The organism is Bacteroidota bacterium, from assembly GCA_037133915.1.
Lineage (GTDB): Bacteria > Bacteroidota > Bacteroidia > Bacteroidales > CAIWKO01 > JBAXND01.
Genome location: JBAXND010000020.1, coordinates 1 through 57,671, shown reverse-complemented (window position 1 = coordinate 57,671; position 57,671 = coordinate 1). Strand labels below are relative to the sequence as shown.

Genomic DNA, 57,671 nt, shown 5'->3' with positions numbered 1-57,671 from the left:
CACATATCATTACTCATAATGTTGACTGGGTAACCCACGACCAGAATATGTGGGGACCAAACGGCTCGCCTTTTACGATAAATATGGATGTTGACCTGTTCGACATCTATTTCGACACACTGGTTTCCGTCAATTTTATTCAAAACATTTTCGGCGGGCAATTTGGTGCTGCCCTCGATATTGACACATGGCTCGATCTGGGATCCACCTTCAGCCTGCATGGCTTTACAACAGGCTCTATTGATGCCACTTATCCCGTAAAAATCGACTTGACGTTTCCGAATAATTTCACATTCAATCCCGGTCAGAATATCACCATTAATACTGATTATACCGTGCGGCCGGGATGGGATCTCAGCACTCATTTTCCATCGGCGGGCGTAGCACAGCTTGATTTATTCTTCGGGTTCGGACTGGATATTGATGCGACTGTTTGTCTTTGGAATTGCTGGACATTCACACCAATCAGCATAAACGTCCCCACTGATTCCATCAACATCTTTTATCTTAATTCTCAAACGGGTGCTTTCAGCTATCCCTGTTGGACAGGAACCGGTTTCGGAATCTGCCACGACACCATTTTACCCATTTATTTCAGCATCCCGGGTATCGGACTTACCGGGTGGATTGATATTCCTTATGTAGTCACAACCGACCATCTGGGTGCCGACAAATGCCTGTATGCAAATGGTGAAGACCCCTGGCTGAACATTGATATTGACGTAATCCAGTTTCTTTCGGCCATTGCAAGTTTAATACCTCCGCCTGCAGGGCCGGCTATTCAGCAATTTCTGAGTCTGCTAAGCGGAACAATTGATATAGGTGCCGGAATCACCATTGACTATACGCTGCTTGCTGTTAACATTGGCATGACGAGCTATATGCAGCAGGATTTTACGCTGTGCCCGACTGTCTGGACTACCTTTACGTTTCCCACAAATGTGAATTATACCGTCACCTGCCCCGACACAAACAATATACAGGTGGCGGCAGGAAATTCTTCGGTAATAACCGTACGAACGGGCAATGACCTGCATTTTGATTATCCTTGCTTTGGATATCCGACCTGGGATATGGGCTTCAGACATCATCTTACCAATGATTTTACAAATCACACCTGGGACAGTCTTGCTTTTTATTTCACAGTTACGGCTCTTGAATTCTGGATTAATATTCCTTCATTCCCGGTGATGCCGGATTTATGTATTCCCGAGAACTGTATTACGGTTCCGGTGAATTGCCCTGAGAAAAGCGGAAACCCTGACACCTGCTGGCAAACTATATGCACACCTGAGATTTGCACCCCTTCGGTTGTTCTGCAGCCCGCCGACTGGGTGATTCATATCGGCCCGCTGTTTCAGCAAACATGGCCGCTGGGCTACATCCCGATAACGTGGTATAATAATACCTGGCAACTTGCCGGCTGGACGCCGGACATGTCGGGCATTTACGATACCGTAATGCCCAATCACACCATCATTCCCAATCCGTCGATGACCATGAGTACATCGATGGTGAATCAGATAATTTGCTTTGGCGACAGCACCGGAGCCTTTACCGCCACCGTTGCCAACGGAACACCGCCTTATACGTATGCATGGTCAACCGGCGATACTGTAACTACTCCGGCCACAAGCAATACACTTTCGGGGCTCGGCGCAGGAACCTATTATGTGACCGTGTCGGATGTAAACGGATGTTCGCTGATGGATACCATGAGCATTGCCAATGTTGATCCGCAAATGTTTATCACGCTTGAACCGACACAGGTTACCTGTTTTGGTGGCAGCGACGGGCAAGTCATTGCCCATGTAAGCGGTGGCACTCCGGGCTATGTTTATGCATGGGCGCCTGTTGGAGGCACAGATTCTATTGCACATAATTTGCCCGCAGGTACTTATTCAGTAATCGCAACCGATTTGTTGGGATGCCCTATCACAGACAGCACAACACTTATTGAATTGTGGCCGCTTCCGGAAATTAATATTACTGCCGATATTACTGAAGGATGTCAGCCACTGCAGGTTCAGTTCTATGAAACAACGCCCGCTACGGGGCAAACCTATCTGTGGGATTTCCATGATGCCGATGCCTCGTCAACAGATAAAAATCCGATGTACGTTTTTGAGAACTGGGGTAGTTATCCCATTACCATTTATGTCACATCCATTCATGGCTGCCTTGATTCCCTTACGCAGGACAGCATGATTAATGTGTATCCAAAGCCTGTTGCGCTTTTCTATCCGCAGCCGGGAACAACCGATATAGTTGACCCCTATATTTATTTCAACAATCAATCAACATTTACTGATTTCAGCCATTGGGTATTTGGTGATGGTGAAACATCAGACTCACTAAATCCGAACCACGAATATCTTGATACCGGAACATACCATGTGGTGCTTTATGTAATTTCCGAACACGGCTGCCGCGACACAACCAACGAAGACGTAATCGTAAATGAAGTAATTACATTTTACGCACCAAATGCGTTTACGCCTGATGATAATGGTATGAACGATGTGTTCCTTGTAAAAGGCAGCGGAATCAATCCCACCTCATTCCATATGATGATTTTCGATCGCTGGGGCGAACTGGTTTTTGAAAGCAACGATATAAACAATGGCTGGGATGGTCGTGTGAAAGGCAAAATAGCGGAAGAAACCACTGTTTACACCTGGACGGTTTCCTACAAGGACATCACGCGACGCAAGTACAGATACATCGGTACAGTAACGCTTATACGCTAAATAATTCACAATCCACTGTCAAAAACTTATTATATAAGCCGGTCGAAAAATGTTAAAATTGTCATTAACATTGTACCACCACAATAATTTGGGCTTGCATTTTCGTTATTTTATGTATTATTGCACGGATTTTTAAAAAACCAGTGATGAAAAAAGAACAGAAGAAAAGAGTTATCATGCATTTTAACAATCTTCCGGCAGATATTCAGGAAGAGGTAAGGAAAAAATATCCTGACGGTTTTACGGATTATAAAATCAAAATTACAAAACCGAACAATGATTTTTTCTTTGCGGTGCCTTATGATACTGAGGACATTTCCTACTTAGTGAAGATTGATGTGAAAATCGATACGGTGAACGATGAAAAGATTGATGAACAACTTTTTCACAATGACGAGGTGATGAAGGCTGATCCAAAAATAAAAGAGGAAGAAGAGGAAGAGGAAGAGCCGGATGATAAACCCGAAGAACCGGATGATGACGATGATGACGACGAATAGCGCATCATGAAAAATAAAAAAAGCCTTCGCAGAAACGTGCGAAGGCTTTTTTTATTTGCGATATCGAACGTTTATTTCGGCAATTTTGAAAGTGCTTCATCGGTTGCTTCGAGCATAGGCTTAGCAGAAAGCTCGCTGCCAACGGCATGTTTCATCCATAACTGAGGAATAATTCTGCCATACGTAAAGATACGAGGAACTTCCTCGCCCATTACTTTTCCTTTCATCTGTTTCTCAAGCTGGAACTGAATCAAATGACCGATGGGATAGGCTGAAAGGTAGAGCGGAGAATCTATCATGTGAGAATAAATGGCAAGTATCGGCTGATCTTTCTGACCGAACACCGGTGCATAGTATTTGTTCCACACATCTTTTGCAATATTAATAACCGCTTCGCGCAGTTCTTTGGGCTTAGCATCCGGATGTTTGTACATCCATTTCCACACACCGATATCAACCAGCGAAACACCCATGATTTCATAGCATGCCCAAAATTCATCGAGGGTAGTATAATATTCTTTGTTTGGATCCACATTTTTAATTCCCAGTAATTCGAGGTCACGTTTCTGGAAAATAAACGCAAGAGCTTCTGTAAATGCCGTATTGGGAACACCCGACAGCATGTAATGGTCTACATCATACAGTGAAAGTGTTTGCTCTACGGTGTGACCAAATTCGTGGCAGGCGATGTTATAACCTTTATAATTCATGCCGCCCTGTGGAACGCGTGTACGAAGATGTGCGTAATCGCCTTTCATCTGAGCGCCCCATGCATGACCGGCACCGCGCGAAGGGTCAACAATAATCTTGGCACTGATATATTCTGCCTTGTCTTTTTTCCAGCCCAGTGCTGTAAGAATATTCGGTAAATCTTTCTGAAATGCAGCAATGTCAATATATTTAGCTTTTACTTTTTTGTCAAGCTCTTCCTGTGGAATGATGCTGCGTGCTTTAAAGCCATCATACCAGATATCGAAAGGCTCCAGTTTGCGATTTAATCTTTTGCTGATAAGGTCACCCACTTTTTTGACTTCAGGAGATGCACAGAAATCTTCGAATATCTTCTCCACCTGCTCCATCGGAATTTCCATTTCCTGTTCAAACTTGCGCTGCTGATAGGTCGGATATTGCGGGCTGTAAGCATCAAGACTTTTCATCGCAATAAAATTCTCGAGCAAAAATTTGTAGCGTGTGTCGGGCTCTGCCTTTGCGGGAATATCTTTATTCGCCATTGTGAACACTTTGTTTGCATATGGATTCCACTTTACATTGGAGTCGTTGATAACAGTATCCGGAATTTCCTGAAGTATGATTCGCTTCATCACTTCATAAATCATTTTTTGCTTTGGAAGTCCATCGGCAGTGTAGTTTGATTTCAACTCATCACGCAGCCCCCAATGACTGATTAACTTAAGATCTTTGGGCCAGAAGGTAATTCCGTTATCGTCCACCAGATTGCCCATGTAAATGTTATATCCCGAAATGTAAGTATCGGAAGCTGTGAGAGCATCGGCAACTTTTTGCTGCACTTCTGCGGGAACACGACCAATGAACATATCGCCCAGACGCGCGTAAACCCATTGTTCGCGGCTCCATTTTTCGCCCAGTTCTGATTTTTCTTTTAATGTGTAGAACGGGAAATTAAGAATGGTTACGTAAGCAATTTTATTCGTGAAAAAATCATCGTTGAAATGTGCCGAAGGTTCGAAGGCTCCAAACATCTCGTCAATCGGCGAAATCTCACCTTTGTCGATGTGAAGTCCGCGTTTTAAGTCGAGACTTATTTTATTATAATTACCAAAAAGCACTTCAAAGTTTGTGGAAAGTTTCTCCATCAGCGCCGATTTTTCAGCAGCAGTACCGGCATAATTATCGATGCAGAATTGTTCAAAAACCTCTTTTTTCCCTTCTTTGTCTGTCCACAGCGAGGCGGCCTGTGTCACACCTTTCGAAATCATTTCTTTATTCGCCTCACCGTATTTGGCAACAAGGCTTTTAATCGTTTTATCGATTGTTTCCTTTTTTATTGAGCTCATGGATTTTGTTTTATCCTTAGGATTAACGGGGCTTTTGCATTGGGTGCCGGCTATCAGCAAAAAACCGCACAACAGCATACAGATTTTTCTCATACAGAATTGTTTTTAGGTCTGACCAAAGTTAGAAAAAAACAAACAGCTCCCGCAAAGCATTCGGAAGAAATATTATCAGAGTAAAGCAAATAGAGTAATACCGCAACGCTATCATGTCTTTTCGTATCTTTGTCGGTACCAAAACAAAAACACAATATGGGACTGATTGCCATTGAAGGAATGGAGTTTTTTGCGTACCACGGATGTTTTGAAGAAGAACAGATAATTGGTGGTCGTTTTATAACCGATATTTCCTTTGAAGCCGGAACACGTGGTGCCGAAGAACAGGATACCCTTACGGGTACGGTCAATTACCAAAAAGTGTATGAGATTATCGCACGGGAAATGACCGTAAAATCAAAACTTATTGAGCACCTCGCTGCACGCATTATTACAGCGGTATATGCTGCTTTCCCGGGCATCTGGAATGTAACGGTGAAGGTAAGTAAGATGAATCCGCCCATTGGCGGCAAAGTGGACAAGGTAAGCATCACACTTAACAAATAGTCCTAAAATGAAAAATGGTTCGTAGCCTAATTGCTGAATTATTTAATCCATTTTCAAATTATCACATTGTCACATTATGGAAAAGCATACGCACTCAAATGAAGCAAAAACAAAGTCCTGTGCCAAATGCGGTACAGCCTTCGAATGCCTTCACAATGCCGACTGCTGGTGTATGGATATTACTCTTACGCAAGAAAATCTCAACTTCCTGAAAGCGAATTTCACCGATTGTCTCTGCCCGTCATGCCTTAACGCTTTTGCCGAAAAACATGATAAATAGCGGTTCACAAGTAACTAAAATTGTTGTATTTTTGAAACATTAAACCAATCTTATATGAAAAAAATCAGTCTTATTCTCGGAGTACTTTTTGTACTTTTTGCAGCCAAAAACATGAATGCGCAAAACTGTGTATCATGGTACCCAACGGAAACATCTTCACGCTGGGAAACGACCAGTTACGACAGTAAAGACAATGTCACCGGCATCACAGTATCAAAAGTGATGAGCAAAGAAATTACCCCTAAAGGTATGGTCATGATTATTGAGGGCGAATCGTATGATGCAAAACATACCTCGCAAGGAAAAAATTCATTTACTGTTGGTTGTGCCGACGGCAAATTCTTCGTAAGCCTTGATAATCTGGTAAACAAATCAATGTACAAGGACATGGACGTGAATGTAACTTCCGACAACCTTGAACTGCCGTATGCTCCTACTACGGGAATGACATTGCCCGATGGTCAGATTACTATGAGTGTTAGCAATAAGGGAGTACCCATAATTAACATGACCATTTCGATTACCAACCGTAAGGTCGAGTCTGTTGAAAACATTACTACTTCTGCAGGAACATTTGAGTGTTATAAAATAACCTATGATGTTACTACCAAATCATTCATCAATGTGACCACAAAATCTATTGAGTGGTATTGTAAAGAAACAGGCGTAGTTCGCAGCGAAACTCACGATTCAAACGGTAAATTAATGGGCTATTCATTACTTACCAAGTTTACTAAATAAGTAAGGCTTCTTTGCAGAAAACTCTTTCACGGAACAAAAAATTTGCTATTTTTGCATTCCGTTAAAGATTTGGTCTCGTGGCCGAGTGGCTAGGCGCCGGTCTGCAAAACCGTTGACAGCGGTTCGAATCCGCTCGAGACCTCAACTTTTTCAAAACCTCCTCAGGTATTTCCCGGGGAGGTTTTTTTTGTTCAAATGTTAAATTTTCAAGTCGTTTAATGACTTAACCATTTCTTTTTTATCTTAGCATCATACAACAAATCATTTTATTAACTCATTAAAAAAAATCAAAATGAAAAAACTTTTTTTACTCATTGCGTTTATCGGAATTGTTACCGCACAGGCTCAAACACCGGCAACATTAACCTTTTCAAACATGAACTTCGGACCGGGAACGATAACCGCCAAAATTATTGACACCACCGGTTTTGTTTCCCCAACCGCAGGTATAAACCAAGTGTGGAATTATGCCTCTCTTACACCCACCGCAACCTCTTCATACACTTCTATTAGCCCGGCATCTGCCTATTTCCCGACAGCTACTTATGCCGATACAAACCTCTCCGCTCCTTTTGTTCCAGGCTGGTACTATCATTATAACCTTTATTATAAAAATGATGCAACAGCCGACGCAATTCTCGGCATTGAGTTACCTCTTCAAAATTACTCCATCACGGCTATATCGGGCGGCGCTAATGATAGCTGCTATATCCTGCCGCAGCATGTCGATTACAATCCGGCCATGAACATGATTGTATATCCTGCCACCATGAATTCTGCCTGGCAATCCACCTACACCGATGTTATCAATTTCCAGCTTACCATTGTTGCGTATATGATGAATCACACGCCCTGCCAGAAAATCACACATTATATCCGGCAGGATACTATTATAGGATGGGGAACAGCAACTATTCCGGCAGCAGGCGGACCCAGTGTTCCTTACAGCTGCCTGCTCGAAAAAAGAGTGACGGTGGCCGCCGATAGTTTTTATATGAACGGAGCCCCCGCTCCTGCACCCTTGCTCAGCGCATTTGGTCTTTCGCAGGGACAACAAACTATAAGCAACCGCTATATGCTATGGCGCGAAAACAGCAATTATCCTCTTATGATTGTCAATTATGGCGCAAATAATTTCACAAAACCCACAAGCGTTGTTATTGACGCCAACGTTGGCACTGCAGGAATTCCCAATATTTCGGACAATGAAACCGTGAATGTTTTTCCGAATCCGGCCTCAGACAAGGTTTCTATCACCGGAGTTCAGAATGCCGATGTAAGCATCAGCGATATTTCAGGACGAATCGTTTATCGCAATAACAATTTTAATTCCGCTGAACCAATTGATATCAGCATCTTTGAAAAAGGCAATTACATTATACGCATTATAAGCAAAAACAATACTGTAATAAAGAAACTCGTGGTATTGTAATAAGTTTTTCTTTAAAAAAAAGGCGACCGAAAACGGGTCGCCTTTTTTTATTCATTAAACAATGTCCGTGTCACACCTTATTTTTTTACAAATTTGAAATGCATTTCTCCGCCTGCAGATTTGAAATTCAAGATGTAGAAACCTTGTTTATAATCGGCAATATCAAGCTGAGTGCGACTTCCCGAATACGAAGTACTGAACACCTGTTTGCCTGTCAGATCATAAATGGAAATTATGGCATTATCCACGGTGTTAAACGGCTTCGTTGTTTCCAAAAATAAAAGGTCCTCGGCGGGATTCGGATAAATGACAACAGTTTCGCCATCGGCAGATGCTTCCTGCAAACCCGACGTATTTACTAATACAGTTGCAGAAGCCGATAAAGATGTGTCGCAATCGCTCTCTGCGCGCAGCCAGTATGTAGTGGGCACCAATGGGTCTACATTTAAAAAATTACCCGTATCAATCAATGCTGTAAATCCTGCATCGGCATACCATGCCCAAACAGCGCCGGTTCCAAGTGTTCCGCCAACAGGTGTGAGTGTTTTTACAGTTCCGGCAGGTGTATTATTATTCGTGATGTTGATGCCGGTAGGGTCAACCGAAGGTGTTTGTACCTCAACATAAACGTTGGATGAATACTGCGACCATACACTATTTGTATTTCCCTGTGCACGCAGATAGTAAACCCCGCTCACGCTTACCGGAAATGCCGTAGTAGAAGGATTGGCGGTACTTGTGCCATTCGGATTCGTTCCCTGCCAGTACCAGGTTACATCATTCTGGGTTGATGCAATTGCCGGAAGCATGGTATTCACACAGGCCGGATTCTGCAGAGCTGTCGGCGGCGGCGGTGTCTGAACCGCAACATAATCCCAGTTTATCCGGTATGTAACATACCATTGGGGGTCGGTATTCTGACCTACAACAATATCATTATCAACACCTGCAGTGAGCGTCGAAAGCAATACATCCTGCCCGTTCAGAGTATAGGTACAATCATCATCCATCCACCAGTCATTAACATTAGAAAATGTAGCATCATCCTCACTGGCACGAAACGACATTCTCAGGGTATTAACACTGACATCTGTTTTGCTGACCAGCAAAATATTCCATGTGCAGGTATAACCGTTTGTGGTATTTGCGTCTCCATCACACATAAGGCACTTACTCATATTGCCGGTGCCATCGCCTGCTTTATACCAAAGCGCGAAATCCAGATTATCGCTTATCTGAACGCTGAAGCGACCCTCTTCATTGGTCGTGGCATCACAATTATTTTTCATTTTTGTTGCCACACAACGTGCCGAATAATTAATATTTTGTGCGCGTAACAAGCTGCCTGCACAAAGTAAACCGATGATAAATAAAAAGGAAATCTGTTTTTTCATAACGGAAAATAATTTAGTTCTTACAACAAATATAGTGGAATTTTCCGGAATTAACCGCTCTGAAAATAACGGACAGCATGCGTTGTTTGGTTCACACTGTAGGCAACACACTAAAAAACGTCTGCTGAAAAACGCAGCCGATGTTAACATTTTTTTCGTTCGTCGATGAAATATTTTATTTAATTTTACTTGGTCATCAAAATTCTATTATTATGAAGTTCAGAAAATTCATTGTTAACCTTATCGTTTTCTTCTTCCTGTTTCTGCCGCTTATAATGTGGGGTTGGTGGCTTCTTACACCTAAAAAACACCTGAAAGTGCTTATTGTCGATAAAACAGTACTCACACCCGAAGGTAAGGAACACAGGTCTTTCGACTGGATATTGAAATACAAACGTTATGTCAAGGAAAACGGAGATTTTTATACACCGGAAAAAGATTATATGGGATTTTTTCCAAAGGATAATAAGCAATATGACATTCATGACCTTAAAGATTTCACCGAAAAACAAATAGACAGCATCAGTAATTATTACGATATGGTTTATTATACGGACACCTATGGCATCTACTATAATGAATGGTATCTGGACACGCTTGAAAAAGAGCTTTCGCGAAAAGTATATGGAGGACTTGACGAAAATGATTACCTGCTGCTGAAGCGCATGAAAGAGCGGAATAAACTGGTGATTGGCGAATTTAATCTCTTCGCCAGCCCATCATGTGGCGACCTGGGTAAAAAGGTAGAAAAACTTTATAACCTGCAATGGTCGGGATGGTCGGGACGGTACTTCGCAACACTCGACACACTAAAAAACCCGGAGTTGCCCATGTGGATTGTTCATTATTATAAAAACCAGCATAACAATCAGTGGCCGTTCAAAAAAGCCGGATTGGTTTTTGTAAATGTTGATGCGCACATTGAAGTGCTTGAAAAAGAGAGAGACCTCACCTTTGAAGGACCTATTGTAAATACCTTTGTTTTTGCACAGGAAAAGTATAATCTGCCCGATAAAATATTCTACCCTTTCTGGTTTGATATCACCTACTCAACCGATACCACCAATGAAATTCTTGCCTATTACCAGCTGTTTCCCAACAGCCGTGGCGATTCCATTTTGAAAGCCTACGATATCCCAACTATTTTCCCGGTGGCTTATGAGCATGTGGGCGGGTATCCGTTCTACTATTTTTGCGGAGATTTTTGCGACCATTTTGCCAAGTTCAACTTTGTGCAATTAAAAGGCATCTGGTACGCACAAATTATGCTTCTCGAAAATAAGCTGGGCGCCGACGGTAAATATTTTTTCACTAAATATTATACTCCGATGGTAAGCCGCATCCTGCAGGATTACTACAAAGACAGGGTACAATATCGAGATTAGCTGGCAGTGAACAGTTAGCAGTTAACGATTGACCATCCCTGAAGAGAGCTGACCGATTTTATCAGATAATGCTTTACTGAAATTATCCGGTCAGGGATATAATATTTGTAGAAACAGAGACAACACACAAATCGGCGGCTCACGGATAATGAGTGTAAAATGTGATGATAATGCATGAGCCGCAATTGATGAAGGTGGTGAAACGAAAAATAACTGATAACAGCTAACTGTTCACTGACACCTGACTTATCCTGGTGCGTGGAATCCGCGTCGCTCCATGTTTCCCCAGCCGCCCTTTCCAATCAGGAAGTGATAGTTTCCACGAAGCGAAAAATATACCGTTAGCGGATGATAATACAGGGGCTCCAAAGCCGCTGCAAATATCATCTTCATCATGTCCGATTTCTTGTTATAACGGTGGTACGAAAATTCCTCGAAAAGAATAGACCAAACCGAAAATGATACCGCGAAGAAGTACACAAAACCCAGCAGCAATATAAAGAAGAACCAGTTAGGTGAGCTCAGCAGCGCAATCATAAGGAAGTAGAAAATACCGACAGTTTCAATGATGGGTGTCATCCATTCAAAAAACAGCCAGTACGGATAACTCAACGTGCCCATCAAGCCGTATTTAGGATTAAAAAACAGCTTGCGGTGCATCAGTAATGTGCCTATGTTTCCACGTGTCCAACGGTTTCGCTGCCGGCCAAGCACTTTTATTTTCTCCGGAACTTCTGTCCAGCACAGTGGATCAGGAATATAAACAATACGAAATTTCTGATTCAGATCGCGCATATAACGCCGCATTCTGATAACCAGCTCCATGTCCTCACCAACGGTACGTGTGCTGTAGCCACCGCATTTTACAGCAATTTCGCGATCAAACATACCGAAAGCACCTGAAATAATCAGCAAGCCATTCAGCCGGCTCCAGGCCATACGTCCCATTAAAAAAGAACGGGTATATTCCAAAACCTGCGTCCTTGCAATAAGATTTCGGGGAACATTCACCTCTAAAATTCTTCCGTTCTCAATCTTGCAGGAATTTGCCACACGGATAACGCCACCTGTAGCGATAACTTTTTCCGCACCATGTTCCTCCAGAAAAGGTTTTACCATTTTCAGCAGGGCGTCATCTTCTATTACACAGTCAACATCTATAGCAACAAAATACTTTTTTGTAGTGATATTCAGCGCAGCATTAATACTATCCGATTTCCCGCCATTTGCTTTATCAATAAAGATAAGTTTGGCATACGCTTTATTCTTCGATTTATAAATGCCCCGAACAGGAGCCGTAGGAATCGCTTCATTATACAGATAGTTGACTTTTTCAAGGTCAAACTCATTGATTACTTTTTCAAGTGTATCGTCTTTGCTACCGTCATTCACAATAATAACGTCAAAGTTATTGTAGTGAATAGACATAAGTGAGTGGATATTATCCACAATAGTCATCCCTTCATTAAAGGCAGGCGCTATTAGTGCCACCGAAGGAGCCAGCGGAGATTGCAGCAACACGCTGTAGTCAACGAAGCTGTTCTTTCGCATATAAGTCACCATAGTCCTTGCCGAGAGGATGGCAAGCAGAATATTGAACACGAATACAAAGACCGTGTACCAGAATATTCCGCTTTCAAAAAAGTATTTGAATAATTCTAAAAATCTATACATCAGCCGTAAATGTCTTTAACGTGAGTAATGATATTGATCAAGTCATATTGATTTGATTTTGACAGATGCTCAATTTTAAGCCATCCTGCCTGGCCCAGACCCAAAAGACCGCGTGCCGCCTGAATGCGCTGGTTTTGATCCCCGTTTTGTATCACCTTTTCGAAGAAATCCATATTCGCCGGGTCAGGCGTGAGACTCAGTATTTCTATAATGGCAAGTTGGTTATTGTACGTTTCGCCTTCATACATATTCTTAAGTGTCACAATTGCTTCTGGCACATCCAGTAAACGCACCACTTTCAGCGCTTCTTCGCGTACATGTTCATCAGGACTTTTCAGATGGGTAAGAATAGAAGGCACCGAAGATCTTTGTTTGAACAAACCGGTCATCTGCATCGCAAAAATAAGCACTTCCGGATTGCTGCTGCCGAGCCATTTTTCAAACGAAGGAATCTCAATACGGTTATTGACCAACGTTGCCAGTGCGTTTATCTTTCCCCATTCGGTAAGCTCCACATGCGGGTCGCTCAGATAGGAAAACGGATCAGAAGGATTGAGCCTTAACCAGGCAAGTCGCGCTTCTGTTCGCAAAAATAAAATCTCGCTGTTCAGGTATTTTGCAATTACCTCATTGGCATCAGTTACATTCATTTGCGCCAACTCACGAAAACCCGTGGCAATGATGTGCCATTTATTGGTATAGAGCTTCTGTATAGAGTAGGTTGTAAGCCCAAGGTCCAAATAAAGTTTATTCAGCTTTTCAGCCGATTCGCCGCTCAGGTTTTTATGTAAATCCAATAATTCGTTGATGAAAACTTCACATTTGAACGGGTCGGAAAGCTCGCCTTTAAGACGGGTATAATCAATGGTATCAATATCTTCAAATAGAAGTCCGGTTATCATTTCCTGATAACGAACAATAAGTTCATTACGGGCATTTGTAATGCGAATATCGCGAACACGATGGAGTATGATAATTACCAATAAACTTATCAGCGTAAGAATGAATAACAAGGTAAGATATACCAGTACTTTTATTAAAACAAACGGCGAATTGTAGGCATCGAGAAAGCTCTGCCACGCCGATTTATTGCCTTTTTCAATAACGGTAACATCCACAGAATACACAGGAACGCCTGTATTAATTTCCGGAATATAAATCTTGTTGCTGACCTTCTTCTTGATAACGCTGTCCAGCTTCTCGTTTCCGGGTGTATACGGTCCGGGCGAATTCTGGCAATAGGCAGCGCCTGCAAAAGAAAACATCAGCAATAGTATCAATAGTATCCTGTTCATGTGTCTTCTTATCATAATTAAAACATATAATAAAGGCTTCCGCCAACCGAATTCCGCGACCTGAACTTCGATATTTTATACTCTTCATTGGCAAAGCCGAAAAATCCGCGTAAAATAAAATGCTTTGCAATTCGGCGCTGATAATCAAAATAAAAATTTGTTGAATGGAGCGTCAAGTCTTGACCCTGATTGATTATCTGCAGATGATCGTCGGGCGAATTGCCGGTTCCTGCCAGCACCGTTACATAGTCGTTTATAGAACCGTCAATGTAATAGCGGCCCATCAAGGTAAAGGCTTTGGATACGCCTCCCTGAATAAAGGAAATATAAGGTCTGAAAGTAAACAGGTAATTTTTATAATAATAGCTCGCCGTGCCGGTATATACCATAACTCTGGTTGAGTCAAACGTAAGATGTCTGAAACCTATTGATAATTCAAACCCTTTGCCGAGTGCCTGAAAAACCTCCGCTCCCACCCTGAAGCGCGGAAAAACATCATTCGGTCCCGAAAAGCCCATATTGAAATAAAAATAGGTTCCTTTGCTGATGTGCGGATAAGCATCAAACTCAAGCTGTGTGGCCGTTTTGTTGAACCGCTTTGCATAATTCAGCCGCCCGATAATGGGACCAATATTGGCGTCCCGCTGATATTCTATAGAAACCTGATTCCAGGTGGGCATATTCGGTGTAAAGAAATCATAAATGTAATGAATCCCAAACCGGTTTTTCATCATCGCATCTTCAACTTCCGAAAGCAGCGCTTTCGCATTCGACGATTCAGGATATTTTTTTACAAAATCCTGTAATATCGGAAGCGCCTCTTTATCTCGGTCTAAAAGATGCAGCGCCTTGGCCTTTTTATACAGGAATGTAGTATCTGCAGGGTATTGTGCCAGCGCCTGATCGGCTGCTTTTAGTGCTTCATCATTTTTAAGCGACCAAAGACCAACGTCTATCATGGCGTCCAGTGCATCATAGTGTTTTTTGCGCGCTTTAATCACTTTCTGCAGTAATATTCGTGCCGAATCATAGCGTTGCTCCCACGAATAGGTCCGCGCCATAAGTACCTCCGCATCGTGATAGGCGGTATCTTTCTTGATAATCTTCCGGCACATCGACCGTGCTGCTGCATACTGGTTGGTAAAAGCCAGCTCGCGCGCTTGCTGAAAAAGTGAGTCCGACCGCGTCATGGGCACAGGTGTTTCATCCTGTGCAAACGCCCGAATCGCAATTATCATGCAGGCTGCAAACAATATATATACTATTCCTTTCCGCATGGGAATGATCTCGTTTTTTAGTTTATCAGCAAACTTCAAACATTACTTGCCCTCGTGAAGTATACTGTTGATTACATTCAGCGAATCGCTGATAATTCTTGTTTTGATGCTTTGCCGTGCCAGCTGTGTTTCAATTCTTTTTATCTCTAGTTCAAGATCTTTTTTATCATCGTCTTTTAATCCCAGCGTTTCAACATTGCGCGTGAGTTCGCCCACGAATTTAATCAAATCACCGCGCGTTTTCTCGGAGTGATATGGATTTTCGGAAATCGCTGCCGGATTAAATGAAGGCATGGGCGCCGGTCCCGTGCGGTATACAGGCTGCTCTCTTTTCCTGAATACAGGGTTCTCTTTCACCGGTTCTTCAAACAGGAATTTATTCAGCATTTCGCCAATATTCACCTTTTCTTCAATTCTGGTTGTGGGTGCACCCTGTTCTATGGTTACCGGTCTGAGCAACATACGTATCAGGTTGGAACGAATAGAGCTTAACAGGGATTCCAGCGACTGCAGACTTATTTTCTGCCAGAGTAAATCAACATGCCATCCTCTTTCGAGGAATAATGCCACCTGCGAATTCACAAGCTGCGGCAGGTTGATATGATAATCCTCATTGCCTTCAGCCATGCGCTCCAGCTCTGTAACAGGGCACGATATCTTCGCACTCATCACCTGATCGCGAATTTCTTCCTTAAAATATTCTGAAGGAACCATGACGTGGTTTTTGTTGGCAATTAGCCCAAAACCGCGGTCTTCAACAAAGTTTCCAAAAATAGAAGCTTTCACCTTTCTGAAATCCGGCACATCCTGCCAGCGATAGCCGTTCAATTCCTTGCTTATCCATTCTTTTACCTGAAAGTCGTGCTCTCTGTCGCGCAAACTCATACCCTGAACCTTGTACAGCACTTCGCTGATACGTGTATGAGGGTCGGCAAGACTGGTAATAATATCGTATGTCCAGTCGGGAATAACATGCGTATCGCTTGTTTTCAACGGCACCTGAACATCGGCAATGGCCTGCTTGCGCATCAATAAATGTTTTACCCTGATGGCAAGTTCATTTGGTTTGAATGGCTTCGCCAGATAATCATTTGCGCCAAGCTGAAGCGCTTCTATAATGGTATCTTCATTCCCAAGCTTTGAAAATACCAGAATAGGTGTTGGTTTCTGAAGCTTGTTTCTCACCATGTCAATGATGTCTGTACCGTTAAAAAACGGCATCAGCATGTCCGTCATAATCAGGTCAAAATCCTGTTTCTGGATAATTTCAACGGCTTCTTTACCATCGGAAGCAATTACTACTTCATAATTATCCTGCAAGAGTTTGTGCTCAATGGCTTTTACCATCATAAGATCATCTTCGCAGACAAGTATTTTCATTTCAGTTCGAATTTGGTAATACTATTTTCTTTTAAAAATATTATCCTGTTAATGTTCGTAATTCAGCAATCGCATCTTTGCTGACACGGGTTATTTTATCCATCATCACATCCAGTTTCTCAGTGTTACGACCTGTAAGCAAAATGGTGTCCATAGCTTCCACATCGGCTAAAATAGATTTGATTCCCATGAATGAAAGCTGATGAATAAATTTGTTTGCCTGTTCGCGCAAGGTATCCCAGTCTTTGCGGTCAATGCTTGCTTTCATTTCTATAAGCAGCACGGGGGCATTATCAATAAAATATTTTACCATTTCATTCATAAAAGACATATCACCCGATGCAAGCTCTCTCAGATATGCCAGATCAATGAGCTTCTGTGCTTTTGGTGCCGCAGGTTCTGCAACCTCCGGCTGCGCAACGGCAGGTTGTATCTTTTTAATACGGATGGCAAGTTCATTGGGGCTGAATGGCTTGGTGATGTAATCGGTGGCACCAATCTTGAAAGCCTCCACAACCGTGCTCTCATTGCCTAATTTGGAAAGCACAATAATAGGAACGGTTTTCCCAAGCTGGTTGCGCACCAGATTGATGAGCTCCAACCCTCCAAAAAAGGGCATCAGCAAATCGGTGATGATAAGATCGAAATCTTCAGCCTTAACGCGCTCAGCGGCAACCTTACCATCGGGAGCTACGGTAACCTGATAATCATCACGCGTTAACCGATGCTCAATGGCTTTTGCCATCATGAAGTCATCTTCGCATATCAGTATTTTCATGTGTTTAAATATTTTTGCAATTCTTTAATTGCACGTTCACTCACAAGGGTAACTGTTTCTATAAGACTTTGAATTTTTTGAATATTCTCTCTTTTCTTGGCATACAATTCTATGCGCTCTACCAACCCGACAATGGATTTTATTCCCATAAATGTAAGCTGGGGTGCGTATTTATGTGCATGATGATACACCTTCTCATAATCATGAGCGGTATAACACGCTTTCATACCGGCAAGAGTCTCGGGTGTATGATCAATAAAATACGTTATCATTTCATGCACAAACGCCTTGTCGCCACCCGAAAACTGTTCGAGGTACGACAAATCAATCAGCGACTCGCTATCATTTATAATAGTATGCTCTGCTTCTGCCTCATGCTGCTTCATGGTTGCCATGCGCAGATTTTTCATTATCTTATTGTACAGGTCTTCGGGTTCGTAGGGCTTTGAAATAAAATCATTGGCTCCTACATCCAGACAGCGCTGAAACTCTTCATTAAAAACGCTGGCCGAAATACCGATTATGGGAATGTTGCAAAGCGGCGGAGCAAAATCATGGCGTATCCGCTCAATTGATTCATAACCATCCATTACCGGCATCTGCAAATCCATTAATATAAGATCAAATTCTTCCGCTTTAAGCTTGTCAAGGGCTTCGCGACCGTTGTGTGCAAACTGCGGCATCATCCCGTGTTTCTCCAGAAATTTTCCCAGCAAAACCTGATTCAAATAAACATCGTCAACAACGAGTACTTTTTTTGTCTTCACTGCAAATCCTGTGTTTATACCTGTATTTTCGCCGCTTGTAGTGCTTTGCATCAGCTTAATCCTCCCTAATGAAAAATGTTTTTAAGCGATTCACGACTATAATTTAACAATTTTATAAATGTCGTTCATGCCACTTATATGCTATTTCATCAAAAAGGTTTCACTGTTGGTCGATTATTTTTAATATTTAACCGTTTAATTATATTTTAACTAACAAATATACGGATAATTGTTAATAACTTTTGTTAATAAATCCAGTTTATTTATTAACAGCCCGTGAATTCCAGTTTTTTACGCGCAAAAAGCACCTCTAAGATAATACTAATATTATATGTTTTAATTGAAATATAATGCGTCATTTAGAGCGCTGTCGCCAAACTACCAGTATTTTCAATGGTTTCAGAAGAATTATTTCCTTAAAAAAAAGTTGACTGTTTTATTGGGTTAAAAAATAATATAACTAATTTTGAGCGCGAAAATTAACGCCTTCTATGAAAGACCAGTTCGACCCGCGAATCAACCACGAACAAACCCGAAAAGATATCGGATACGTTCCCCGCAAAGAAGCTACCCAGGATGACTATAGCCGCATAGGCTTTAAATCCGGACTTGAAGTACATCAGCAACTTAAAACAAAACGCAAGCTGTTTTGCAATTGCCCCGCAGGACGCTTCCACAAAAGCGATGTGTTTGACGCTGAGGTTGTTCGCCATATGCGCCCTACCCTCAGCGAACTCGGTGAATACGACGGGACCGCCCTGATGGAATTCAAAACCCGCAAAAATATAATGTACAGAATCAAAAATGAAACGACCTGTACATACGAAGTTGACGATACACCCCCATTTTTGCTGAACCGCGAGGCGCTCGATATTTCTATTCTCATTTCCCTCTTGTCCAAATTAAGCATCGTTGGCGAAGTTCATATTACACGTAAACAATATCTTGACGGAAGTATTCCTACCGGTTTTCAACGCACCGCCATCATTGGTGTTGAAGGCGAAATCTATCTGAAAAACAAAACAGTAAAGCTTATTCAACTTAGCCTGGAAGAAGACTCATGCAGGGAAATTTCAGATATCGGCCACCTTCGGATATATAAAACCGACAGGCTGGGAATGCCTCTCATCGAAACCGTGACCTACCCCGAAATGCTGAACCCCGACGAAGTGAAGGAAGCCTGTGATTATATCCGCTTTCTCGGACGCAGTACCGGACTCGTACGCACCGGTATTGGAGCCGGCCGTCAGGATGTAAACGTAAGCTGCAAAGGCGGAACACGCGTTGAAATTAAAGGCGTGGCACATACCAAATGGATACCCGAACTTACACATAATGAATGTTTCAGGCAGTGGGCATTACTCAAAATTAAAGAAATTCTGCTTTCGCGGATGCCCGATCCTGCCGCATGGAAAATGAGTCACAAAGAGCTGTCAGGAACAGACTTTAACCACCAGTTCGACCTGCTGAAAAATGTTGAGAACAGCAAGCTGAAACTGTATGCCGTGAACCTTCCTGGCTTCCACGGAATTTTATCGCACTTTACCCAGCCCGATCAGAGTTTCGCAAGCGAAATCAGCGACCGCCTGAAGGTAATTGCATGCATCGAAAAACCGAACATGACACACTCTGAAGCTCAATTCCAGCTCATGTCCGATTTGGATATGCGCACGATTTGCAGCCAGCTCAACTCAAATGAAAACGATGCCCAGATACTTTTCTGGGGACCCGAAGAAGATATCAAAACAGCGCTCGAAGTTATTGAAGAACGCTGCCGCATGGCTTTTCAGGGTGTTCCGAACGAAACCCGCAAAGCGCTTACCAACGGCACAACCATTTTCGAACGCGTGCTTCCCGGCGCCGACCGTATGTACCCCGACACCGACTCTGCACCCATTCCATTGGCCGACAGCGATATTGACCGGCTCGGGCAAAACCTCCCGACAGAGGTGATTGACCGTTACAAACAAATGCAACAATGGGGAATTCCTGAAGATGCTTACACCTATATCTTCAGCCATAACCATTTTCCGCTTATTCAGACCATCATCAACGAGTGCGGCACCAACTCTTCGTTTACCGGAACATTTTTCGGTCATGTTCTTAAATTCGTTGAAGGACATTATAAACCCACATCCGTATTCCGCTATGAGCAGATAAAGGAAATGTTCGACTTCCTGAAAAAGAACAAACTCGATGTGCGTCTGGCAAAACAAATGCTGCCTCTTTTATACGAACATCCTAAAATGGACTTCGATTCAATTCTGGTCAGCATCGGTTTTAAAAAAGTGGACAAAGAAGAATTGTTCTCGAAGATTCCTTACCTCGTACAAAAATTCTCCGAAATACGCCGGTCAGACAATGAACGTGACCAGACAAACTGGATTATGGGACAGCTTCGCAAAACAGCTACCGGCAATGTGAACCTGAAAGAACTGTACGAAAAAGTGACGAAGAAATAATTTAGCAGCAGCACCATTTATTAACTGAATTAACACAGCCAACATGAGCGACGATATTTTCCAGGGATATAAAGGCCAATCTCTTGAGGTACTTAAAAAATTCAATATCCGTGTCTGGAGTACGGCAGTGGTAAGCACTACCCGCGGTACTTTTACCGGAACCGTGCTTCCCCGTGCCGAAAACGACGACGACATCCATATCGTCATGAAAATCCCTACCGGTTATAATGTCGGCATCGATATTTTCACCATCAAGGAGATGAAGGAAACCGGCTATAAAAAAGCCAACTACAAGATTCCCGAAAGAGAATTCCCTATGACGCCCGGCTTACCTTCGGTTAAATTGCTTGGTACCGGAGGTACGATTGCCTCACGCCTCGATTATCGCACAGGTGCCGTTATTCCGGCATTTTCACCCGGCGAACTTTATGGAGCCGTTCCCGAACTGGCAGATATCTGTAACCTTACTACCGAAAAACTTTTTGCCGTCTTCAGCGAAAATATGGGTCCAGACCAGTATAAAAAACTGGCGATTGCCATCGGAAAAGAAATTGAAAACGGGGTCGACGGTATTGTAATCGGCCACGGAACAGATACACTGCATCATACCGCTGCCGCACTTACGTACATGGTTCAAAACTCTCCGGTACCTATTGTACTGGTTGGCTCACAGCGCTCATCAGACCGCCCCAGCTCCGACGCCGCACTCAACCTTATGCACGCCATGACCGCCGCCGGACACGGAGATATTGCAGAAGTTATGGTGTGTATGTTTGGTCCGACATCCGACGAATACGGATTCCTGCACCGCGGCACCCGCGTGCGCAAAATGCATTCATCATACCGCTCCACCTTCCGCACCATCGGCGATACACCTCTGGCCACGGTAACGCGCAAAGGGGTTGTTCCGATTAAACAAGAATACAACCACCGCCGCAAAGACCGCAATGTTACCATCATGCCGTATTTTGAAGAGCGTGTGGCAATGATTTATTACTATACCAACATGCACCCCGACATGATAGATTCTCTGGTAGATAACGGCTATAAAGGAATCATCATTGTTGGCACCGGTCTCGGTCATGTTAATAAACCGCTGTATCCCGCTATTGAAAGGGCTACCAAAAAAGGCGTTGCCATTTATATGACTGTTCAAACACTCTGGGGTTATGTTCACATGTTTGTGTATGATACTGGCCGCGACCTGATGGCCAAGGGCGTTATTCCCGCAGCCAATATGCTCCCTGAAGCCGCGTACATCAAGCTGGGATGGGCATTGGGACAAACCAGCGATCTGGAAAAAGTGAGGGAAATAATGCTTACGCCCATCAATGATGAGATTACAGAACGTGAGCCTTATAACGGATATCTGGTGTATCAGGGCGGCGTTCCCGAGGTGGAAGAGTTTATCAGGAATGTGCATAAGTAATTCCGGAGACACAATTATTTTGTAATATCCGGTTGTAGTTTTGTTTCCGGTTTTGGTATGCGTTTTGAATACAATGTGCAATTCGTTCCGGATATGAAAAAATTTCTGCCAATCTTATTTCTATTTTTCGCCACTCAGCTGTCCGGTCAAAATACGGATAAGCTGGATAAGGAAAAGGGCATTTTTAACCTGAAACTTCTTGCTGAAGTGGATAGTGGTTTCCGCAGCATTTTTGAAGACCCCGACGTTTATTACCCCAGGTATGAATTTGCGATGCTGGAAAGCAACTACACCTATCTGGGCGACAGCATGCCACGTGCAGGAGATGTTAAGGCTAACAAGCTTTTTTTAAGCACAACCGATAACCGCATTACGGGTATTAAAATTGTTTTTCCGTTTGATTCGGCTGTAATAAAATGGCTCGAACGTTCGTATGGCTCACCTACGCTGCCGTTCAGAACTACGGAATATGAGAACAACAAAGCGGTTTGGGCTATAGCCATCTGGCAGGGTCATGATGTTCGTATGGTTTACACCGCCAAAAAATATATAGACAGCAAAGACTCCGAAAAATCGGATGTCCCGGATTATATCTATATAAAAATAACTTCGCTCGAAACCGAGCAGCTGATAAACCACGGCGAGAACCAAAAATAGCGGGCGCGCCCTATTATTGCTTCACAATTTTCCAGCGGCTGATTTCATTGCCGAGTTTTATATTCATCAGATAATTGGCTGCAGGCAGAGCTGATAGGTCCATCCGTGTGTATTCCGAGTTGCAGCCCGTGGTAATAAGCAAGCGGCCTTCGAGGTCGTACAGCAGTATTTCCGATTCGGGAGCCGGGCTGTAATTGCTTATTTTAATATTGAGCCAGCCCTCTACAGGATTTGGATAAATAACAATATCATGACCGGCAAGCTGATCGTTATAGTTGATGTCAGCGTAATTTTGTGCTCCGCCCTGAGCCGTATCTGCCAGCGATTTCAGCGGTGGCATAATAATAATTTGCCGCGAGATGCGGTTGCCCGAAGCATCGTATGAGAATTCTATTACCGGCACACCCGTGGGTGTTCCCTGCGCGAATACGCCCATGTTCATGATGAATGCCGAGAAAGCAATGAATAATTTGCTGATGGTTGTTTTCATGTGTTTTTTTTGTAGTTAAAATTAAGAACTAAGAACTGAAAATAAAACAATTTGTCAGAATCGAAATATTGAATCCCGAAGGGATTATAGCTCTGTAGAATCCTATTTGCAACCAATCCGTACGACCCCGAAGGGGTCGAAGATTATACACCACACCTTTTGCTACAGACCTTTGATGCCTCCGGCATCGATGTTTGGTAGCGATTCAATAATAGCGTTTTTGCGTCTATCATGTATTTTAAAACAACAAGTGCGAACAAACGGCTATTGACGGTAAAGGCGAGCGGGTTGTTGAAATTTTCAAAGAACGCCTTAGGTTGTAATTTGAGCGCTTAAAAAAATATGATGAGTGCAAAAGTGACCATAAAATATAATACTATAAGAATTCCAAAAATAGTCTTTCGCAACGTTGGTTCACCTTTATAAGCCGATATAATTCTCTTGTATTTGTCTTTATAAATAAACAAATAGCAATTGAATAGGAAAAATGTCAGACCTATTGCAACTATAGGAACTTTATGAAATTTATTGAAACCTTCCGAAGTCACTTTAAATACTTTAATGTAAATCGTCATTAAATTGAGGCATACACCTAAAGTAAGTGCAAACACAACGTTCCATTCTGAGCCACTCCAATGCCGTTTTCTATTCAGCATCCTGTATATTCTAGCAAAAACATAATAGTAAGGGTTCATAGCTTATTTTGTATTAATTATTAATGGGGCCGGATTCGTCGAGAATCCAAAGGTTGGCAAAATCATGATACCAGTGTTTCTATAAGAGCTCTGAGAAAAAGCCAGTGGGTTGTTGAAAATTTCAAAGAACGATAACCTCTATTTTCCCATACTAAGTGTGAAACTTTAGCTCAAAATCGCAAAAATAATTGTACCTGCAATGTAACAAAGCACTAATACCCACCCAACAATTTTCCAACTTTTTGATTCATTTTTAAACTTCTCGAATATTTTTTGATACCTCTTTCTTCTTTCATAAAAATAATACAACAGAACATTCGAAATGATAAAAAGGCCAATCATGCAATACCTTGCAAAATTTGAATTCAAGGAAAAGCCACTCAATAATAAGCTACTATTAACATTTACCAACAGTAGAATAGAAAAGAGCATATTTGTTGCGACAGTTTCATATACTGGCTTTTTCAAAAGAAAGCGGTATATTTTATACAAAAAATAATCTATCAGTATCATTGTCCTAGTTTTTTATATTCAAATGAGATTCTGTTTGAGCCGCCAAGCATTATTCCATAGCTATAATTACCTAATCCGGGGATTAAACTACCAGTAATTAGAGACCCCGGAATAAATAGTTTATCGGAGGAAAGACTCGATTGAACATTATCAACTTGACGGTAATAGCCGTTCCACAAGCCGAAAGCATCACAAATAGAAAAAGTAGTTCCTGCTGCTTGTACAATTGGATGTTTAAACATATTTGCGCCACCGGCAAGTCCATTTAGCCCAATTCTTGTCCACTCCCCCCAAGTTCTTCGGCCATCCTTATTTGACAAAACATAAACATTATACGCATTTGCAACTGAAAAACATCCTGAAACACGAGATGCCCAAATTCCGAAACCATTCATATTCTCGGCACCTATTGTAGCAAGACCCATTATCGAAGTCATACCACCTCCGCCTCCGGTAATATCCCCAAATGTGTTGCTCTCATTATAGTTATCACTAGGATTTGATGCAACCGTTCCTCCCAATGAAACGAAGGTTCCTTTGCTTGATCCTACAATACTCCATTGTCTTTCAGAATAGATATAAACATGATTAAAAATTTCACCGGGAAGAACCGGGAAGGTCACATAGGTTGAATTGTAGCGCCCACCACCTATTGAAATTGCCGGTGCGTAGTATCCGTATGAATTTCCGTTTGATTCCATCGGGTAAGTTGTTGCACCGCCACTTCCAAATGTTGTCCAATCGCCTCCGCATCCTGCTGCACCAGGGGCAAACCTGACGGTTATTCCATTCCATCCATCTAATGCGTACATTCCCCTTCCATATACTTGGTCCAATTGGTCATTGTAATTCGCATGTGAAACTCCTTCAACTATTCCACCATTACCACCATTTGCAATCCATCCACTGGGGTCGGTAAAGGCAAGCGGGTTGTTGAAACAATAGCTGTAGCGGTTATAGCTTTGAGAGTAAGTCGGGGACTGAACAAAATTGTCGGGGCTGAGCATACGCGCCATCAGGGGGTCGTACATGCGGCCGTTCATGTTTATCAGTCCAAATTTATCTAAATGCTCATGGCCGGTATAGCCGCGGTTAAACATAAAGCCCGGCATGGTTGAGGGTGTGTAGTTCTCCCAGGTTTGAGGGTCGCGCCGGCGCCCCCAGGCATCAAAACTCATGGCTTGCTCAACCACACCCGCTGCGGTGGTGATGGCCTGCCACGAGCCTTGTATATCGGTATGTACATAATGCATTTGGGGTGCACCACCGCTCACTTTTTCGCATATGGCCGCGAGGCCGTTGCTGCCGCTAATATAATGCCGCTCACGGCGGCCGCTGCCATCCAGGTTTTCTTCAATTTCATAATCGCCCATGTAATAGGTGCGCTTGCCATTGCTGGTGCCCGTTTCTTTGAACTCCGATATGAGGCGCTGCTGCTCGGTGCCGTACGTAATATTATACGTATAATTCCCTTCGGCAATAGTGAGTGCTTTCCCAAAAGAAGAATACGTAATATTCTGCGTAAGCAGTTTGTTGGGCATGTTGGTAAGGTCGTAATAGGGCTGCGTAATTTGGCTCAGCGCATGTATCTTGTCGCCGTCATACACATACTGCCCCACATTGGTTTTATCCTGAATGTTGCCGTTGTCCTGATAATTGATGGTTTGTACGTTGCCCCAATCGTCGGTAATGGTGTGCAGGCGGTTCAGCGCATCGTAGGTAAACGTTTCTTCGAGGTACAGTCCGTTACGCGTGTCGGTACGTGCCGAAAGCTGCAGCTTGTTGTTATAACTGTAATGCAGGTTTATAAAGTTGTTGGTTGTGGTGATATCGGTGAGCAGGTGCGTAGTGGGATTGTATGTATTATTAGTAACAACAGCGCCCTTATTGAACTGCGTAATTTGCCCCAGTGCATTTACCGTATTGCACCGCCAAATAAGGTTATTGTTGGGCAGACTTGGCGCTTCGATTTTCGCCAATTCGCCGGTATATGGGTTATACGTATGCGTTATCATAAATCCCGACGGATATGTGTAATTCAGCAATCGTCCGTAGCTGTCGTAATTATACCCTGCAATATACGAATTCGTAGCCCCGGTCAATACATTTTTTATGGTTGTTTTTCCCGACGATAACCTGCTCTTGCTGTCGTAAGTAAAATCCTGAGCATTGATTTCCACGCTTGAGGAGTTCAGCCGTTTTACGATGGCGGGCAAACCCTTGCCATAGGTTTTAGTGTCGTAAGTATAATTGGTGGATCCTTCGGGTTCAATGCGCTGCAGCAGCCTCCCGAGAATATCGTATTTCGTGGTAATAATCAATCCGCGGGCATCGGTTTGTTTTTCCAATTCGCCAAATCCGGTGTAAGCATATGTGATGGTTCCGGCGTCGGCATCAAACAATTCGGTTTGCCTTCCCATGATGTCATATTTCATGGTTGAAATAACACCTGCACTGTTGCTCAACTGTCCGGTTTTACCGCAGCTCAGGTAATTAAAAATCATGGTGCCGCCGTCGTCGGTGCTGTTTATGATATTGCCGACAGCATCGGTAATTTGCGATGTTATGGTTCCCAAAATGTTGTCTGTTACGCTCACGCCAGTGCCGCTGATATCATAGGAATAGCTTTGGCTTATTCCCGGTCCTGTCTTATTTATCAGGCGATTCGTAATGGCATCATAACTATACATAATATATTCGGGCTGCGAACCGACAAAATACGGCAGACTTTCTGTTTTCAGACGGCCACGCAGGTCGTAGCATTTATCGGCAAGTATAGTATTATTATTAAAATTTCTGCCTTCGCTGCGGATTTCCCGTCCCAAACGGTCGTAATACACAGTAACAGACGCAACGCCCGATTGCCATTGAACGTTTGCCGTAAGCGCATTGGCAGGTGTATTTCCGCCACTGCCTGCCCATATATAATACGTTCCGGTTGAAACGCCGATGGGTGACGTTGTTTTTACAAGCCTTCCGAATTTATCGTATTCATAGGTTGTCGTAAGATTGTTTGCATCTGTACTTTTCAGTATGTTTCCGTATTTTGGCTCATATACAGAAGTACTGACATGTCCTAGCTGATTGGTTACCTTGGTAACGAAACGGTATTTAGAATCGTACTCGCAGCCGGAATACCTTGTAACGTTTGCCCCACTTACTTTAGCCGTGGTAGATGTTTTTTTTAGCATGCCCGTCGTGGGGTAATATTCATAAAGATTGGTTACCGCAAGCGTTGCATTGGTCGGTTCCAGAATTTTATTTTTAAGCTGTCCGTTGGTGTAATACACATAGGAAGTATTTCTTACGTAAGGAACATCACCGGGGGCGGGACAAAATAAATTCTGTGTCGTGGTTTTTTCAGTAAGCGGCAGTCCAAGTGCCCATCCGCCGTTTGCAAGGGCAAGTAAATTACTGAACGTATATTCATTTGTTGTCCGCCATTCAAGCGTTCCGCCGCGAGTCAGCTCTGTAATTGTTTTCGCAATATTACCGTATGCGTCGGGTTCGGCAGTTATTGGATCAAGCTTTGTAAGACTGCTTAGCCCTTTAATATTATCCAAGGATTGTGTTGACACGTTGTAAATCAGAAAACGATTCCCGTATTTTTTGATTTTATTCGTAAACAGGGATTGGTTCAGGATATTGCCCGACACATCGAGCACCTGCGTTTTTACAATAAACGGGAAGGGTCTTGATGCACCTTCGCGACCATACCATGTAATTTTAATAAGTGAATCTGCTTTTAGAACTTCCGTAAATTTTCCAAATCCCATATACCCTTTCCCGAGCAGATGCGACTGTGCATTTTCATAGAAGTAAACGCGCTCATTAAAAGAGCCGAAGCCGTTATCAAACTGCACATGCGTGGCAATCGTCAGCGGAAAATTCACGTCTATGTAGGGATAGGTTGCATGAACAGTGTTTGAATAATGACCACGATCCAGAAGGGTGCTGAATTCGGATTTAATAACAACATCAAATCCATTTTTTATTTGAGTTACAAGCTGACTCTTATCCCCTGCCTTAAAGGAAGCAATGGTTTTCCCGTCATAAAAATCAGTATGGTTATCAATGTTGAAAAATCCAAGCATGCCGTTATTCGCCATCATTTTAGCGATTACCCCGGAACCTGAGTAAAAACTGTAGTTAAAATTCTGTTGCTGCCAATTATTATACCCGGTGCTATAATACACGCTATTTATTTTGAGCGAAACCTCCGGGGGGAATGTTGCAGTTTCGTATTCCCTGAGCAAGATATCTGATTTACCATCTCCGTTAAAATCGGCAATATCTAAATAATTATCATAATCTTCCGGTTGCTGTGTGATTTTTGTGATATCAATTAATTGAATCGAATTAAAATGATCTTTTCCATTGAAAATGCAGGTATACCATTGGGTGTTTTTGCTGTATGAATTTGGTAAGATAGTAGTAGTTCTGTAAGCGATATCAGAAATCCCGTCACCGTTAAAATCCGCAATCTTAACATATTTCAAGTCTACTGCGTCTATATTAAAATTGTCTATGACTCCCTTGCTGACAAAGTTACTCTGTTCCCATTTCAGAATTTCGTTTCCTTTTATCAGTTCGGATTTTCCATCACCATCCAGGTCAATGGCGAGTAGCTTTTGTACACCTTTAAGAACAAGGTCAAGCTGTGTTCCAAACCATTGGTGCCATTCGAGCCCGTTTATTCCGAACTTCAAACCGGAGATATTCCAGGTATATGATGTAGAGCCGCCCACCGAGCTTATTATCCTTGATAAAAAATCAGGAAAACCATCGCCATCAAAATCGCCGACTTGTAAACATTCGGGCATTACATCATCTTTAGCTATATGAGTGCTTCCATTGTTAAGGATTATCTGGTCAAAGCTGGTCAAGATACTATTGTTGTCAACTAGCTGCAAGGCGTAGAAGTTGCCGCCCGCATTAAATTGATAGAAACGACCGGAATTGTTTATATAAACCAACAGTTCTGCCTTCCCGTCCAAGTTCATATCTGAAGCCAAACAATGAGTAAAATCATTGAGAAACTGTCCGGAACCCGACGGCGAGAACGTGACGGTATTGTTGATGTTATTTGCAATGTAAAGTGTCCAGTATTTGGCACTATTTATATAATCAATGCGAACCACATCGGTAAGTCCGTCTCCGTTAAAATCACCTTCAGTAAGTGAGTAATCATTTGCGGCTCCTGAAACAATATCCTGTTGGTCAAATGCAATATTCGGAGGTTGGCTATTATCGCCCCAGCTAAACACAGTAGAATTATTTTTTTCGCCCTGAGCTGACAGCACAATTTCGTTCAAATGAGAGTAGGTTTCGGTTGAATAGCTGAATATATATTCTTTTACCGGACAGCCTTCGGCATAGGTTTTTATAGCGCCTAACAACATATTTTGTTCAATCTTTGACCCGTTTACAAACTGCGTATTTTTATCATCGCGATTACCTAGATAAAAAAACTTTATGCTGTTATACGGAGTAATTCCTGCTGCAGCGTTGCCTGTATATTGTATTTCAGAAGGGCTCCATTCGCCGGTAGCCTGATTTTCATTGTATAAAAAGACAATGTAATTGCCGTTTACGTCTGTTATTTTATTGCACAACCATGTTATTACCGATGGGTCTTGAGTACTGCTTTGGCGTTCAATGCGCGAATCGGCAGTATTTCCGTATTCAAGGACTTTACCATCAGCAGTAAATACTTTAAAATATTGCGGACCGCTGCCGGCAAGGCCATAAGAAATTACTTTAGAAAATGATTCCATCTCGGTATGATACTCTGCACCATTTAAGCCATAAGCTATTGTTCCCGACAAAATGAGCTGCTGCCCGTCAAGCAAAAATTTGTCATCGGGACCAAACTTTACTCCATGTATATCGGTATCATTAAACATATTTGAGCCACAACGGCTGATGTATGAAATTCCATTCAGATTAAATCCGACGCCTAGCAATCCGTTTCCCGCTTGACTGTTATAGCTGATAGAGATTCCCGGCTGCATGCCGGCAGTACCGGGCGGAACATCAACAGGCATCTGATAACATGCTGCCCCGTTAGGTGAAACACTAAATGTTCCCGGAATACTACCAACCGCCTTGGACAAATCAAGAGGCCGATTAAAGCTGCTAACATTGGTTTGATATGGAACATCATAAACAATATTCTGATCAATGTATGCACGAAACTGTTGACCTGATTGCAATGATGCGGTTGAGAACGGCGGTTTCATGTTTACAGCATCTCTGGCATAATATGCCCCTGCCGGCGTATTAGGCTGCGACAGCTCGAGTGTGGTCTGCTGCGCAAACACCTTATTGAGAAATGAACCGTATATAATGACAGCAAGCAAAACGACACAGCGCCCTATTATGTTTCTCTTCATTTTTATTATTTTTTTTGAGTGAAAAATGAAATTATGACTTCGCTTGGGTATCATTGAATTTTCGATTCAAGCGCTTCAACTTTTTTCTGCAGGGCTTCATTTTTCTTATTCAGTTCAATGATGTAAAGCGTGAGTTCCTCAATTTTCTTCATCTGCAGATTTTGCATTTCGCCAAGGTTTAGTCCATTTTCAATAACCTCACATTCAGAAGGAATTTCGGGAAGGTGCTTGTTCGCTGAGAGGTATTTCTCAAGTTCTGCAAGTGGCATAGGTTTGAAATCATCAGCAAAAACATAATCGCTCCATACGTCGGTTTGGGCTGTAAATTCTAATGCTTTTACTTTCGCATTGATGCGAACAAAATCGCTATCCCATTTTAGAATTTCTTTATTCTGCGGAAACGTTATTCCAAGAACACCTGAAGTATAACCATACAACACGGGACCGTCAACCACATGAGTTCCGAAAGCTTTGGTGCTGCCGTACCAACCCAGTCCGTGATTATGATCACTGCCAACTCTGAGGTAAATATCCGAGTCATTAATTCTCATATTGCCCACTAAATCTAACTTTTCAGTTGGAGCTGTGGTTCCAATGCCTGCATTTCCACTTACCAGAAGACCGTTTGCGGGGGCTGCGGTGCTGACGCTGTAACCTATAGCTGCATTTCCATTCACCTGAATTTTACTGCCCACAGTTGTAGTGCCTAATCCAATATTTCCATTCACCAGAAGACCGTTTGCAGGAGCCGCAGTACTGGCGCTGTATCCAATAGCTGCATTGCCGCTTACCTGAATATTGCTTCCAACAGTTGCCGTGCCTATTCCAACATTTCCACTAACAATCATACCGTTTGCCGGCGCGGGGGTGCTCGTGCTGTATCCTATGGTTACATTACCGTTCACGTGAAGCTTACTTCCCGGAACTACGGTGCCGATTCCCACGTAACTTCCATTATCATAAACTATCGAACTGCCTATTTTAAAGGGTGTTCCCGTAACAGTGGTCCACTTTGTCAGGTAATTTATAGTTTGTGTGTTGGTGGCAGAGCTTACAGTTGTCTGCGAATACACTTGGCTGTATGCCAATACCGAAATAATGATTATGATTACTTTTTTCATTGTGTTGAATTTTTGATTTATTTGTATTCGATTTATTTGTTTCAATAATAGTGTACAATTCCGGGCGCTTCGACAAGCTCAGCGAACGGACACAGAGACCGGAAAAACGCCGTACCCTAAGCCGGATGGCACGTCCAATCACTTCAGTGCTTTACTAATTGTTGTTTTTTAAAGCAGAAAGAATATTCTGCTTATCGTTTTGTAACATCCCTACTTTCCTAATCAGAGATGTTTGAATGAAATGAAAACCGACAAAGTTTTTGCAAAAATACAAAAATGAGAATGTGTTGTCAATACCCCTAAAAACAGTGATTTACGACCAATTTTGGACGTTCATCTAGCAATTTACTTATTTTATGGAGTGCGCTAAAGAGTGCGTATAATATGGCGCAAAGGTGATTTGTGAAATAAAAAGTTATCAACAATCAGAAATACAGATGCTAACCATTGATTATTAATATGGTTGCATAATGATATATATACAGAAAATTGTGTGCTTCTTAGATAAACTGCTCGCCTTTTTCGATTTTTACATCGTTCACAATCTGCCGGATTTGCTGCTCGTCTGATTTGGGGCATACCAGCAACACATTGCCCGACTCCACTACAATATAGTCTTTGAGTCCGTGCAACACTACCAGCTTGTCTTTCGGCATATTTACAATGCAGTTGGTGCTTTCGTACATGATTACATTTTTGCCTACAATGGCATTGCCTTTTTCATTTTTCTGTCTCACATCATATAAGGAGCCCCAGGTACCAAGGTCGGACCATCCGAAATCAGAAATTAGCACATACACATTATCGGCTTTTTCCATGATACCGTAATCAATGGAAATGCTTTTACAGGTGGTATAGGTGTCTTTAATAAAGGCTGTTTCCTGCGGTGTATTAAACAGCGTAAGTCCTTTGTGAAACGCTTCTTTTATCTCCGGAAGGAATTGTTCAAACGCGTTTAATATGCTTTTCACCGACCACACAAATATACCGGAGTTCCATAAAAAATCGCCGCTTTCTATAAAAAATCGCGCCATGTCTATGGCCGGCTTTTCGGTAAATGTTTTTACTTTACGGATGCGTGTATCTTCGGGAAACGCACCGTTATCTTTATGTTGAATATAGCCGTAACCCGTATCCGGTCTGCTTGGTGTGATTCCGAGTGTAATCAGCCATTCATGTTTTGAAGCAGCATTCAGCGCCGATTGCAGAACGTCATTAAAGGCGTCTTCCTTCATAATAATATGATCGGAAGGTGCTACAACAACATTGGCATCGGGGTTCAGCACAAAAATTTTATAGCATGCATAGGCTATGCAGGGAGCCGTGTTGCGGCGTGAAGGTTCAGAAATAATCTGCGCATCGGCAATCTGCGGAAGCTGTTCTTTAACCAGTTCAGAATACGAATCGTTGGTAACAATATAAATATTCTCTAAGGGAATTGTTTTAAGAAACCTTTTAAAGGTTTGCTGGATAAGGGTTTCGCCTGTTCCGAGTATGTCGATGAACTGTTTTGGGCACGATGTCCTGCTCATTGGCCAGAAACGTGAGCCGATGCCCCCGGCCATTATGACACAGTAATTGTTGTTATTCCTCATTCTGTTGTTCGGGTTTGTATGCTGACAATTTTGTGCAAAAATATAAAAAACAACCAAAGATACCTATTCATTAACACTATACTATCCGGGTATCGGCGTTACTTCTGCCATCGGATTAACACGGTATGTCCTTTTGGTCGCCTCTAAGGTACATGAATACCATGTTCTGAGCTTTTTCCCTTTACGGAAAATCCGACCGCCATCAACACTGAACAGCGCGCCTTCGGGCAATTGTTCGAGCAAGATTACTGACGAATCGGGCCGGTCATAACGCCGCAGTACCATATGGAGCTCACGGTCGGCACGTGCCGATGCTTTTATTCGGTTCACATATCCGGCAACCGCCTTTTGAATATCTTCAGGGAAAATGCCTGCAATATTAAGCTCCAGCAGCAACCGCCTGTATTCTTCTTTCCAGTTCTCACCGTGCGGGTCGCGCAGCGTATTGAATTTCTCGTAAAACTTCAGATGCGCTACTTCATGAGCCAGCGTAATAAGAAATGAATACGGATTCAGATTATAATTGATGGTGATGCGATGGAACTTGGTATCACCGTTAGGAATGGTATAATCGCCGTATTTGCTGCTTCGTTCACGCGTAATTTTAAGCCGGGCACGGCTCTGTGTGAGCCATGCAGTAACGATATCAAAGCTCGCCGGTGGTATAAAACGAAGAAGAATCTCTTTGGGATCAGGCATGTTTAAGCGTCTGTAATTCCTTGGCGGGAATAGCTTTACCAAAAGTAGGACATCTTTCGTAACGCCCTTTTTTACCGGTATAGCATGATGTAAAAACACTCAGCGTGAATAAGGCAGCTGCAATTACCATGACTCTTTTAATGCACATAAAATCTGTTTGTATCTATGAATGTGATGGTTTCTTTTCACTTGTCCGGCTCCAACCGGGACAGTCGTTGCATTTCTTCTTGGTGTGGCACGACGGCAGTATCAGAGCGCCGGCAAGTAAAAGCGCCACGAATGCAATTATTCTGAATTTATTCGATGTTTTCATATCTTAAATAGAGAACTCAAAATTACTATTTTTATTTGCAACCGCCGGAAAAATCCTATTTTTGACCTGTTGAAACGCTAATATTTTACTTATAAACTCAATTATAATATGAAGAAAAAAATCCTGAGCCTTGTTTTTGGTTTCTCGTTGATTTTTATGGCGGCATCCATGTACGCCTGCACCAACTTACTTGTTACCAAAGGGGCATCGGCCGATGGCGCCTGCATGATATCCTACACGGCCGATTCGCATGTGCTGTTTGGTGAACTGTATTTCCGCGCTGCAGCCGATTATCCCGATGGCACGATGTTTCAGATTCGTGAATGGGACACCGGCAAAAAACTGGGGAAAATTAATCAGGTCCGCCACACCTACTCGGTAATCGGCAACATGAACGAACATCAGCTGGCTATTGGCGAAACAACCTTTGGCGGGCGGGAAGAACTTGTTGACACCACCGCTATCATTGACTACGGAAGCCTTATTTATCTGACGCTGCAACGCGCAAAAACGGCCAGGGAAGCCATCAAAATCATGGGCGATCTGGTAGCCGAATACGGCTATTACAGCGAAGGCGAATCGTTTTCAATTTGCGATGCCAATGAAGCATGGATACTCGAAATGGTGGGCAAAGGTCCCGGCAATCGCGGCGCTCTGTGGGTTGCCATGCGTATTCCCGACGGCTATATCAGCGGACACGCCAATCAGGCACGTATCACGACTTTCCCGCTTAATGATCCCGAGAATTGCATTTACGCTAAAGACGTTATTTCGTTTGCACGCAAAGAAGGCTGGTTCAAAGGCGAGGATAAAGACTTTAGTTTTTCAGACACCTATCATCCCGTAACGTTCGGTGGTGCCCGTTTTTGCGAAGCACGCGTGTGGTCAGCGTTCAACAGGGTGAATAAAGATATGGGCAAATACCTTGATTATGCCATGGGCAAAGATCTTAAAAACCGTATGCCGCTGTGGATAAAACCCGATCAGAAGATTTCTGTTCACGGACTGATGGAACTCATGCGCGATCATTATGAAAACACGCCCATGTCGATGAGCGAAGATGTAGGTGCCGGTCCTTATCATTGCCCTTACCGCTGGAGACCCATGACATGGCAGCTCGATGGTATAGACTACATTCACGAACGCGCGATTTCAACACAGCAAACAGGATTTTCTTTTGTGACTCAGTGCCGTTCATGGCTGCCCGACCCAATTGGCGGCATTTTCTGGTTTGGCGTTGACGATTCTTATAGCACCGTGTACTCACCCATGTACTGCGGAATTACAAAAGTTCCCGAATCTTTTGCACAAGGAAATGGATCTATGATGGAATTCAATGAGAACGCGGCATTCTGGGTATTCAACCAGGTTTCAAATTTTGCCTACACACGCTATAACGACATGATTCCGGAAATACGGGCAGTGCAGGCCGAACTCGAAAAGAAATACCTCGACAACACCGCAACCATTGATGCCAAGGCCGGTGAACTTTACAAATCATCACCTAAAAAAGCAATCGCATATCTTACCGAATACAGCGTTACTCAAGGCAACGCAACGGTTAAACGCTGGAAAGAACTGTACGCCTACCTTTTCACAAAGTATATGGATGGCAACATCAAAACAAAGGTAGAAGGACAAATGAATCCAAAGGTTCAGCAACCGCCCATGAGTGCCGACTGGTACTGGCTCATCGTTCGCGAAACCCGCAATCGTTATCGTGCCCTCGGCAAAGATTGATCTGCCAAGACGTTGGTAGGAATCCATAAATGAAATATCTTTGATCCCCGTTGCATCAACGGGGATTTTTTATTTTACACTATGCCACTGCTCGAAGTTAATAATCTTACTACCGAATTTTCGTCTGAAGGTATCACCACCAAAGCCGTTGACGGAATTTCATTTTGTGTGGAAAAAGGCAAGATACTCGGCATTGTGGGCGAATCCGGTTCAGGAAAATCGGTCACATCCCTGTCTATAATGAGGCTGATACCATCACCTCAGGGCAGGATTAGCAACGGTCAGGTAATATTATCCTTACCCGATGGCTCAACCACTGACCTTCTGTCATTGCCCGAAAAAGAGATGCGCCGTTTTCGCGGAAAAGAAGTTTCCATGATTTTTCAGGAACCCATGACTTCGCTGAATCCTGTTTATAAATGCGGACGTCAGGTTGCAGAAGCCATCATGCTGCATCAGCATGCTTCTAAACAAAAAGCAAAAGAAATTACGCTGCAGTGGTTCGCCGAAGTGCTGCTTCCCGATCCGGTCAAAGCATATAATTCCTACCCGCATGAGCTTTCGGGCGGACAAAAACAGCGGGTAATGATTGCCATGGCGATGTCGTGCCGGCCATCTGTTCTCATAGCCGATGAACCTACCACCGCGCTTGATGTTACCGTTCAGAAAAGCATTCTTGAACTGATGAAACGCCTGCAGCAACGATTCGGAATGAGTATCATTTTTATTACACACGATTTGGGAGTCATCGCCGAAATTGCAGACACGGTGCTTGTAATGTATCACGGGAAGATTGTGGAACAGGGCATCGCCCGTGAAGTGTTCCGCAATCCAAAACACCCGTATACCAAAGGTTTGCTGGCATGCCGCCCGCCACTCGACCGACGTCTTAAAACATTGCTCACTGTCGGCGACTTCCTGAAAAGCAGTAATTCAGAGGATTCCGGCAATACCGTGCTTCCAAAAGAACAATTAATAACTGCGGAAGAACGGACGGTAAATCATAAAAAACTGTATGCTGAAAAGCCCATATTACAGGTCAAAAATCTGCGAAAGCATTTTAAAATACGCGGCGGTTTATTTGCCAAAAATGATCAATATTTCAAAGCCGTTGATGACGTAAGTTTCGAAGTATACCCGGGCGAAACGCTTGGTCTTGTTGGAGAATCGGGATGCGGCAAAACCACATTGGGCAGGGCAATCCTCAGGCTGTCGGAACCTGACGGCGGCTCCATCGTATTCCGGGGAACCGACATTACAATGCTTGGGAGCAAGGAATTACGGGCATTGCGTAAAGACATTCAACTTATTTTTCAGGATCCGTATTCCTCACTGAATCCACGGATAAGCATAGGCAGTGCTATCTATGAGCCCATGGAAGTGCATCGCTTATACGGCTCGCCAAAAGCACGCAGAAACAAAACGATTGAATTGCTTGAACGTGTAGGATTGAATGAAACGCATTACAACCGTTACCCGCATGAATTCAGCGGAGGACAGCGTCAGCGTGTGTGCATAGCACGTGCACTTGCCGTAGATCCTAAATTTATTATCTGCGATGAATCCGTTTCGGCACTCGACGTTTCGGTTCAGGCACAGGTACTGAATCTGCTGAATGAGCTCAAAAAGAATTTTGGTTTCACGTATATTTTCATCTCACACGATTTGTCTGTTGTACGTTTTATGGCAGACCGAATGATGGTGATGAAAGACGGGAAAATCGTTGAAATGGCAGATGCAGACGCCATTTGCAGCAATCCGCAAACCGACTATACGCGAAAGCTCATCAGTGCGATACCCAAAGGAAATTGATTTTTTATCAGTGTTCTTTCAGAATACTCCTGTTCACTCAGTTTGATTATATTTGCACAGGTCAATATCTCAACCCGTAAACCTATCATGCGTAAAATATACCTTGTACTGCTGGCAATACTTTCAGGAGCTTTGTTGTCGCTCGCGTGGCCGGCACGAGGTTTTCCGTTCCTGATGTTCATTGGCTTCATCCCATTATTGTACATTGAAGATTACATCGGCAAGAACCGGCATAATTTCACCAGGTCAAGCGCCTTCTTACTTTCCTACATTGCATTTTTTGTATGGAATCTCCTTACTTCGTGGTGGATTGTGTATTCCTCGGTATTTGGTGTGTGCATGGCAGTCGTATTCAATTCCATGTTCATGGCCATTGTGTTTCACCTGTATCACATGATTCGCCGCAACCTGTTCAAGAGCCGCGGAGGTTTTTTTATACTGGTATTTTTTTGGATAACGTTTGAATTGTTACATCTCGACTGGGATCTGTCATGGTCGTGGCTCAACCTCGGAAACGCTTTTGCAAGCTGGCCGCACGTGGTTCAGTGGTATGAATATACAGGCGTATTTGGGGGTGATGTCTGGATACTTGCCGTGAATATTCTGCTCTATAAAATGTTGCTTTCGATGTTCGGAAGTATCCGCTCTCGCGACCGTGCCATCGTGCTGAGTGTCGGAACATTTCTGTTGCTGGCCGGTCCTATTGCCTTTTCAGAGATGAAGTATTACACCTATGTAGAAAAGGAAAATCCCGTTGACGTAGTCGTTGTTCAGCCTAACATTGACCCCTATAACGAGAAGTTCAACGGTATGAGTACCGAAGAACAATTGAATAAAATACTGCGCATGTCGCGCGAAAAACTTGATAAGAATACAGATTATCTGGTATGCCCCGAAACCGCCATTCCCGAAGGACTTGTGGAAGACAGACTGGAGCAGACCATCAGCTTCGACAGCCTGAAAGCACTGATACACGATTTCCCGAAATTGAAAATTGTGATAGGCATTTCGTCGTTTAAAATTTACCGCGATGGAGAAAAGCCTTCGCCCACGGCACGGCATTCCGAAGCCGGCGATTATTGGTTTGATGTGTGCAACTCAGGTCTGTTCCTCGATTCGACGTACAAAGCACAAATCTATCATAAGTCAAAACTTGTTCCCGGTGTAGAGATGATGCCGTTTCCCAAGATATTCGGTCCTTTGAGCGAGTTTGCCATTGACCTTGGCGGGATGACCGGAAGCAATGCCACACAGGAAGAACGCACGGCACTTGGTCCCGTAAAGGGCGGTATAAAAGTAGCAAGCGTGATTTGCTATGAATCCATTTACGGCGAATTTGTTACCGGTTATGTTCGCAATGGCGCCAATATCATCACCATTCTTACCAACGACGGCTGGTGGGAAAATACCGCCGGGCACCGTCAGCATATGCAATATGCCAGACTGCGCGCCATAGAGACCCGAAGAAGTATTGCCCGTTCGGCAAACACAGGCACTTCCTGCTTTATTGATCAGCGCGGCGATGTTTTTCAGGCAACCAATTATTGGGAAGACGCGGTAATCAGGCAAACCATCAATGCGAATACGGGCAAGACTTTCTACGTGCGTTTCGGCGATTATATCGGGCGCTTTTCGTTCTGGGTAAGTTGTGGCGTACTTCTTTCTTACGTTGTGATGCTGCTGCTGAACAAGCGCAAAAAAATCAAAATACGCCTTCCACACCTGAAGAAAAAAGTGGCTGAGTAATATTCATGTCCAAAAAACAGCAAAAAACGGACATGATAGAAATGACCGGATGACGGGCTAAACAAATCATTTCGTGCCGCGAATGGTATCACAGACAAATTTTACGGATTCTGAAACGGGAATGAACTGAATGCCGGTGGCATTCGTTATTTTCTTGTTTGAAAACGTGACTAAATTCTGTGAAATACGTGCTGTTTCTTTCGTGAAACCCGGCTTACGACCGGTAATCATCGTACGGAGCTTTTCGGTAGTCCACGCCAGCTCCGTAAGAAAACGACCTGCTCTGGCGCGTGGTCGCTTCATCCCCAACGTATCAGTAATGTAATTCAGAATGTCGCGGTATGAAACATTTTCAGACGACACAATATAACGCTCATCATGAAAGTCGCCATCCATAAGCGTTATCATCGTAGTCACCACATCGCGCACATCCACAAATCCGTTTACGCCCAGTGTGTAAAAATTAAAACCGTTGGGCATGCGATCGAGCAAGCCTTCTATAAGACTCTCGCTGCTTCCCGGACCAATGATCACCGAAGGGTTCACTACCACCGTGTTCAGACCTTCTGCGGCACCGCGCCATATTTCCTGTTCGGAATAATATTTTGATTTGGCATAGCCCGAATTCTTTCGTGAGGTACGCCACAACGTATCTTCATCAATAGTCTCGCCGGGTTCGCCGCTGCCAATGGCAGCAATAGAACTCACATGACAGAGTTTCTCAATGTTGTTTTCCAATGCGGCATTTACCAGATTGGCCGTGCCATCGGCATTGGTCTTCGACATAAGTGCATTATCCGTTTTTGAAAACGATACCACACCGGCACAGTGAAACACACGACTGATGCCCTTCATCGCTTCATCCAGCGAATATATATCAAGCAAATCACCCTCTACCCATTCAATTTTCGAAAACAGGGTTTCGTAATCATCGGAATAATATGAGAATATTCGTTTGGTGCGCGATGTATCCGACTGAGACCGTTTGAGAGCACGGACTGCACGTCCCTGCGACACAAGGTTAAAAAGAAGATGTGAGCCCACAAAGCCGGTTCCGCCTGTAACAAATACCATAACAAGTGGTTTTTCACAAATGTAGAAAAATTAATTACAGCAGCCAATTCTTCAATTAAAACATCAAACCGGATAAATCTTCTTAATTTTGCGCTTCATCAAATTTCCGGAAAATGAATTTTATTGAAGAGTTAACGTGGAGAGGTATGATACACGATATCATGCCGGGAACAGAAGAATTGCTGAACAAAGAAATGACGGTTGCTTATGTGGGCATTGACCCAACCGCCGATTCATTGCATATCGGACATTTGGTTTCGGTGATGATGCTGAAGCACCTGCAGCTAAGTGGCCACAAGCCCATTGCACTTGTCGGCGGCGCCACCGGCATGGTGGGCGACCCTTCGGGAAAATCGGAAGAGCGCAATCTGCTGGATATTGAAGTGCTGCGTCACAATCAGGATTGCCTTAAAGCGCAATTACATAAGTTCCTTGAATTTTCAGGACCTGCCAATGCCGCTGAAATGGTGAACAATTATGACTGGACCAGCGAATTTTCATTTCTCGATTTTTTACGTGAAGTTGGGAAATACCTTACGGTGAACTACATGATGGCCAAGGATTCCGTGAAAAAACGGCTTGAAACGGGCATTTCGTTTACTGAGTTTTCATACCAGCTTTTGCAGGGATACGATTTCTTATATCTGTATCAAAACAAAGGATGCAAGCTGCAGATGGGCGGTTCAGACCAGTGGGGCAACATCACCACCGGAACCGAACTCATCCGGCGCAAGATTGGCGGCGAAGCCTTTGCCCTCACCTGTCCGCTCATCACCAAAGCCGATGGTGGTAAATTTGGTAAAACAGCCGAAGGCAATATCTGGCTTGACCCGGCAAAAACATCACCGTATAAATTTTATCAGTTCTGGCTGAACACATCGGATGAAGACGCAGAAAAATACATCAAAATATTTACACTTTTCACGAAAGAAGAAGTGGAAGCCATGACCGAAGAACACCGCAAAGAGCCTCATCTGCGCTTACTTCAGAAGGCATTGGCCAAAGATGTTACCATACGCGTACATTCCGAAGCCGATTATAATGCTGCTGTGGATGCATCGGAAATACTGTTTGGAAAAGGCACGACCGAAACACTGAAGAAGCTTCCGGAAGATATGCTGCTGGCGGTTTTTGAAGGCGTTCCGCAATCAACGGTAAGTACAGAAATTATAACTGCGGGCGTAAATATCATTGATTTCCTGACCGACCACACCAATGTACTTCCTTCTAAAAGTGAGGCCAGACGCAACCTTAAAGAGAATGCTATTTCGGTGAATAAAGATAAGGTTACTGAAAATACCGTCATCGGTGCCGAACATTTGCTTGACGGAAAATATATACTGGTACAGAAAGGCAAGAAGAATTATTTTCTGGTAACCATGAAATAAAACAGGTAAAAGGTTAAAGCTGAAAGGTAAAAGAAGAAGCCGTCCTTACAGGGACGGCTTCTTCTTTATTATTCACGGCAGGTATTAATTGCAGAATTGTTTTGCGTAGTATTTAGCCGTGAGTTTTTCGCCGGTTGCTTTTTCAATCATATCATTCCATTCGTAGCGCATGCCGGGTTTGAATACTTTTTCAATAAAGAATTTACCGATTTCAGGATTGTTCACCCATCCAATACTTTTAATATCGTCGGTTTTGTAAACATTTTTGGCAATGTAATAGGTAAATTGTGATGCCAGCATTTCGCCCAAAAGGTAATTGTGATAATAACAGGGCGAGGTTGCAATATGAATTTTTGATGCCCAGTCAGGTTCATTGCGACCTGCAGGACGTTTCAGCAACTGGTATTTTTCAACGAGATCCCACCAGAATTTGTTCAGATCCTGATCCGGATTTTCGTACAGACCTTTTTCAAAGCGGTACATAACCTGTGCCCAGCGGCTGAATGTAAGCTGCTCAAGGCGGAGCGTTTTGTAGCAATCGTCGGCAATTTTCTTAACCTCTTCATCTTTCAGTCCCAGCATAGCTTTCAGCCACTGCGGATTGCTGGACAGGCGGCCGAAAAACATCGCAACAGCCTCGGTAGTGAAGGTATGAGCGGCATCACGAAGTTCAAACGGTAAGGCACGTTCGGTATATTTTGTATAGGACGCATGACCGAATTCATGAAGCAGCGTATTCATCCAATAAGAGTCATTCTTTACATTGCAAAGTACGCGCACATCGCCGGCTTTGTCAATATCAGTGCAGAATGCATGCTGGTTTTTGCCTTTCTTTTCGTAGAGGTCGCTTTTTTTGATGACGTCGGCAATATCAATACCAATGCCTTTATAGTAGTCTTCCATAATCTTAACGTCATCTTTTCCTTTAAAATAAACGTCGAGATCAACTTGGTAAATCTTGGGAGCTTCCTGGAAGAAACGGTTTTGATAATGCCAGGGCATCAGTTCTTCCTTCTTTATTTTATATCTTTTTGCAAAATACTCATCCATTTCATTTTTGAGCTGTGCAAAAGCGTCGCGCGTCAGGCTGTCGAGTTCGTTGAAGATTTTTTCAATCTCCGCAGGATCCTGTTCGCTGAGCTTGAGGCTCATTTCGTGATAATTTTTGAATCCAAGTTCTTTGGCTGATTCATTGCGTTTTTTCACCAGCGCAATCACATCGGCTGCGATATTTGCACCTGATTTTTTCGTAGCTTTCCAGGTATCTTCCAGTTTTTTGCTGTCGGTTGACGTGCGCAGGATTTCCTCTACCTGATTATCTGTTAAAGAGTCTTTGCCTACAACGGCGCGGAAAGTATTGAATTTCAATCCGATTTTCGATTGCATATCAATCATTTCCTTTGACTTCACGGTGTCTATCTGTTCGCCCAGAAAAGAGTTGTAGATAACATCGAGCTGGCGCTTCAGCAGCGGGTCTTCAATAGATTTTGAGTCCCGAATCTTTTTAATGGTCTCGAAATCTTTTTTATTTGCAAAAATCTTGGTCAGTTCGAATTCGGCGGCAGCAGCTTTGTTATAATCAGCTTCGTTGCCACTAATTTCGGCATTCCATGATGAGAGGGTAACTTCCTTGTACAAGGGAATTACTTTTTCATCAAGTTTTTTGATAAAATCCTGCAGTTCTTTCGTCATGTCGGTTTTTTTGTTTGAACTTCCACAACCGTTTAAAAAACTGGTTGCAATTACCGCAATCATTATAAATGCGGTCACCTTGAAGATTTTTTTCATGTTGAGGGTGTTTGGGTTATACAATCAATTAACTATTGTTTTTTACTGGTCACTGAAATCAGTTCCACTTTAAAAATAAGGGTTGCGGCAGGTGGAATATCCATGTAGCCTTGTTCGCCGTAAGCTAAATCGTATGGAATATATAATTCCCATATGGCGCCGGGTTTCATCAGCAGCAGGGCTTCGGTCCATCCTTTAATTACTCCGTTTACCGGAAATTCGGCAGGTTCGCCACGGTCATATGATGAATCAAATTTTTTACCGTTTACCAATTTCCCTTCATAATTAACTTTCACCGTATTGTCGCCATTAGGGCTTATTCCTTCACCTTCCTTAATTATTTTATACTGCAAACCGCTTGCGGTTGTGATAACACCAGGCTTTGTTTTATTCTCTTCCAGAAATTTCGTTCCTTCTTTTTTATTTACTTCGGCAGCTTCTGAATTCTTCAGTTGGATTTTCTTCTGCATATCCTGTTGGAACTGATCCATAATTTTTTGTTTCTGTGCCGGACTAAACAGGGAGTCGTTTCCTTTAATTCCCGCCATAAAAGCAGCCTGGAAAATATCATTATTGACTTCTATCCCGTTTTTCTTCAGGTTCATCCCAATGTCCGCACCAATAATATAACTGATGGTGTCAAGGTTTGTTTTGAGTTCGGGCTTGGTGTTGCAGGTGTTTTTTGTTGTTTTACATGAGATGACTGACATTGCCAACACAAGAGCAATGACAATGGTTGTGATACTTTTCATTTCGTAAAATTAATTTTTGTGATTACTATTTGATTTATTTATGTGACGGTTAATCGTTGATTTAAAAAAATCTCCAGCGCCATCTTTGTTGGTACAAATTTATATTAATTACGATTACAAAGGAATATGATTCAACAGAGAATAAAAAAAGCGGCATGAACAGCCGCTTTTTATCAATTAATGCTTTTTATCGAAATCAACCTTTGCCTTTAGCTTTGGGTTTGGTTTCGCCGCCTTTATCAGCAGCAGGAGCTTCGATTTTAATCAGGTCAACTTTGAAGATAAGGGTTGAACCACCCGGAATTCCCTGGTTGCCCTGATCGCCGTAAGCGAGGTCAGAAGGAACATACAATTCATAGGAACCACCTTCTTTCATGTGCTGCAGACCTTCGGTCCATCCTTTGATAACACCACTCAGCGGGAATGTTGCAGGCTGATTGCGTTCAAAAGAAGAGTCAAATATTTTACCATTCAGGAATTTACCTTCGTAATTAACGGTCACCTGATCGGTTTCTTTGGGGGTTTTGCCTGTACCTTCTTTTATCACCTTGTACTGAAGACCGCTCGGGAGGGTAATTACGCCGGCTTTGGTTTTATTGTCGGCCAGAAATTTAGCACCTTCAGCTTTATTAGGCTCGGCAGCTTTGAGCATATTTTCTTGCTGACGTTTCTGCATTTCTGTTTGGAAAGCAGCCATAATCTTTTGTTTTTCAGCACTTTTAAATATTGTAGAATCAACACCTTCGAGTGCATCTTTAAATCCCTGAATCAAAGAAGGGATGCCGAGGTCAAGTGAATCGCGGTTTATATTCTCTTTCAGGTTATTACCTATGTTTGCGCCGATAACGTAAGCAATGGTATCACTGTGTGTTTTGAGATCTCCGCCGGGTTTGTTACCGCCGCATGAACTCAAAATCAATGCAATTGCAACTGATAGAACAAATACAACTGAAGTCTTTTTCATGATTGATGTTTTTGGTTATTATTCTTTATTGTTAAGCGGCACAAAGGTAAATATAAAAACGCTATTTCAAAATTTCGGACAAGAATATATTGAACCTATCATTATGCACTTCAGAAAATAATATCTTTAATAATGTTCATAAATTTGTTAATTAAAAAAAATAGTTCTAATTTTGCACCCCAATTTTGAAATAACCGGTTTAGATTTTGAAATACAGATAAAAATGAGCAATTTAAGTTACAAAACCCGTACGGTAAGCGCGAAAGAAATAACCCGCGAATGGTTTATCATTGATGCAGAGAACGAAGTACTTGGGCGTTTAGCCTCCAAAGTAGCCATCATGCTTCGCGGAAAGCATAAGGCATATTACTCTCCGAACCTCAATTGCGGAGACAATATCATCATCATCAATGCTGAGAAAATTGTCCTTACCGGCAACAAAATGACCGACAAAGAATACCTCCGCTATACCGGATATCCGGGCGGACAGAGGTCACGGTCGCCCCAGCAGGTACTTGCTGCCAAGCCTACCGCTGTGATTGAGCACGCCGTTAAAGGCATGCTGCCACGCACCCGTTTAGGAAGCGATATGTACAGGCACCTTTTCGTGTATGCCGGAAACGTACATCCCCACGAAGCACAGCAACCCAAAGAAATTAAATTAACTTCAATCAAGTAATATCAGTCATGGAAGACGTTCAGGCTTTAGGTCGCAGGAAAACTGCCGTTGCAAGAATTTACCTCAGGGAAGGAAGCGGAAACATTACCGTTAACAAGAAAGATTATAAAGTGTATTTTCCCACACCTATTTTACAACACATTGTGCTTCAGCCGTTGCAGATTGCTGAATCATTAGAAAAATTTGATATCCATGTAAATGTTGATGGTGGCGGTTTTAAAGGTCAGGCCGAAGCGCTTAGCCTTGCCATTTCAAGAGCACTTATAAAGGTTGACCCGGAAATCAGACCGGCGCTCAAATCAAAAACGCTCCTCAGAAGGGATCCGCGCATGGTTGAAAGGAAAAAACCAGGCCAGAAAAAAGCCAGGAAGAAATTCCAGTTCAGCAAGCGTTAACAGGCAGCTTTGCCTCAGATCTTGTTTAGTATCTAAATTGTTGAGACTACCAATGGTGCTACTCAACAATTGGCTTTAATGACAAAGTAACAAAGAAAGTAAACATAACCACGTAAAAATCAATCTAATGAGTAAAATTAATTTTCAGGATTTACTGGATGCCGGTGTACATTTCGGCCATCTGAAACGCAAATGGAACCCCAATATGGCACCATATATCTTTATGGAACGCAACGGGATTCACATCATTGACCTTCATAAAACATCTGCCAAGATAGAAGAAGCCGGCGATGCCATGAAGCAGATTATCAAATCAGGTAAAAAAGTACTTTTTGTTGCTACCAAAAAACAGGCTAAAGAAATAGTTGCCGATCTGGTAAAAAGAGTGAATATGCCTTATGTTACTGAGCGCTGGCCGGGCGGTATGCTTACCAACTTTGCCACCATCCGTAAAGCCGTAAGGAAAATGGCCGCTATCGATAAAATGAGAACCGACGACACCTTCGAGAAAATTTCAAAAAGAGAACGTCTTCAGATTATCCGCGAGCGCGCCAAACTTGAAAAGAACCTTGGCAGTATCGTTGACCTTACACGCCTTCCCGCAGCTATTTTTATCGTTGATATCCTCAAAGAAAAAATTGCAGTTGCCGAAGCAAAAAAACTGAATATCCCAACATTCGCTATCGTTGATACCAATTCAAACCCCAACGAAGTTGACTTCCCTATTCCTGCCAACGACGACGCTTCAAAATCAATTGCACTTATCGTGAATGCCATGGTTGAAGCAATTGAAGAAGGCCTGAACGAGCGCAAACTCGCCAAAGACAAACAGGATAAAGAAGACGAAGACGAAAGAGATATCGCAGTTGAAAAACTTTCATTGAAAGAAATGGAAGAACGCGAAGAAGAAGAAGAACGCATCAGACTCAAGAAAGCCGCCGCTAAAAAAGATGTTGGCCGCGTGAAAGAAGTAGTTGAAGGCGAAGAAGACGACGACGATGCCCAGAAAGAAAAAACTTCTGAAAAAATCGTCAAAAAACCTACCGGTCCTAAAAAGATCATTTCTAAAAAGTAATTATAACTCTTTAATACATCATATTACAATGGCAAATATTACTGCTGCTGAAGTAAACAAACTCAGGCAAATCACCGGATCAGGCATGATGGATTGCAAAAATGCCCTCGTTGAAGCTGATGGCGATGTTGAAAAAGCAATTGATATACTCAGAAAAAAAGGACAAAAAGTAGCCAACAAACGATCTGACCGTGAAGCCGGCGAAGGTCTGGTTATTGCAAACACAGACGCATCAGCCAAAGTAGCGACCATTACCATGCTGAACTGCGAAACCGATTTCGTTGCCAAAAATCAGGAATTTGTTGACCTGGCCAACGCTATCGCAAACATTGCACTGACACAGAAACCCGCTACCATGGACGACCTTAAGGCAATCAGCCTGAACGGACGCACCATTGCCGAAAGCATCAGCGATATGATTGGGAAAACCGGCGAAAAAATGGAACTCTCAGAGTACCATATTATTCAGGCTCCCCGCGTATTCGCCTACAACCACATGGGAAACAAACTGGCCGCTATCATGGGCCTGAACAGCGACAGCGTTGCTGATATTGATACCGTTGGTAAAGAAGTGGTCATGCAGATTGCAGCTATGGCTCCCGTTGCTCTTGATAAAGAAGGCGTTGATGCTAAAATAGTTGAACGCGAAATTGAAGTTGGCAAAGAGCAGGCACGCGAAGAAGGCAAACCTGAAGAAATGCTCGAAAAAATCGCTATCGGCAAACTGAACAAATTCTATAAAGACAACACCCTGCTCAACCAGGATTTTGTGCGCGACAACAAAAAAACAGTTCGTCAGTACCTGGAAGAATCAGGTAAAGGTCTTACCGTTACCGAATTTAAACGCGTTTCGCTGAAGTAATTAATGCGTTTATAAATATTAAAAGGGAGGGAAGCTAATCATTCTCTCTCTTTTTTTTTCAGCCATTTTTTGAATTGTGCTATTTTTACAGAAAATAAGAAAGAATGAAATTTAAAAGAATACTCCTGAAACTCAGCGGCGAAAGCCTGATGGGAACCAAACAATACGGCATTGACCCTGCCCGTCTTGATGAATATGTAGCCGAAATAAAGGCGGTTGCCGCAACAGGCGTTCAGATAGGCATTGTGATTGGCGGCGGCAATATTTACCGTGGACTCAGCGGCGCAGGAGCCGGCATGGACCGCGTTCAGGGCGATTCCATGGGAATGCTCGCAACAGTTATCAATGCACTGGCATTACAGGCTACCTTTGAAAAAAACGGATTGAAAACACGCGTTTTCTCAGGCATTGCCATCAACGGAATGTGCGACCCCATGAATGCCCGCGAAGCCATCAAATGTCTTGACAATGGCGAAATTGTAATCATGGCAGGCGGTACTGGAAACCCGTTCTTCACTACAGATACGGCCTCCGTATTGCGCGCCCTTGAAATTAAAGCCGACGTGATGATGAAGGGAACCCGCGTTGACGGTATCTATACCGCCGATCCCGAAAAAGATAAAGCTGCCGTGAAATATGACACCATTACTTACGCCGAAGCAATGGAAAAAAAGCTTGAAGTGATGGATATGGCGGCTTTTGCGCTGTGCAGTGAAAACAAACTGCCGGTGGTGGTATTCAATATGAATATCAACGGCAACCTGCGCAAAGTGCTTGACGGCGAAAAAACAGGCACCATTGTTCATGAGTAAATTTGCTTTTTAATACCTGCAGGGAGTATCTTTGCAGTAAATTTTGAATACGTACCCTTTGATTTGAAAAGACTATGAACGAAGAAGTCCAGTTTGTATTAGAAGAAGCCAAAGAAGGCATGCAGGGCGCCATGTCGCGCCTCGATCGCGAATTCCAGAGAATACGCACCGGCAAAGCGACTCCGCAGATGCTTGATGGTATCAAGATTGATTATTATGGTGCCATGACAGCCCTTGATCAGGTTTCGAACATAAACACTCCCGACCCGCGTCAGATTATTGTTCAGCCCTGGGACCGCAGTGTACTGCCATTGATTGATAAAGCCATTCAGGCCGCCAATCTGGGATTTAATCCGAAAAATGAAGGCGAAGTGCTGCGTATCATTGTTCCGCCCCTTACGGAGGAGCGACGCAAAGACCTTGTAAAAAAAGCAAAGGCAGAAGCTGAAAATGCACGCGTTTCTATCCGAAACATTCGCCGCACAGCCAATGAAACAGCTAAAGGTTTAGAAAAATCAGGTGTACCGGAAGACGAGGCTAAAAAGCTCGAAGCCGATATTCAGGAAATAACGAATTCTTTCATCGCAAAAGTTGACAAAGTGCTTGAATTGAAAGAAAAAGATATAATGACCGTGTAATCATTTCCAATCTTTATGCATCATGCAGTTCAGAAGCTGCAGCACCATCTTGCCTTCTGAATGTAAATTACTTATCTTTATCCCGGCCATCGCCGGGATATTTTTTTTACAACGGCTTCTGTAATTATTTTTTGAATTTTTTATGGATTCCGAATACTCGGTGAATCTATTCTGCCGTTTATTCATTCAGAAAATTTAACCAAAATAACCAAAACCATGAACACAAAAAAAATGATTGGCACGGCATTGCTCATCCCCGCCCTGCTTATCTTGAATCTTGGGATGTACAGTTGCGCCTCAGGGCCTTCGTCAGAAGAAAAAACGGCAATAGATAAAACGTCCGTAAGCCAAACAGATGAAACGGCTCCTGTTCAAAAAAGTTCCGGGGAAGAATCTTTTGATGCACCACCCGCAAATGCTGAACAAACAAAGGACAAAGATGCGAGCGTTCCCGCAGCCGACGACAAGGTGCCTGCCATGATTATTAAAACAGCCGACATCAGCATGCAGGTCGAAAAATATGAGAGCTCCAGGTCGAAAATTCTTGAAATTATCAAGAAACACAATGCATACGTGGGTTCCGAAAATCAAACCAACGACCATTACAACATTTCAAACATGATGGTGATTCGGGTAAAGGCCGTTGATTTTGACGCACTGGTTGAAGAATTACTCAAAGAGGCCATTTACGTCGATTCTAAGAAGATTAATGCCGAAGATGTAACGGCAGAGTTCGTTGACGTGAATGCACGCCTTAAATCAAAGAAAGAAGCCGAAGCGCAGTATCTCGATATCATGAAAAAAGCGCATACCATAAACGAGATTCTGGACGTGCAACAATACCTGCGCACCATACGCGAAGAAATTGAATCATACGAAGGCCGTTTAAAATATCTGAACGATAAAGTATCGTACAGCACGGTGAATCTCAGCTTTTATGAAAAGAGCAATGCCGTTCAGATTGAGCCGGGACGCAGTTTTGGAAGCCGCTTTGTTGAAGCGCTTGACTGGGGATGGAAAGGGCTGGTGTCGTTTTTCCTGGGACTCATTTATATCTGGCCACTCCTGCTGATAACTTTGGTAGGGTTATGGCTGATGGTGCGTTTGCTCAAACGGGCTAAAAAAAGAAGAGCTTTAAAAAAGGCCAATATCTGATTTCACCGTATGCCGTTTGTCAGTAGCATTGATAAACGGCATACATGATTTCTCGAGCACCATCGTTGATTGACAGGTTATAGGTGTTTTTTAAACGGGGCGATGTGTCAAGAATGTCTTTACCAATGCCGTTCTCAATTACGGAGAACCAGTTCTCCCAAATTATAATATCACCTGTTTTCAATCCTTTGATTGATTCAACCGACAATACCTCATGCCTGCTTTTATCAAAAGGATCAATGTTCAGCACTTCACTGAGGTAGGGATGTGAAAATATGAAGCGGTGATTGGTTCCGCTGTTTTGAGCAATAAATTTACCGGTTTCTAACGCGCATTGCTGGTCAACTGAAAGCATCATGTCTGTTTTCCAATTGACAGCCGCCGGATTTGACGTGAACGGGAAAATAATAATATAGGCTATAAGCAGGGACTGTATAATAATACGGGGAATTTTTCTGCCTTTTAGAATGGTCTCTGTAAGGGTATTAAACCCCACAAGCGACATAATGGATATTAAAGGAATCACGCAGATGAGCACCCGCTTCAGTCCCATAGAATTGAATATCCCAAAGTACCAAAACAGACTGTGCGCGATAAAGAAAGAGCCAAATCCGGCAAATACCAGCACCATCAATTCAACAGAAATTTTTCTGGCGAATAACTGCCATATCAGCCCAATAATTCCCGTCCAGAATAAAATGTAAACAGGAAGCCCGGTAACATAATTCATCTGTCCGACAAAATGAAACAGCCGGCCGCTGCCATAGGTGCTTGTGAGCTGGGCGTAGGGAATTTTAGTAAATAACCAAAGAATATCTCCATACACAATCATTCCTGCAATCATAAAAATAACATGAGCTGTAAGCAGCCAGGGAATATATTTCCATTGATTCTTCAGCAAGAGAAAAAAAACAAAAACACATAAAATGATAAGGCCTTCAGATCGGACAAACGGCAGAAATGAAATAAGAACAGACGCTGCGGTATATTTCTTTTCAATTACAATATAAATACCCAGAATCAGAATCAATGCAAATAAGGGTTCGGTAAGACCGGAAAAAGTCAGGATGTAAAATAATGGAGAGAACACCAGAATCACTGCACTCACAACCGGATTTTTGATATTCAGTTTGAGGGCTGTTTTATACGTAAAAAAAATTGTGAAAAGTGTTACGAGTGCATTGAAAATTTTAACGCCAGTGAATCCAAATTGGGCAAACGGACTTAGCAGAAACACACACACCGGTTTTGCCCAAAGGTCGAAAAACAGCTGTGGATGCGCAGGTGCGTACCTGGCAAAAAGATAGTGAGTTATGCTGTCGCCCGAATCCCCGGTACCATTAAATAGCACTATCGTTAAGGCAGCAATGATTGCATAGGCTATCATCACAATGTATATTGCGTTTCCTTTCATAACAGCTGTGTCAGATGGAAAAGCTTTGCGAAGTGCCTTGATAAACGGATTCACCATTGTTGATTCGGATTCCGAATGCTGTTATTTTCTGAAGTACATAGTCGTGTAAACCGGTAAGTGGTCGCTGTATCCGCCGAAGTAACGGGTTCCGGAATAGGTACGGCTGGGTTCAAACGCTCCTTCTTTGGTTTTATACATCATGAATGGCATCTGAAAAACGGCTGTTTTTTTGGAATCGAAGCGTATTCCGGCAGCTTTGTCACTCAGCGTACTTCCGCTGACAATCATCTGATCCAGCATTTCCCATCCATCGAACTTATGCGAACCTTCACCGTTTTTCGCTTTTTCGTACATCAGATTATACAACTTATCATCAGAAATCACGGTGTCGGCTGTAATAGCGCCCAACCCGTAATGCACACTTTCGTCGAGCGGCGTGTCGTTGAAGTCTCCCATAATTAATATTTTGGCATCGTGATGGGCTGCCAGGATGTTATCAACATTCGCACGAAGCGTTTTCGCATACGCCATGCGCTTGGGGTCTGTTTCTTCGGTGCCGCCAATGCGCGATTTCCAGTGATTGACAAAAATATGAAGCGTATCTTTTCCGATAATTCCTTTTACATAAAGAATTTCGCGGGTACTTTTATCGGATTTGGAATCGTAGAAAACGCTTATCAGATGGGCATCTGCCACTTTCATAACATCAGGACGGTAAATCAGTGCGGGGTCAACGCCGCGCGGATCGCTGGTTTCGAAATGAACACATTTGTATTTTCCTTTTTTCAGCCATGATGTTTTTACAAGGTCTTTCAGAACATCACCATCTTCAATTTCCGTGAAGCCTGCAAATACGGGCAGATGCACGCTGTCAACAGAATAAACAACGCGTGCAATATGGTCCACTTTTTTCAGATATTTTTCGGTGTTCCATTTTTTTTGTGACGACGGAAGATATTCCGCATCATCTTTATTCGGGTCATCGATGGTATCAAAAAAATTCTCGCAGTTATAAAACATCACACGAATACCGCCTGTATCAAGCAGATGCGCGTTTGGCTTCTGTGCATTTAGTATTGAAAACGGAGAAGCTATCAGCAGTAGCCCCAATATTATGCTGAAACGTTTCGTTGCATTCATAACAAAGATTTTTGGTCTGTTAATACAACACAAAGGTAAGGGAAATATTTCCCTGCGATTCATGAAAATCAGTCGGTATCAGAAAAAGTCTTCGAGTTCACGACGGTCTTTTTTGGTAGGTCTGCCGGTGCCCCGTGGTCTGAACACATAAAAGCTCTCTTTGGGCATTTTAAGTTTGTCGTATTCCGACTGAGGTGTAAGATCTTCCATATTATCGGCCACAAGCCTGGCAGAAACCCGGTTATGAAGCAGCTGCAGCACCTTCATGGTTCGTGTAAGTGGGGGCGAATTCACAACAATGATGTCATTGATTTTTACATCGCGCGAAGCTTTGACTACCTGACCACCAATTGTGACGCGGCCGTTGCGGATATTTTCCGCGGCAAGACTGCGTGTTTTGTAAACCCTGACCGCCCACAGCCATTTGTCTATGCGTACGCCTTCGCTCATTTTTCCCTGAAATATACTTCTATCGGAATACCCGTGAAATTGAAGTTTTCGCGGAGTTTGTTCTCAAGGTATCTCTTGTATCCGTCTTTGATGTATTGCTTGTGACTGCAGAAAAATGCAAATGCAGGGAAGGCGATGGGCAACTGTGAAATGTATTTTATTTTCGGGAATTTCCCTTTAACGCTGGGCGGCGGAAAGCTCTCGATAAGAGGCAGCATCAGCTCGTTCAGTTTGCTTGTGGGAATGCGTGTTTTACGGTTCTTATAAATATCTACGGCCAGTTCCAGTGTTTTAAAAATACGTTGTTTGGTGACAGCCGATGTGAAAACAATGGGAACATCGTCGAATGGTTTGAGCCGTTCGCGAATCTCTGCCTCAAAATGTTTGTGTGTGTTGGTAGTTTTCTCCACAAGGTCCCACTTATTCACAACCACCACTACTCCTTTATGATTTTTCTCAATCAGCCTGAAAATACTCATATCCTGAGCTTCGAAACCGCGTTCAGCGTCTATCATAAGCAGGCATACATCGCTGTTTTCTATGGCGCGGATGGAACGCAGCACCGAATAGAATTCAATGTCTTCATATACTTTGGTTTTTTTACGCAAACCTGCAGTATCAACCAGTAAGATGTCAAATCCAAAGCCCTTGAAATTAGTATAAATTGCGTCGCGCGTGGTTCCCGCAATAGAGGTTACAATCGTGCGGTCTTCGCCTAAAAGTACATTTATCAGAGATGATTTGCCAACATTCGGTCTGCCAATAACCGCAATTTTAGGAAGATCGGGGACATCTTCCACCACATCTTCTTTTTTGAGGCACTTCACCAGCTCGTCGAGCAGTTCACCGGTACCGGCGCCATTGATAGAGGAAATGGTAAAAACATGTTCCAGTCCGAGTGCATAAAATTCTCCCGACTCAGTAGCACGGGCGTTGTTATCAGCCTTATTCACTACAACGAACACAGGTTTATGCGTACGGCGCAGCATCAGGCTTATCTCTTCGTCCATTCCGGTAAGGCCTTCGGTTACATCCACCATAAAAATAATGGCATCGGCTTCATCCAGCGAAAGCTGCACCTGACGGCGTATTTCGAGTTCAAACGTATCTTCGGAGCCAATGACATACCCGCCGGTATCTATTACCGAGAAGAAGGTTCCGTTCCAGTCCGAGGTTCCATAATGCCGGTCGCGGGTTACACCTGCAACAGGGTCAACTATGGCTGAGCGTTCCCCTGTAAGTCGGTTGAAAAATGTTGATTTACCTACGTTGGGCCTGCCCACGATTGCTACAATATTCGACATTTCAGAAAAATTATTATAAATATTAAGATTCGTAACCGAATTGTTTCAGCGCCTGTTCGCTGTCGCGCCAGTCTTTGCTCACTTTTACCGTAAGCCCCAAAAACACATGTGTTTCCAGAAAGCGTTCAATCAGCTTACGCGATTCTATGCCGAGATTTTTTATCGCCGTACCTTTGTTCCCCAGAATGATTGCTTTCTGCGATTCACGGGCAACATAGATGGTAACTTCAATACGGGTTATATCAACATCTTCTTTAAATGAGGTCACTTCGAGCTCTACGGAATAGGGCACTTCATCTTTGTATTGAAGCAGAATGCGCTCGCGTATCATCTCCGCAACGAAAAAGCGTTCGGGCTTATCGCTGATCTGGTCGTCGGGATAATAGGGCTCGTGCTCGGGCAGAGTTTCCAGAATTTTATCAAACACCAGGCGCACATTGAGTCCGTGAAGAGCGCTCAGCGGCAAAGCCTCTGCTTTGGTAAACAGCGGGAACCACAGTGCTTTGGTTTCTTCCATCACTCCTTCGGCAGCGGTATCTACTTTATTGAACAGCAGCAGCACAGGCACCTGCGATTCATTTATTTTATTGATGACTTCCAGATCGGGGTTTTTCTCACCGGCTTCCACCAGATAAAGAATCACATCGGCATCTTCAATGGCGCCCAGGGCGGCATTCATCATGGCCTTATGAAGGCGGTAATGCGGCTTGAGCAGTCCGGGCGTATCCGAATACACGATTTGGTAATCGTCGCCGGTCATAATGCCCATGATACGATGTCTTGTAGTTTGAGCCTTACGGGTTACCGAAGATATTTTTTCGCCCATCAGGGCATTGAGCAGGGTCGATTTCCCTACATTGGGATTGCCCAGTATATTGACGAATCCGGCTTTATGTGCCATAAAAAAAATATTATTGTTGCGGGAAAGCAAACAATATGTATCTTTGCACCGCGGTTCAAAGGTAGTCCTTTTACGGGACATAGGCTGAATGAGAGACAGAGAAAGAGCCGGAAGTGAGAATTTGAATACAGATCAGTTCTTAAAAATATTGCGGGGTGGAGTCCGTCGGCTGACGGATAGCTCGTCGGGATTGTAACCCGAAAATCAGTTCTTAAAAATATTGCGGGGTGGAGCAGTGGTAGCTCGTCGGGCTCATAACCCGAAGGTCACAGGTTCGAGTCCTGTCTCCGCTACATCAAGTCTCTGTAGGTTAACACTTACAGGGGCTTTTTTGTTTTAATCAATTTCCGTTTATGTTTACGGTGTACGTTTTATTTTCTGAAATCTACAGAAAAATATACATTGGTCAAACCTCTGACCTTTCGACGAGATTACAGTATCATAACGAGTTGAGTGATGATGGCTGGACAAAAAAGTACCTACCCTGGGTTCTGCTGTATTCCGAATCCTGTGCATCACGGACCGAAGCTCTGAAGAGAGAAAAACAATTGAAAACATCGAGAGGCAGAGCTTTCGTTTGGTCATTAATTAAGGAATAAAAAGATGAGGAGTTCCGAAGGTCACAGGTTCTCCGTCGGCTGACGGATGTCTCCGCTACATCAAGTCTCTGTAGGTTAACACTTACAGGGACTTTTTTGTTTTGGGGGTACGTCTAGGAAACAGAAAGGGCGTTTTTCAGCGTTTGAAATCAAATTAAAATACTTTTTTTAAAAAGAAAGTCCAACTTTCACATTTAAAAAATCAACCGGTTGTACCGTTTTATATTCCCCCTTTACCACACCAGTACTATCGATTAAATAGGAATTATATTTCACTATTGTCCGATAAAAATACAGAATATTATTTTGCAAACCGCAACAAATT

Annotated in this window: 46 protein-coding genes and 2 tRNA genes (1 of these 48 running past the window's edge); 24 read left to right on the top strand and 24 right to left on the bottom strand. The window is 43.1% G+C overall.

From position 1 onward, the window contains the following. On the top strand, positions 1–2,750 hold the 3' portion of the coding sequence (locus WCM76_08780; GenBank protein MEI6765721.1) for a PKD domain-containing protein. Its footprint begins 76 nt before the window's first position; 2,750 of the gene's 2,826 nt are visible here — the last part of the coding sequence; its start codon lies beyond the left edge, outside the window; the stop codon is at positions 2,748–2,750. Between the two features lie 146 nt (positions 2,751–2,896). After that, a complete protein-coding gene (locus tag WCM76_08775; GenBank protein ID MEI6765720.1) occupies positions 2,897–3,250 on the top strand; it encodes a hypothetical protein in 354 nt (117 codons plus the stop codon). 71 nt (positions 3,251–3,321) lie between these two features. Here WCM76_08775 and WCM76_08770 read toward each other — a convergent pair whose 3' ends face one another. After that, on the bottom strand, positions 3,322–5,379 hold the full coding sequence (locus tag WCM76_08770) for a hypothetical protein (protein ID MEI6765719.1): 2,058 nt from the start codon (positions 5,377–5,379) through the stop codon (positions 3,322–3,324). 156 nt (positions 5,380–5,535) lie between these two features. Between WCM76_08770 and folB the strand changes: the two genes are divergently transcribed. The 5 genes from folB to WCM76_08745 all read left to right on the top strand — a co-directional run bounded on the left by folB (position 5,536) and on the right by WCM76_08745 (position 8,339). Continuing rightward, entirely contained in the window at positions 5,536–5,886 is a 351-nt protein-coding gene (gene folB / locus WCM76_08765) for a dihydroneopterin aldolase (protein MEI6765718.1), read from the top strand. A 76-nt stretch (positions 5,887–5,962) separates the two neighbouring features. Continuing rightward, entirely contained in the window at positions 5,963–6,166 is a 204-nt protein-coding gene (locus WCM76_08760) for a cysteine-rich CWC family protein (protein ID MEI6765717.1), read from the top strand. A 54-nt stretch (positions 6,167–6,220) separates the two neighbouring features. Continuing rightward, on the top strand, positions 6,221–6,907 hold the full coding sequence (locus tag WCM76_08755; protein MEI6765716.1) for a hypothetical protein: 687 nt from the start codon (positions 6,221–6,223) through the stop codon (positions 6,905–6,907). 71 nt (positions 6,908–6,978) lie between these two features. After that, positions 6,979–7,049: transfer RNA gene (locus WCM76_08750), tRNA-Cys, on the top strand. Between the two features lie 150 nt (positions 7,050–7,199). Continuing rightward, positions 7,200–8,339 (top strand): T9SS type A sorting domain-containing protein, encoded by a 1,140-nt coding sequence (locus WCM76_08745; GenBank protein MEI6765715.1) that lies wholly within the window; start codon positions 7,200–7,202, stop codon positions 8,337–8,339. Positions 8,340–8,416: 77 nt separating this feature from the next. On the opposite strand, the gene WCM76_08740 is transcribed toward WCM76_08745, so the two are convergent. Then, positions 8,417–9,733: a T9SS type A sorting domain-containing protein gene (locus WCM76_08740; protein ID MEI6765714.1), complete on the bottom strand. Its 1,317-nt coding sequence runs from the start codon at positions 9,731–9,733 to the stop codon at positions 8,417–8,419. 212 nt (positions 9,734–9,945) lie between these two features. Between WCM76_08740 and WCM76_08735 the strand changes: the two genes are divergently transcribed. Continuing rightward, positions 9,946–11,118 (top strand): hypothetical protein, encoded by a 1,173-nt coding sequence (locus tag WCM76_08735; protein MEI6765713.1) that lies wholly within the window; start codon positions 9,946–9,948, stop codon positions 11,116–11,118. 246 nt (positions 11,119–11,364) lie between these two features. Here the strand turns inward: WCM76_08735 and WCM76_08730 are convergent, their stop codons facing one another. Genes WCM76_08730 through WCM76_08705 form a run of 6 tightly spaced genes read right to left on the bottom strand, consistent with a single transcriptional unit; the run spans position 11,365 to position 18,340 of the window. Next, positions 11,365–12,792 (bottom strand): glycosyltransferase, encoded by a 1,428-nt coding sequence (locus WCM76_08730; GenBank protein ID MEI6765712.1) that lies wholly within the window; start codon positions 12,790–12,792, stop codon positions 11,365–11,367. Continuing rightward, on the bottom strand, positions 12,792–14,087 hold the full coding sequence (locus tag WCM76_08725; protein ID MEI6765711.1) for a HEAT repeat domain-containing protein: 1,296 nt from the start codon (positions 14,085–14,087) through the stop codon (positions 12,792–12,794). The genes WCM76_08730 and WCM76_08725 overlap by 1 nt, the downstream gene beginning before the upstream one ends. A gap of 17 nt (positions 14,088–14,104) precedes the next feature. Next, positions 14,105–15,364, bottom strand: a complete 1,260-nt coding sequence (locus WCM76_08720; protein MEI6765710.1) for a YaiO family outer membrane beta-barrel protein — start codon at positions 15,362–15,364, stop codon at positions 14,105–14,107. A gap of 42 nt (positions 15,365–15,406) precedes the next feature. Next, positions 15,407–16,744 (bottom strand): response regulator, encoded by a 1,338-nt coding sequence (locus WCM76_08715; protein MEI6765709.1) that lies wholly within the window; start codon positions 16,742–16,744, stop codon positions 15,407–15,409. A 40-nt stretch (positions 16,745–16,784) separates the two neighbouring features. After that, complete coding sequence (locus WCM76_08710) at positions 16,785–17,522, bottom strand: response regulator transcription factor (GenBank protein MEI6765708.1); 738 nt, start codon at positions 17,520–17,522, stop codon at positions 16,785–16,787. Next, entirely contained in the window at positions 17,519–18,340 is an 822-nt protein-coding gene (locus WCM76_08705) for a response regulator (GenBank protein MEI6765707.1), read from the bottom strand. The genes WCM76_08710 and WCM76_08705 overlap by 4 nt, the downstream gene beginning before the upstream one ends. 440 nt (positions 18,341–18,780) lie before the next feature. On the opposite strand from WCM76_08705, the gene gatE reads away from it, so the two are divergent. The 3 genes from gatE (at position 18,781) to WCM76_08690 (ending at position 22,837) form a co-directional block, all read left to right on the top strand. Next, positions 18,781–20,751 carry a Glu-tRNA(Gln) amidotransferase subunit GatE gene (gene gatE / locus WCM76_08700; protein MEI6765706.1) on the top strand — a complete coding sequence of 657 codons (1,971 nt, stop codon included), beginning with the start codon at positions 18,781–18,783 and terminating at the stop codon, positions 20,749–20,751. Positions 20,752–20,794: 43 nt separating this feature from the next. Next, the gene (gene gatD, locus WCM76_08695) at positions 20,795–22,180 is read left to right on the top strand and encodes a Glu-tRNA(Gln) amidotransferase subunit GatD (GenBank protein ID MEI6765705.1); all 1,386 of its coding nucleotides are present in this window, start codon (positions 20,795–20,797) and stop codon (positions 22,178–22,180) included. 93 nt (positions 22,181–22,273) lie between these two features. Beyond that, positions 22,274–22,837, top strand: a complete 564-nt coding sequence (locus WCM76_08690) for a hypothetical protein (protein MEI6765704.1) — start codon at positions 22,274–22,276, stop codon at positions 22,835–22,837. A 13-nt stretch (positions 22,838–22,850) separates the two neighbouring features. Here the strand turns inward: WCM76_08690 and WCM76_08685 are convergent, their stop codons facing one another. The 7 genes from WCM76_08685 to WCM76_08655 form a co-directional block, all read right to left on the bottom strand. Then, a complete protein-coding gene (locus WCM76_08685; protein MEI6765703.1) occupies positions 22,851–23,327 on the bottom strand; it encodes a T9SS type A sorting domain-containing protein in 477 nt (158 codons plus the stop codon). Positions 23,328–24,531: 1,204 nt separating this feature from the next. Then, on the bottom strand, positions 24,532–30,930 hold the full coding sequence (locus WCM76_08680; protein MEI6765702.1) for a SpvB/TcaC N-terminal domain-containing protein: 6,399 nt from the start codon (positions 30,928–30,930) through the stop codon (positions 24,532–24,534). 50 nt (positions 30,931–30,980) lie between these two features. Next, complete coding sequence (locus WCM76_08675) at positions 30,981–32,051, bottom strand: hypothetical protein (protein MEI6765701.1); 1,071 nt, start codon at positions 32,049–32,051, stop codon at positions 30,981–30,983. A gap of 500 nt (positions 32,052–32,551) precedes the next feature. After that, positions 32,552–33,646, bottom strand: a complete 1,095-nt coding sequence (locus WCM76_08670; protein ID MEI6765700.1) for a mannose-1-phosphate guanylyltransferase — start codon at positions 33,644–33,646, stop codon at positions 32,552–32,554. Positions 33,647–33,727: 81 nt separating this feature from the next. Next, complete coding sequence (locus WCM76_08665; GenBank protein MEI6765699.1) at positions 33,728–34,345, bottom strand: ImmA/IrrE family metallo-endopeptidase; 618 nt, start codon at positions 34,343–34,345, stop codon at positions 33,728–33,730. Next, on the bottom strand, positions 34,338–34,493 hold the full coding sequence (locus WCM76_08660; protein ID MEI6765698.1) for a hypothetical protein: 156 nt from the start codon (positions 34,491–34,493) through the stop codon (positions 34,338–34,340). The genes WCM76_08665 and WCM76_08660 overlap by 8 nt, the downstream gene beginning before the upstream one ends. A 15-nt stretch (positions 34,494–34,508) precedes the next feature. After that, complete coding sequence (locus tag WCM76_08655; GenBank protein ID MEI6765697.1) at positions 34,509–34,658, bottom strand: hypothetical protein; 150 nt, start codon at positions 34,656–34,658, stop codon at positions 34,509–34,511. Between the two features lie 108 nt (positions 34,659–34,766). On the opposite strand from WCM76_08655, the gene WCM76_08650 reads away from it, so the two are divergent. From WCM76_08650 to lnt, 3 genes are all read left to right on the top strand, one after another. Continuing rightward, positions 34,767–36,398 (top strand): C69 family dipeptidase, encoded by a 1,632-nt coding sequence (locus WCM76_08650; GenBank protein MEI6765696.1) that lies wholly within the window; start codon positions 34,767–34,769, stop codon positions 36,396–36,398. A gap of 81 nt (positions 36,399–36,479) precedes the next feature. After that, positions 36,480–38,210 carry an ABC transporter ATP-binding protein gene (locus WCM76_08645; GenBank protein MEI6765695.1) on the top strand — a complete coding sequence of 577 codons (1,731 nt, stop codon included), beginning with the start codon at positions 36,480–36,482 and terminating at the stop codon, positions 38,208–38,210. An 87-nt stretch (positions 38,211–38,297) separates the two neighbouring features. After that, positions 38,298–39,956 carry an apolipoprotein N-acyltransferase gene (lnt, locus tag WCM76_08640; GenBank protein ID MEI6765694.1) on the top strand — a complete coding sequence of 553 codons (1,659 nt, stop codon included), beginning with the start codon at positions 38,298–38,300 and terminating at the stop codon, positions 39,954–39,956. A 66-nt stretch (positions 39,957–40,022) separates the two neighbouring features. Here the strand turns inward: lnt and WCM76_08635 are convergent, their stop codons facing one another. After that, positions 40,023–41,030: an NAD-dependent epimerase/dehydratase family protein gene (locus WCM76_08635; GenBank protein ID MEI6765693.1), complete on the bottom strand. Its 1,008-nt coding sequence runs from the start codon at positions 41,028–41,030 to the stop codon at positions 40,023–40,025. Between the two features lie 113 nt (positions 41,031–41,143). On the opposite strand from WCM76_08635, the gene tyrS reads away from it, so the two are divergent. Then, positions 41,144–42,418 (top strand): tyrosine--tRNA ligase, encoded by a 1,275-nt coding sequence (gene tyrS, locus WCM76_08630; protein MEI6765692.1) that lies wholly within the window; start codon positions 41,144–41,146, stop codon positions 42,416–42,418. Between the two features lie 84 nt (positions 42,419–42,502). Here tyrS and WCM76_08625 read toward each other — a convergent pair whose 3' ends face one another. The 3 genes from WCM76_08625 to WCM76_08615 all read right to left on the bottom strand — a co-directional run bounded on the left by WCM76_08625 (position 42,503) and on the right by WCM76_08615 (position 45,922). Beyond that, positions 42,503–44,206 carry a M2 family metallopeptidase gene (locus WCM76_08625; GenBank protein MEI6765691.1) on the bottom strand — a complete coding sequence of 568 codons (1,704 nt, stop codon included), beginning with the start codon at positions 44,204–44,206 and terminating at the stop codon, positions 42,503–42,505. A gap of 32 nt (positions 44,207–44,238) precedes the next feature. After that, positions 44,239–44,958 carry an FKBP-type peptidyl-prolyl cis-trans isomerase gene (locus WCM76_08620; protein MEI6765690.1) on the bottom strand — a complete coding sequence of 240 codons (720 nt, stop codon included), beginning with the start codon at positions 44,956–44,958 and terminating at the stop codon, positions 44,239–44,241. A 196-nt stretch (positions 44,959–45,154) separates the two neighbouring features. Then, a complete protein-coding gene (locus WCM76_08615) occupies positions 45,155–45,922 on the bottom strand; it encodes an FKBP-type peptidyl-prolyl cis-trans isomerase (protein MEI6765689.1) in 768 nt (255 codons plus the stop codon). 223 nt (positions 45,923–46,145) lie between these two features. On the opposite strand from WCM76_08615, the gene rplM reads away from it, so the two are divergent. The 7 genes from rplM to WCM76_08580 all read left to right on the top strand — a co-directional run bounded on the left by rplM (position 46,146) and on the right by WCM76_08580 (position 51,538). Next, entirely contained in the window at positions 46,146–46,601 is a 456-nt protein-coding gene (rplM, locus tag WCM76_08610) for a 50S ribosomal protein L13 (GenBank protein ID MEI6765688.1), read from the top strand. Between the two features lie 8 nt (positions 46,602–46,609). Beyond that, positions 46,610–46,996, top strand: coding sequence for a 30S ribosomal protein S9 (gene rpsI / locus WCM76_08605; GenBank protein ID MEI6765687.1), 387 nt, complete (start codon positions 46,610–46,612; stop codon positions 46,994–46,996). Between the two features lie 127 nt (positions 46,997–47,123). Further along, the gene (rpsB, locus tag WCM76_08600) at positions 47,124–48,071 is read left to right on the top strand and encodes a 30S ribosomal protein S2 (protein ID MEI6765686.1); all 948 of its coding nucleotides are present in this window, start codon (positions 47,124–47,126) and stop codon (positions 48,069–48,071) included. Between the two features lie 28 nt (positions 48,072–48,099). Next, positions 48,100–48,933 (top strand): translation elongation factor Ts, encoded by an 834-nt coding sequence (gene tsf / locus WCM76_08595; GenBank protein MEI6765685.1) that lies wholly within the window; start codon positions 48,100–48,102, stop codon positions 48,931–48,933. Positions 48,934–49,037: 104 nt separating this feature from the next. Continuing rightward, entirely contained in the window at positions 49,038–49,745 is a 708-nt protein-coding gene (gene pyrH, locus WCM76_08590; GenBank protein MEI6765684.1) for a UMP kinase, read from the top strand. A gap of 74 nt (positions 49,746–49,819) precedes the next feature. Further along, complete coding sequence (gene frr / locus WCM76_08585) at positions 49,820–50,383, top strand: ribosome recycling factor (protein MEI6765683.1); 564 nt, start codon at positions 49,820–49,822, stop codon at positions 50,381–50,383. Between the two features lie 216 nt (positions 50,384–50,599). Continuing rightward, entirely contained in the window at positions 50,600–51,538 is a 939-nt protein-coding gene (locus WCM76_08580; protein ID MEI6765682.1) for a DUF4349 domain-containing protein, read from the top strand. 19 nt (positions 51,539–51,557) lie between these two features. Here the strand turns inward: WCM76_08580 and WCM76_08575 are convergent, their stop codons facing one another. The 5 genes from WCM76_08575 to era all read right to left on the bottom strand — a co-directional run bounded on the left by WCM76_08575 (position 51,558) and on the right by era (position 56,747). After that, positions 51,558–52,952 carry a hypothetical protein gene (locus tag WCM76_08575; protein MEI6765681.1) on the bottom strand — a complete coding sequence of 465 codons (1,395 nt, stop codon included), beginning with the start codon at positions 52,950–52,952 and terminating at the stop codon, positions 51,558–51,560. Between the two features lie 81 nt (positions 52,953–53,033). Beyond that, complete coding sequence (locus tag WCM76_08570; GenBank protein MEI6765680.1) at positions 53,034–54,092, bottom strand: endonuclease; 1,059 nt, start codon at positions 54,090–54,092, stop codon at positions 53,034–53,036. Positions 54,093–54,170: 78 nt separating this feature from the next. After that, a complete protein-coding gene (locus tag WCM76_08565) occupies positions 54,171–54,542 on the bottom strand; it encodes an RNA-binding S4 domain-containing protein (protein MEI6765679.1) in 372 nt (123 codons plus the stop codon). Beyond that, the gene (gene der, locus WCM76_08560) at positions 54,539–55,846 is read right to left on the bottom strand and encodes a ribosome biogenesis GTPase Der (protein ID MEI6765678.1); all 1,308 of its coding nucleotides are present in this window, start codon (positions 55,844–55,846) and stop codon (positions 54,539–54,541) included. The genes WCM76_08565 and der overlap by 4 nt, the downstream gene beginning before the upstream one ends. Positions 55,847–55,868: 22 nt before the next feature. After that, positions 55,869–56,747 (bottom strand): GTPase Era, encoded by an 879-nt coding sequence (gene era, locus WCM76_08555; GenBank protein ID MEI6765677.1) that lies wholly within the window; start codon positions 56,745–56,747, stop codon positions 55,869–55,871. Positions 56,748–56,968: 221 nt separating this feature from the next. On the opposite strand from era, the gene WCM76_08550 reads away from it, so the two are divergent. Both WCM76_08550 and WCM76_08545 read left to right on the top strand, forming a co-directional pair. Beyond that, a tRNA-Met gene (locus tag WCM76_08550) sits at positions 56,969–57,040 on the top strand. A gap of 60 nt (positions 57,041–57,100) precedes the next feature. Continuing rightward, a complete protein-coding gene (locus WCM76_08545; protein MEI6765676.1) occupies positions 57,101–57,346 on the top strand; it encodes a GIY-YIG nuclease family protein in 246 nt (81 codons plus the stop codon). Positions 57,347–57,671 lie beyond the last annotated feature (325 nt).

Excerpts from the sequence above, each read along its gene's own strand:
- WCM76_08775 (MEI6765720.1), top strand. The coding sequence starts at position 2,897 with ATGAAAAAAGAACAGAAGAAAAGAGTTATCATGCATTTTAACAATCTT.
- WCM76_08770 (MEI6765719.1), bottom strand. The coding sequence starts at position 5,379 with ATGAGAAAAATCTGTATGCTGTTGTGCGGTTTTTTGCTGATAGCCGGC.
- folB (MEI6765718.1), top strand. The coding sequence starts at position 5,536 with ATGGGACTGATTGCCATTGAAGGAATGGAGTTTTTTGCGTACCACGGA.
- WCM76_08760 (MEI6765717.1), top strand. The coding sequence starts at position 5,963 with ATGGAAAAGCATACGCACTCAAATGAAGCAAAAACAAAGTCCTGTGCC.
- WCM76_08755 (MEI6765716.1), top strand. The coding sequence starts at position 6,221 with ATGAAAAAAATCAGTCTTATTCTCGGAGTACTTTTTGTACTTTTTGCA.
- WCM76_08745 (MEI6765715.1), top strand. The coding sequence starts at position 7,200 with ATGAAAAAACTTTTTTTACTCATTGCGTTTATCGGAATTGTTACCGCA.
- WCM76_08740 (MEI6765714.1), bottom strand. The coding sequence starts at position 9,733 with ATGAAAAAACAGATTTCCTTTTTATTTATCATCGGTTTACTTTGTGCA.
- WCM76_08735 (MEI6765713.1), top strand. The coding sequence starts at position 9,946 with ATGAAGTTCAGAAAATTCATTGTTAACCTTATCGTTTTCTTCTTCCTG.
- WCM76_08730 (MEI6765712.1), bottom strand. The coding sequence starts at position 12,792 with ATGTATAGATTTTTAGAATTATTCAAATACTTTTTTGAAAGCGGAATA.
- WCM76_08725 (MEI6765711.1), bottom strand. The coding sequence starts at position 14,087 with ATGAACAGGATACTATTGATACTATTGCTGATGTTTTCTTTTGCAGGC.
- WCM76_08720 (MEI6765710.1), bottom strand. The coding sequence starts at position 15,364 with ATGCGGAAAGGAATAGTATATATATTGTTTGCAGCCTGCATGATAATT.
- WCM76_08715 (MEI6765709.1), bottom strand. The coding sequence starts at position 16,744 with ATGAAAATACTTGTCTGCGAAGATGATCTTATGATGGTAAAAGCCATT.
- WCM76_08710 (MEI6765708.1), bottom strand. The coding sequence starts at position 17,522 with ATGAAAATACTGATATGCGAAGATGACTTCATGATGGCAAAAGCCATT.
- WCM76_08705 (MEI6765707.1), bottom strand. The coding sequence starts at position 18,340 with ATGCAAAGCACTACAAGCGGCGAAAATACAGGTATAAACACAGGATTT.
- gatE (MEI6765706.1), top strand. The coding sequence starts at position 18,781 with ATGAAAGACCAGTTCGACCCGCGAATCAACCACGAACAAACCCGAAAA.
- gatD (MEI6765705.1), top strand. The coding sequence starts at position 20,795 with ATGAGCGACGATATTTTCCAGGGATATAAAGGCCAATCTCTTGAGGTA.
- WCM76_08690 (MEI6765704.1), top strand. The coding sequence starts at position 22,274 with ATGAAAAAATTTCTGCCAATCTTATTTCTATTTTTCGCCACTCAGCTG.
- WCM76_08685 (MEI6765703.1), bottom strand. The coding sequence starts at position 23,327 with ATGAAAACAACCATCAGCAAATTATTCATTGCTTTCTCGGCATTCATC.
- WCM76_08680 (MEI6765702.1), bottom strand. The coding sequence starts at position 30,930 with ATGAAGAGAAACATAATAGGGCGCTGTGTCGTTTTGCTTGCTGTCATT.
- WCM76_08675 (MEI6765701.1), bottom strand. The coding sequence starts at position 32,051 with ATGAAAAAAGTAATCATAATCATTATTTCGGTATTGGCATACAGCCAA.
- WCM76_08670 (MEI6765700.1), bottom strand. The coding sequence starts at position 33,646 with ATGAGGAATAACAACAATTACTGTGTCATAATGGCCGGGGGCATCGGC.
- WCM76_08665 (MEI6765699.1), bottom strand. The coding sequence starts at position 34,345 with ATGCCTGATCCCAAAGAGATTCTTCTTCGTTTTATACCACCGGCGAGC.
- WCM76_08660 (MEI6765698.1), bottom strand. The coding sequence starts at position 34,493 with ATGTGCATTAAAAGAGTCATGGTAATTGCAGCTGCCTTATTCACGCTG.
- WCM76_08655 (MEI6765697.1), bottom strand. The coding sequence starts at position 34,658 with ATGAAAACATCGAATAAATTCAGAATAATTGCATTCGTGGCGCTTTTA.
- WCM76_08650 (MEI6765696.1), top strand. The coding sequence starts at position 34,767 with ATGAAGAAAAAAATCCTGAGCCTTGTTTTTGGTTTCTCGTTGATTTTT.
- WCM76_08645 (MEI6765695.1), top strand. The coding sequence starts at position 36,480 with ATGCCACTGCTCGAAGTTAATAATCTTACTACCGAATTTTCGTCTGAA.
- lnt (MEI6765694.1), top strand. The coding sequence starts at position 38,298 with ATGCGTAAAATATACCTTGTACTGCTGGCAATACTTTCAGGAGCTTTG.
- WCM76_08635 (MEI6765693.1), bottom strand. The coding sequence starts at position 41,030 with ATGGTATTTGTTACAGGCGGAACCGGCTTTGTGGGCTCACATCTTCTT.
- tyrS (MEI6765692.1), top strand. The coding sequence starts at position 41,144 with ATGAATTTTATTGAAGAGTTAACGTGGAGAGGTATGATACACGATATC.
- WCM76_08625 (MEI6765691.1), bottom strand. The coding sequence starts at position 44,206 with ATGAAAAAAATCTTCAAGGTGACCGCATTTATAATGATTGCGGTAATT.
- WCM76_08620 (MEI6765690.1), bottom strand. The coding sequence starts at position 44,958 with ATGAAAAGTATCACAACCATTGTCATTGCTCTTGTGTTGGCAATGTCA.
- WCM76_08615 (MEI6765689.1), bottom strand. The coding sequence starts at position 45,922 with ATGAAAAAGACTTCAGTTGTATTTGTTCTATCAGTTGCAATTGCATTG.
- rplM (MEI6765688.1), top strand. The coding sequence starts at position 46,146 with ATGAGCAATTTAAGTTACAAAACCCGTACGGTAAGCGCGAAAGAAATA.
- rpsI (MEI6765687.1), top strand. The coding sequence starts at position 46,610 with ATGGAAGACGTTCAGGCTTTAGGTCGCAGGAAAACTGCCGTTGCAAGA.
- rpsB (MEI6765686.1), top strand. The coding sequence starts at position 47,124 with ATGAGTAAAATTAATTTTCAGGATTTACTGGATGCCGGTGTACATTTC.
- tsf (MEI6765685.1), top strand. The coding sequence starts at position 48,100 with ATGGCAAATATTACTGCTGCTGAAGTAAACAAACTCAGGCAAATCACC.
- pyrH (MEI6765684.1), top strand. The coding sequence starts at position 49,038 with ATGAAATTTAAAAGAATACTCCTGAAACTCAGCGGCGAAAGCCTGATG.
- frr (MEI6765683.1), top strand. The coding sequence starts at position 49,820 with ATGAACGAAGAAGTCCAGTTTGTATTAGAAGAAGCCAAAGAAGGCATG.
- WCM76_08580 (MEI6765682.1), top strand. The coding sequence starts at position 50,600 with ATGAACACAAAAAAAATGATTGGCACGGCATTGCTCATCCCCGCCCTG.
- WCM76_08575 (MEI6765681.1), bottom strand. The coding sequence starts at position 52,952 with ATGAAAGGAAACGCAATATACATTGTGATGATAGCCTATGCAATCATT.
- WCM76_08570 (MEI6765680.1), bottom strand. The coding sequence starts at position 54,092 with ATGAATGCAACGAAACGTTTCAGCATAATATTGGGGCTACTGCTGATA.
- WCM76_08565 (MEI6765679.1), bottom strand. The coding sequence starts at position 54,542 with ATGAGCGAAGGCGTACGCATAGACAAATGGCTGTGGGCGGTCAGGGTT.
- der (MEI6765678.1), bottom strand. The coding sequence starts at position 55,846 with ATGTCGAATATTGTAGCAATCGTGGGCAGGCCCAACGTAGGTAAATCA.
- era (MEI6765677.1), bottom strand. The coding sequence starts at position 56,747 with ATGGCACATAAAGCCGGATTCGTCAATATACTGGGCAATCCCAATGTA.
- WCM76_08545 (MEI6765676.1), top strand. The coding sequence starts at position 57,101 with ATGTTTACGGTGTACGTTTTATTTTCTGAAATCTACAGAAAAATATAC.